Source organism: Bradyrhizobium sp. S3.12.5, from assembly GCF_040548225.1.
Taxonomy (GTDB): Bacteria; Pseudomonadota; Alphaproteobacteria; order Rhizobiales; family Xanthobacteraceae; genus Bradyrhizobium; species Bradyrhizobium cytisi.
Genome location: NZ_JBEPRF010000032.1, coordinates 1 through 55,794, shown reverse-complemented (window position 1 = coordinate 55,794; position 55,794 = coordinate 1). Strand labels below are relative to the sequence as shown.

At 65.2% G+C, this 55,794-nt stretch carries 51 protein-coding genes, 2 tRNA genes, 2 pseudogenes and 1 riboswitch (1 of these 56 only partly in view); of the genes and pseudogenes, 28 read left to right on the top strand and 27 right to left on the bottom strand.

Features of this window, described 5'->3' with window-relative positions; all coding sequences use genetic code 11:
* From panE to ABIC09_RS33780, 4 genes are all read right to left on the bottom strand, one after another.
* Positions 1-246 carry the 5' portion of a 2-dehydropantoate 2-reductase gene (gene panE / locus ABIC09_RS33795; protein ID WP_148752790.1) on the bottom strand. It extends 678 nt beyond the left edge of the window, so the window shows 246 of its 924 coding nt (coding positions 1-246); the start codon lies at positions 244-246; the stop codon falls past the left edge of the window.
* A 91-nt stretch (positions 247-337) separates the two neighbouring features.
* A complete protein-coding gene (locus tag ABIC09_RS33790; protein ID WP_187435017.1) occupies positions 338-952 on the bottom strand; it encodes a 2-hydroxychromene-2-carboxylate isomerase in 615 nt (204 codons plus the stop codon).
* A gap of 90 nt (positions 953-1,042) precedes the next feature.
* The gene (locus tag ABIC09_RS33785; protein WP_354111976.1) at positions 1,043-2,392 is read right to left on the bottom strand and encodes an MATE family efflux transporter; all 1,350 of its coding nucleotides are present in this window, start codon (positions 2,390-2,392) and stop codon (positions 1,043-1,045) included.
* 93 nt (positions 2,393-2,485) lie between these two features.
* Complete coding sequence (locus tag ABIC09_RS33780) at positions 2,486-3,082, bottom strand: DUF2239 family protein (RefSeq protein ID WP_148752793.1); 597 nt, start codon at positions 3,080-3,082, stop codon at positions 2,486-2,488.
* A gap of 150 nt (positions 3,083-3,232) precedes the next feature.
* Here ABIC09_RS33780 and ABIC09_RS33775 point away from each other — a divergent pair, with 150 nt between their 5' ends.
* Entirely contained in the window at positions 3,233-3,898 is a 666-nt protein-coding gene (locus ABIC09_RS33775) for a glutathione S-transferase family protein (RefSeq protein ID WP_148752794.1), read from the top strand.
* Between the two features lie 20 nt (positions 3,899-3,918).
* Here ABIC09_RS33775 and ABIC09_RS33770 read toward each other — a convergent pair whose 3' ends face one another.
* Both ABIC09_RS33770 and ggt read right to left on the bottom strand, forming a co-directional pair.
* On the bottom strand, positions 3,919-5,214 hold the full coding sequence (locus ABIC09_RS33770; RefSeq protein WP_148752795.1) for an MFS transporter: 1,296 nt from the start codon (positions 5,212-5,214) through the stop codon (positions 3,919-3,921).
* Between the two features lie 94 nt (positions 5,215-5,308).
* A pseudogene (gene ggt, locus ABIC09_RS33765) lies at positions 5,309-7,061 on the bottom strand (gamma-glutamyltransferase).
* A gap of 99 nt (positions 7,062-7,160) precedes the next feature.
* Here ggt and ABIC09_RS33760 point away from each other — a divergent pair.
* Positions 7,161-8,546 (top strand): MFS transporter, encoded by a 1,386-nt coding sequence (locus ABIC09_RS33760; RefSeq protein ID WP_354111975.1) that lies wholly within the window; start codon positions 7,161-7,163, stop codon positions 8,544-8,546.
* A gap of 44 nt (positions 8,547-8,590) precedes the next feature.
* Here ABIC09_RS33760 and purH read toward each other — a convergent pair whose 3' ends face one another.
* From purH to ABIC09_RS33745, 3 genes are all read right to left on the bottom strand, one after another.
* A complete protein-coding gene (purH, locus tag ABIC09_RS33755; RefSeq protein WP_354111974.1) occupies positions 8,591-10,183 on the bottom strand; it encodes a bifunctional phosphoribosylaminoimidazolecarboxamide formyltransferase/IMP cyclohydrolase in 1,593 nt (530 codons plus the stop codon).
* 25 nt (positions 10,184-10,208) lie between these two features.
* A riboswitch (ZMP/ZTP riboswitch) is annotated at positions 10,209-10,290 on the bottom strand.
* A gap of 57 nt (positions 10,291-10,347) precedes the next feature.
* Positions 10,348-12,066, bottom strand: a complete 1,719-nt coding sequence (locus tag ABIC09_RS33750) for a heparinase II/III family protein (protein ID WP_354111987.1) — start codon at positions 12,064-12,066, stop codon at positions 10,348-10,350.
* Positions 12,067-12,223: 157 nt separating this feature from the next.
* A complete protein-coding gene (locus tag ABIC09_RS33745) occupies positions 12,224-13,570 on the bottom strand; it encodes an RsmB/NOP family class I SAM-dependent RNA methyltransferase (protein ID WP_354111973.1) in 1,347 nt (448 codons plus the stop codon).
* Between the two features lie 189 nt (positions 13,571-13,759).
* Here ABIC09_RS33745 and ABIC09_RS33740 point away from each other — a divergent pair, with 189 nt between their 5' ends.
* Positions 13,760-13,957: a DUF1674 domain-containing protein gene (locus tag ABIC09_RS33740; protein WP_354031186.1), complete on the top strand. Its 198-nt coding sequence runs from the start codon at positions 13,760-13,762 to the stop codon at positions 13,955-13,957.
* Positions 13,958-14,032: 75 nt separating this feature from the next.
* The gene (locus ABIC09_RS33735) at positions 14,033-14,626 is read left to right on the top strand and encodes a thermonuclease family protein (RefSeq protein WP_148752802.1); all 594 of its coding nucleotides are present in this window, start codon (positions 14,033-14,035) and stop codon (positions 14,624-14,626) included.
* A gap of 51 nt (positions 14,627-14,677) precedes the next feature.
* On the opposite strand, the gene ABIC09_RS33730 is transcribed toward ABIC09_RS33735, so the two are convergent.
* Positions 14,678-15,193, bottom strand: a complete 516-nt coding sequence (locus ABIC09_RS33730) for a L,D-transpeptidase (protein ID WP_148752803.1) — start codon at positions 15,191-15,193, stop codon at positions 14,678-14,680.
* Between the two features lie 426 nt (positions 15,194-15,619).
* Entirely contained in the window at positions 15,620-17,566 is a 1,947-nt protein-coding gene (acs, locus tag ABIC09_RS33725; protein ID WP_354111972.1) for an acetate--CoA ligase, read from the bottom strand.
* 416 nt (positions 17,567-17,982) lie between these two features.
* Here acs and ABIC09_RS33720 point away from each other — a divergent pair, with 416 nt between their 5' ends.
* Entirely contained in the window at positions 17,983-19,152 is a 1,170-nt protein-coding gene (locus ABIC09_RS33720; RefSeq protein ID WP_148752805.1) for a DNA topoisomerase IB, read from the top strand.
* Between the two features lie 12 nt (positions 19,153-19,164).
* On the opposite strand, the gene ABIC09_RS33715 is transcribed toward ABIC09_RS33720, so the two are convergent.
* The gene (locus tag ABIC09_RS33715) at positions 19,165-19,620 is read right to left on the bottom strand and encodes an SRPBCC family protein (RefSeq protein ID WP_148752806.1); all 456 of its coding nucleotides are present in this window, start codon (positions 19,618-19,620) and stop codon (positions 19,165-19,167) included.
* 102 nt (positions 19,621-19,722) lie between these two features.
* Here ABIC09_RS33715 and ABIC09_RS33710 point away from each other — a divergent pair, with 102 nt between their 5' ends.
* On the top strand, positions 19,723-20,802 hold the full coding sequence (locus ABIC09_RS33710; RefSeq protein ID WP_354111986.1) for an adenylate/guanylate cyclase domain-containing protein: 1,080 nt from the start codon (positions 19,723-19,725) through the stop codon (positions 20,800-20,802).
* Between the two features lie 13 nt (positions 20,803-20,815).
* Here ABIC09_RS33710 and ABIC09_RS33705 read toward each other — a convergent pair whose 3' ends face one another.
* The 3 genes from ABIC09_RS33705 to tsaD all read right to left on the bottom strand — a co-directional run bounded on the left by ABIC09_RS33705 (position 20,816) and on the right by tsaD (position 23,477).
* On the bottom strand, positions 20,816-21,229 hold the full coding sequence (locus tag ABIC09_RS33705) for an EVE domain-containing protein (protein ID WP_354031182.1): 414 nt from the start codon (positions 21,227-21,229) through the stop codon (positions 20,816-20,818).
* Positions 21,230-21,231: 2 nt separating this feature from the next.
* Positions 21,232-22,212: an NAD(P)H-dependent glycerol-3-phosphate dehydrogenase gene (locus tag ABIC09_RS33700; RefSeq protein ID WP_148752809.1), complete on the bottom strand. Its 981-nt coding sequence runs from the start codon at positions 22,210-22,212 to the stop codon at positions 21,232-21,234.
* Positions 22,213-22,403: 191 nt separating this feature from the next.
* Positions 22,404-23,477, bottom strand: coding sequence for a tRNA (adenosine(37)-N6)-threonylcarbamoyltransferase complex transferase subunit TsaD (gene tsaD / locus ABIC09_RS33695; RefSeq protein ID WP_354111971.1), 1,074 nt, complete (start codon positions 23,475-23,477; stop codon positions 22,404-22,406).
* A 152-nt stretch (positions 23,478-23,629) separates the two neighbouring features.
* On the opposite strand from tsaD, the gene ABIC09_RS33690 reads away from it, so the two are divergent.
* The 5 genes from ABIC09_RS33690 (at position 23,630) to ABIC09_RS33670 (ending at position 28,204) form a co-directional block, all read left to right on the top strand.
* Positions 23,630-24,376, top strand: coding sequence for a uroporphyrinogen-III synthase (locus ABIC09_RS33690; protein ID WP_354111970.1), 747 nt, complete (start codon positions 23,630-23,632; stop codon positions 24,374-24,376).
* A gap of 65 nt (positions 24,377-24,441) precedes the next feature.
* On the top strand, positions 24,442-25,677 hold the full coding sequence (locus tag ABIC09_RS33685; RefSeq protein WP_354111969.1) for a COG4223 family protein: 1,236 nt from the start codon (positions 24,442-24,444) through the stop codon (positions 25,675-25,677).
* A 48-nt stretch (positions 25,678-25,725) separates the two neighbouring features.
* A complete protein-coding gene (locus ABIC09_RS33680) occupies positions 25,726-27,471 on the top strand; it encodes a heme biosynthesis protein HemY (RefSeq protein WP_354111968.1) in 1,746 nt (581 codons plus the stop codon).
* A 96-nt stretch (positions 27,472-27,567) separates the two neighbouring features.
* A tRNA-Thr gene (locus tag ABIC09_RS33675) sits at positions 27,568-27,643 on the top strand.
* A 195-nt stretch (positions 27,644-27,838) separates the two neighbouring features.
* Entirely contained in the window at positions 27,839-28,204 is a 366-nt protein-coding gene (locus tag ABIC09_RS33670) for a hypothetical protein (protein WP_354111967.1), read from the top strand.
* A 75-nt stretch (positions 28,205-28,279) separates the two neighbouring features.
* On the opposite strand, the gene ABIC09_RS33665 is transcribed toward ABIC09_RS33670, so the two are convergent.
* Positions 28,280-29,347 (bottom strand): polysaccharide deacetylase family protein, encoded by a 1,068-nt coding sequence (locus ABIC09_RS33665; protein ID WP_148752815.1) that lies wholly within the window; start codon positions 29,345-29,347, stop codon positions 28,280-28,282.
* A 253-nt stretch (positions 29,348-29,600) separates the two neighbouring features.
* Here ABIC09_RS33665 and ABIC09_RS33660 point away from each other — a divergent pair, with 253 nt between their 5' ends.
* Positions 29,601-29,909: a hypothetical protein gene (locus tag ABIC09_RS33660; RefSeq protein ID WP_354085951.1), complete on the top strand. Its 309-nt coding sequence runs from the start codon at positions 29,601-29,603 to the stop codon at positions 29,907-29,909.
* 176 nt (positions 29,910-30,085) lie between these two features.
* Positions 30,086-30,301 carry a hypothetical protein gene (locus tag ABIC09_RS33655; protein WP_148752817.1) on the top strand — a complete coding sequence of 72 codons (216 nt, stop codon included), beginning with the start codon at positions 30,086-30,088 and terminating at the stop codon, positions 30,299-30,301.
* A gap of 4 nt (positions 30,302-30,305) precedes the next feature.
* On the opposite strand, the gene ABIC09_RS33650 is transcribed toward ABIC09_RS33655, so the two are convergent.
* Positions 30,306-31,994 carry an MFS transporter gene (locus ABIC09_RS33650; protein WP_354111966.1) on the bottom strand — a complete coding sequence of 563 codons (1,689 nt, stop codon included), beginning with the start codon at positions 31,992-31,994 and terminating at the stop codon, positions 30,306-30,308.
* Between the two features lie 137 nt (positions 31,995-32,131).
* On the opposite strand from ABIC09_RS33650, the gene ABIC09_RS33645 reads away from it, so the two are divergent.
* The 7 genes and pseudogenes from ABIC09_RS33645 to ABIC09_RS33615 form a co-directional block, all read left to right on the top strand.
* On the top strand, positions 32,132-33,514 hold the full coding sequence (locus ABIC09_RS33645; RefSeq protein ID WP_354111965.1) for a hydrolase: 1,383 nt from the start codon (positions 32,132-32,134) through the stop codon (positions 33,512-33,514).
* 34 nt (positions 33,515-33,548) lie between these two features.
* Complete coding sequence (locus ABIC09_RS33640) at positions 33,549-34,916, top strand: cytochrome P450 (RefSeq protein WP_354111964.1); 1,368 nt, start codon at positions 33,549-33,551, stop codon at positions 34,914-34,916.
* 50 nt (positions 34,917-34,966) lie between these two features.
* Positions 34,967-36,376 (top strand): adenylate/guanylate cyclase domain-containing protein, encoded by a 1,410-nt coding sequence (locus ABIC09_RS33635; RefSeq protein WP_354111963.1) that lies wholly within the window; start codon positions 34,967-34,969, stop codon positions 36,374-36,376.
* Positions 36,377-36,522: 146 nt separating this feature from the next.
* Positions 36,523-37,011 (top strand): tellurite resistance TerB family protein, encoded by a 489-nt coding sequence (locus ABIC09_RS33630; protein WP_354111962.1) that lies wholly within the window; start codon positions 36,523-36,525, stop codon positions 37,009-37,011.
* Between the two features lie 229 nt (positions 37,012-37,240).
* A complete protein-coding gene (locus ABIC09_RS33625) occupies positions 37,241-38,020 on the top strand; it encodes an SDR family NAD(P)-dependent oxidoreductase (RefSeq protein ID WP_354031173.1) in 780 nt (259 codons plus the stop codon).
* Between the two features lie 223 nt (positions 38,021-38,243).
* The gene (locus ABIC09_RS33620; RefSeq protein WP_148752824.1) at positions 38,244-39,038 is read left to right on the top strand and encodes a glutamine amidotransferase; all 795 of its coding nucleotides are present in this window, start codon (positions 38,244-38,246) and stop codon (positions 39,036-39,038) included.
* Positions 39,039-39,145: 107 nt separating this feature from the next.
* Positions 39,146-39,271: pseudogene (locus ABIC09_RS33615) on the top strand (enoyl-CoA hydratase); the annotation flags it as partial.
* 122 nt (positions 39,272-39,393) lie between these two features.
* Here ABIC09_RS33615 and ABIC09_RS33610 read toward each other — a convergent pair.
* Positions 39,394-39,469: transfer RNA gene (locus ABIC09_RS33610), tRNA-Ala, on the bottom strand.
* Between the two features lie 185 nt (positions 39,470-39,654).
* On the opposite strand from ABIC09_RS33610, the gene ABIC09_RS33605 reads away from it, so the two are divergent.
* Genes ABIC09_RS33605 through folD form a run of 3 tightly spaced genes read left to right on the top strand, consistent with a single transcriptional unit; the run spans position 39,655 to position 41,190 of the window.
* Complete coding sequence (locus ABIC09_RS33605; protein ID WP_148752825.1) at positions 39,655-39,945, top strand: YggT family protein; 291 nt, start codon at positions 39,655-39,657, stop codon at positions 39,943-39,945.
* 26 nt (positions 39,946-39,971) lie between these two features.
* The gene (locus ABIC09_RS33600) at positions 39,972-40,304 is read left to right on the top strand and encodes a DUF167 domain-containing protein (RefSeq protein ID WP_354111961.1); all 333 of its coding nucleotides are present in this window, start codon (positions 39,972-39,974) and stop codon (positions 40,302-40,304) included.
* A gap of 1 nt (position 40,305) precedes the next feature.
* A complete protein-coding gene (folD, locus tag ABIC09_RS33595) occupies positions 40,306-41,190 on the top strand; it encodes a bifunctional methylenetetrahydrofolate dehydrogenase/methenyltetrahydrofolate cyclohydrolase FolD (protein WP_354111960.1) in 885 nt (294 codons plus the stop codon).
* A 143-nt stretch (positions 41,191-41,333) separates the two neighbouring features.
* Here the strand turns inward: folD and ppa are convergent, their stop codons facing one another.
* Both ppa and ABIC09_RS33585 read right to left on the bottom strand, forming a co-directional pair.
* Complete coding sequence (gene ppa / locus ABIC09_RS33590; RefSeq protein WP_148752828.1) at positions 41,334-41,870, bottom strand: inorganic diphosphatase; 537 nt, start codon at positions 41,868-41,870, stop codon at positions 41,334-41,336.
* 179 nt (positions 41,871-42,049) lie between these two features.
* Positions 42,050-42,559 carry a GNAT family N-acetyltransferase gene (locus ABIC09_RS33585; protein ID WP_354111959.1) on the bottom strand — a complete coding sequence of 170 codons (510 nt, stop codon included), beginning with the start codon at positions 42,557-42,559 and terminating at the stop codon, positions 42,050-42,052.
* Between the two features lie 266 nt (positions 42,560-42,825).
* Between ABIC09_RS33585 and ABIC09_RS33580 the strand changes: the two genes are divergently transcribed.
* A complete protein-coding gene (locus ABIC09_RS33580) occupies positions 42,826-43,713 on the top strand; it encodes an alpha/beta hydrolase family protein (protein ID WP_354111958.1) in 888 nt (295 codons plus the stop codon).
* A 43-nt stretch (positions 43,714-43,756) separates the two neighbouring features.
* Entirely contained in the window at positions 43,757-44,164 is a 408-nt protein-coding gene (locus ABIC09_RS33575; RefSeq protein WP_354111957.1) for a thiol-disulfide oxidoreductase DCC family protein, read from the top strand.
* A 22-nt stretch (positions 44,165-44,186) separates the two neighbouring features.
* On the opposite strand, the gene ABIC09_RS33570 is transcribed toward ABIC09_RS33575, so the two are convergent.
* The 3 genes from ABIC09_RS33570 to ABIC09_RS33560 form a co-directional block, all read right to left on the bottom strand.
* Complete coding sequence (locus tag ABIC09_RS33570; RefSeq protein ID WP_354111956.1) at positions 44,187-45,428, bottom strand: flavin monoamine oxidase family protein; 1,242 nt, start codon at positions 45,426-45,428, stop codon at positions 44,187-44,189.
* 171 nt (positions 45,429-45,599) lie between these two features.
* On the bottom strand, positions 45,600-47,426 hold the full coding sequence (gene typA, locus ABIC09_RS33565) for a translational GTPase TypA (protein WP_354111955.1): 1,827 nt from the start codon (positions 47,424-47,426) through the stop codon (positions 45,600-45,602).
* A 292-nt stretch (positions 47,427-47,718) separates the two neighbouring features.
* Positions 47,719-48,495, bottom strand: coding sequence for a Crp/Fnr family transcriptional regulator (locus ABIC09_RS33560; protein ID WP_354031168.1), 777 nt, complete (start codon positions 48,493-48,495; stop codon positions 47,719-47,721).
* A gap of 192 nt (positions 48,496-48,687) precedes the next feature.
* Between ABIC09_RS33560 and ABIC09_RS33555 the strand changes: the two genes are divergently transcribed.
* A complete protein-coding gene (locus ABIC09_RS33555; RefSeq protein ID WP_354111954.1) occupies positions 48,688-49,071 on the top strand; it encodes a response regulator in 384 nt (127 codons plus the stop codon).
* Positions 49,072-49,084: 13 nt separating this feature from the next.
* On the opposite strand, the gene ABIC09_RS33550 is transcribed toward ABIC09_RS33555, so the two are convergent.
* Positions 49,085-50,632, bottom strand: coding sequence for an alkaline phosphatase D family protein (locus ABIC09_RS33550; RefSeq protein ID WP_354111953.1), 1,548 nt, complete (start codon positions 50,630-50,632; stop codon positions 49,085-49,087).
* A 130-nt stretch (positions 50,633-50,762) separates the two neighbouring features.
* Positions 50,763-52,208, bottom strand: coding sequence for a TAXI family TRAP transporter solute-binding subunit (locus ABIC09_RS33545; RefSeq protein WP_354111952.1), 1,446 nt, complete (start codon positions 52,206-52,208; stop codon positions 50,763-50,765).
* Positions 52,209-52,359: 151 nt separating this feature from the next.
* Between ABIC09_RS33545 and ABIC09_RS33540 the strand changes: the two genes are divergently transcribed.
* Together ABIC09_RS33540 and ABIC09_RS33535 are read left to right on the top strand one after the other, a co-directional pair.
* Positions 52,360-52,662, top strand: a complete 303-nt coding sequence (locus ABIC09_RS33540; protein ID WP_148756243.1) for a 4a-hydroxytetrahydrobiopterin dehydratase — start codon at positions 52,360-52,362, stop codon at positions 52,660-52,662.
* Between the two features lie 90 nt (positions 52,663-52,752).
* On the top strand, positions 52,753-53,133 hold the full coding sequence (locus ABIC09_RS33535; protein ID WP_148756242.1) for a YkvA family protein: 381 nt from the start codon (positions 52,753-52,755) through the stop codon (positions 53,131-53,133).
* Between the two features lie 179 nt (positions 53,134-53,312).
* Here ABIC09_RS33535 and ABIC09_RS33530 read toward each other — a convergent pair whose 3' ends face one another.
* Both ABIC09_RS33530 and ABIC09_RS33525 read right to left on the bottom strand, forming a co-directional pair.
* Positions 53,313-54,467 (bottom strand): TAXI family TRAP transporter solute-binding subunit, encoded by a 1,155-nt coding sequence (locus ABIC09_RS33530; protein ID WP_148756241.1) that lies wholly within the window; start codon positions 54,465-54,467, stop codon positions 53,313-53,315.
* An 18-nt stretch (positions 54,468-54,485) separates the two neighbouring features.
* A complete protein-coding gene (locus ABIC09_RS33525) occupies positions 54,486-55,340 on the bottom strand; it encodes an SEL1-like repeat protein (protein WP_354111951.1) in 855 nt (284 codons plus the stop codon).
* Positions 55,341-55,794: the final 454 nt, after the last annotated feature.

The window sequence follows — 55,794 nt, the reverse complement described above, 5'->3', positions numbered from 1 at the left end:
GTCGAGGTCGAACGCCTTGCAGCTGAGCAGCACGACGTCGAATATCTCCTTGAGCGCTTCGGCCTGCACGGTCGGCGGGTTCTTCAGCGTCACGTCGCCATTCGGGCTCTTGATGACGAGACCGGCGCTCGCAAGCTCGCTGGCGCGGCGCGGCCGGACCAGGAATGTGACGTCGCGGCCGGCCTGCAACAGCCTGCCACCAAAGTAGCCGCCGATGGCGCCGGCGCCGACCACGAGGATACGCATTGTAAAGCTCCGTTGAACGAGGCGAATGGCGAGTAGGGAATAGCGAATAGGGCGAGAGGCCGCAAATGACGAGTCACAATTTCACGACTCGCTATTCGCCACCTTCCAGCACCATCTCCTCGACCTCCCGCAACTGCTCCTTGCCGAAAAACATCTCGTTGCCGACGAAGAAGGTCGGCGAGCCGAACGCGCCGCGCCCGACCGCCGCCTCGGTGTTCTTGATCAGCTTGCCTTTCACCTCGGGCTCCTGGGCGCGGGCGAACAGCTTTTGGGCATCGAGGCCCGACGACGCCAGCGCCTTGGCTGCGACCTCGATGTCGTCCATCTTCTTCGGCTCGCGCCACATGTGGTGGAAGGCGGCGTCGACATATGTCTCGAACACGCCCTCGAGCTGCGCCGCGATCGCGGTGCGCATCAGGTTCAACGTGTTGACGGGGAAGTTGGGATTGAAGACGTAAGGCTGGACCTTGAAGCGCTTGACGAAGCGCTCGGTCTCGATCTGCTGGAATTCGCGCTTGTTCTTGATGCCGGCGAGCGTCTCGGCCGGCGACCTGTTGTTGGTCGACTTGAAGATGCCGCCGAGCAGGATCGGCACATATTCGAACTTGACGCCGATGCGCTGCTCGATCGCCGGGATCGCCAGATGGCTGAGATAGGCGTTCGGACTGCCGAAATCGAACAGGAATTGCGGGGCTGTGCGGGTCAAATTCGTTCTCCCTAAAGTCACTTTTCACCCATTGTGGCGCAGCGCGCGCCACAGGTCTACCGTTTAATGATGGTCATAATATCTCGCTGATCAGACCAGGCGCCGGATCGCCTTCTTGCGCCACACCAGCAGGTAATAGCCCATCTGCAAACCGAACATGGCGCAGAACACGATCGGATAGGCCGCCCACACGCCCTTTAGTCCCACGGTGCGGCTCAGGATCACCGCAGCCGGCAGCTCGATCGCGACAATGGCGAAGATCGACAGCAGCATCGGCGTCAGCGCAACGCCGGCGGCACGCATCGCGCCGGAAAACGTGGTCGCAAGGCCGAACGGCACCGAGCTCCACAAGGCGATGAACAGTAGTCCCTTCGCCAAGTCGAGCACGGTGCCGTCGGTGATGAAGATGCCAAGCACGGCGCGCGGCGCGAGATAAATCAGCGCCACGAGCCCGCCAGTCAGGACGAGGTTGAACGCAAGGCCCGTACGGACGATACCGTCGAGCCGCGCCCGGTCGCCGCCGCCGATGGCTTGCGCGCCGAGGATCGAGACCGCGATCGAAATCGACATCGCCGTGAACTGCGTGTAGCCCATCACCTGATTGACCGCGCCGTAAGCGGCCGTTGCGTCCGAGCCGAAGCCGTTGACGAGGCCGAGCAGAACCAGTTCGGCGATCGCCATCACGACCATGCCAACCGCACTGGGCAATCCAATGCCAAGGATTTGTCTGATCACAGCACGATTGAGCCTCACATGGCGCAGCAGTGCGACGTCCGGTGCGAGCGCGTGCTTCTTGCGCAGCAAATAGGCCGCCAGCGCGAGCAGCGCCACTGCATTGGAGATCGCAGCCGCCCAGGCCGGGCTGGCGATGCCGAGCGCCGGCAGCCCGAATGCGCCGCGGATCAGCATCGGCGTCAGGATCAGGCCGATCGCAGTCGACAATGCCAGCGCGAGCAGCGGTGTCACTGCGTCGCCAACGCCGCGGATCATCGCCGTCATCAGCAGGAACACGAATCCGAGCGGCATCGTCAGCAGCATGATGCGGGCATAGGCGCTTGCCTGGTCGAGAATGTCTGCGGGCGTCGCGAGCGCCATCATCAATTGCCGGCTGAACAGGCCGCCGGCCAATCCGACAGACATCGAGAGCAGCAGGCCGACTGCGAGCGTCGTGCCGACCACGATTCTGATCCGCCCGTGCTCGCCCGCGCCGAAGGCCTGGCCGATCAGCACGGTGGCGCCGGTGCTCAGGCCCATGACGAAGGCGAACAGAAAGAAAAACACCGGGAAGAACGTCGAGACTGCGGCGAGTGCGTCGACGCCGATCATCTGGCCGAGATAGACATTGCTGACGGTGCCGAACAGCGATTGCAGCGCGTTGCTCAGCATCAATGGCGCGAGGAAGCGCAGGAAGCTTTTCCAGAGCGGTTTTGGAGCGGACATGGATGAGCCTTTCATCGGGGCGGGCAAAGCCGTTGCCGCGCGCAGCACGCGCGGCTTGGCTGTCGATGGGGTCGTTGGAGAGCGGCGCGCGGTTTACGCGCGGTCGCTGTAGGCGAGCTTGACGATGTGGTCGCGGATGTCGGCCGGCCAGTCGGCGATCAGTCCGGTGAAGCGCCGCCGGTCATCCGCAAACAGCGCACGCGAGGCTTCCTCGAACTGCGCAAGATTGCCGGCCATGGTCGACATGAAGTGATAGGCGGCATCGCGCGCCTGCCGGTCGCGGTCCTTGTCGCCGCTCGCGCGTCGCGCCTCGTCGACGAGCTTTCGCAAGGCGACCGAAGCGCCGCCGGGCTGCGCGCCGAGCCATTCCCAGTGCCGCGGCAGCAGCGTCACCTCGCGCGCGACCACGCCGAGCTTCGGCCGGCCGCGGCCGCGCGGTTCGGTTGGTGAAGCGGTCTCCTCAACTGGCGGCGGGATCAGCTTCGCCAGACGCGCCAGGACCTCGCGGTCCCCGCCGCGAAGATCGAAGTCGATCGATCTGCCGGTGGCGTCCTCGAAGATGATGATGGGCTCGTCCGGCCGTGGCGCCACGCGCTTGACGACCAGCGCGACCTCTCCTGCCGGCCCGGACACCAGGCGACGCTGACCCTGAAAGGCGGTGAAAGTTCTCTGCATTGAAATCATTGCCATATTGACGACGTTGGCCGCTTTAATATCCGGGTAAATTGCGAAGGTCAATATACCCGGATGAAAACATCCATCCGGATGGCTCGACATTGCGGTCTCGGGCTGGCAGGTACGCGACCGACCGACCACGCCTAGTAACCTAAGGATCTCGCGATGCTGACCGTCCACCACCTCAACAATTCGCGCTCGCAGCGGGTGCTGTGGCTGCTCGAGGAGTTGGGCGTGCCCTACGAGATCGTGCGCTACCAGCGCCAGCCCGATATGCGCGCGCCGAAAGAGCTGCGCGCGATCCACCCGCTCGGCAAGTCGCCCGTCATCACCGACAACGGTAACACCATCGCGGAATCAGGCGCGATCATCGAATATCTCATCGCGACCTACGGCAACGGCCGGCTGATCCCGCCGCCGAACACGCCGGAGCGGCTGCGTTTCACCTATTGGCTGCACTATGCGGAGGGATCGGCGATGTCGCCGCTGCTGCTGAAGCTGCTGTTCACGTTGATGCCGAAGCGCGCGCCGGCGCTGCTTCGCCCGCTGGTGCGCAAGGTCTCGAACCAGGCGCTGACCGCGCTGGTCAATCCGCAGCTCAAGCAGCACATGGATTATTGGGAAGGCGAGCTCGGCAAGAGCGAGTGGTTTGCCGGCAATGAATTCACTGCAGCCGACATCCAGATGAGCTTTCCGCTTGAAGCAGCGCAAGCGCGCGGCGGGCTCGAGCAAGGCCATCCCAAGGCCATGGCGTTTCTTGAACGCATCCACGCGCGGCCGGCCTATGCGCGTGCCCTCGAGAAGGGCGGGCCGTACCAGGTGGGACGGTAGTTGGTCTCACCGATCCAACACTAGTCCGCGTGCAGCACGCGGCCACGCGTCTCCGGCAGCGCGAAGGCGGCGGCGAAGAACAGCACGTAAGCCACAACCGCGAAGATCGCGATCGCATCGGCAAGCGATGTCGACGCTGACAGAGCGCCGACGAGGAATGGAAACAGCGCGCCGATGCCGCGGCCGAAATTGTAGCAAAAGCCCTGGCCGGAGCCGCGCAGCCGCGTCGGATAGAGCTCGGTCAGAAACGCGCCAATGCCGGAGAAATAGCCCGAGGCGAAGAAGCCGAGCGGGAATCCGAGCACCCACAGGATCTCGTTGGTCAGCGGCAGTTGCGTGTAGAGCAGCACGATTGCCATCGCTCCGATCGAGAAGATCAGGAACAGATTGCGCCGTCCGATCCGGTCGGCGAGCCAGGCGCCGACGAGATAGCCGATGAAGGATCCGATGATCAGCGTCGACAGATAGCCGGTCGAGCCGACGATCGACAGATGACGCTCCTTGGTCAGGAATTGCGGCACCCAGAACGTGACGGCGTAGTAACCGCCCTGGCAGCCCGTCGCCATCAGGGACGCCAGAATGGTGGTCTTCAGGATCGGCCCGGAGAAGATCTCCCAGAGCGCCGGACGATGGCCGCTCGCGGCCTGCTTTGCACGGGCCTCCGCCGCGATCTCCGGCTCGGCGACGGAGCGGCGGATATAGAATACCAGCAGCGCGGGCAGCGCGCCGATCACGAACATCCAGCGCCACGCCGTTTCCGCCGGCAGAGCCGAGAACAGGATCGCCTGCGACAGCACGGCAAGGCCCCAGCCGACCGCCCAGCCCGATTGCACCGAGCCGACCGCGCGTCCACGATATTGCGGCCGGATCGCTTCGCCCATCAGCACGGCGCCAGCGGCCCATTCGCCGCCGAAGCCGAGGCCAAGCACCGCGCGCGCGATCAAAAGCTGCTCGAAATTCTGCACGATCGCGCAGACCAGCGAGAAGAACGAGAACCAGATGATGGTGATCTGGAGCGTCCTGACCCGGCCGATATGGTCGGAGAGATAACCGCCAAGCCAACCGCCGATGGCGGAGGCCAGCAGCGTCACCGTGCCGGCAAGGCCGGCCGAGGCCGCATCGACCTTCCACAGTGCGATGATGGTGCCGATCACCAGCGGATAGATCATGAAGTCCATGCCGTCGAGCGCCCAGCCTGCCGCGCAGGCCCAGAACGTCCTTCGCTCCGGCGCATTCATGTCGCGGTAGAAGGCGAGAAGGCTGGTGTCCTCGATCTCGGCGCGTTCGATGCGCTCAGTCGGATCGGCTGTGGTCATGTGCGTTTCCCCGGCAGTGTCTTTGGCCGGGCGGTGGTAGCACGCGCGGCGCCGGGCGCAAGCCGGCGCACGGTCGTACCATGCAGGGGCAGCGTTACTGTCCTGCTGCTTCCGCGCCGCGCGAGCGCGGATCCGGCGCGCCGAGGGGGCCGTTCGGCGTCACGAGGATCGAGTTGGCGGAGGTCTGTCCCATCGGCTCGACGATGAGATGGTCCATCGCCTTCAGCTCAAACAGCACATCGTCGGGAAAGCCGCGCTCGACGCGGACCTCGTCCGGCAGCCATTGATGATGCAGCCGCGGCGCGGCCACTGCGGCCGCGACGTCCATCTTGTAGTCGAGCACGTTCACGATCACCTGGAGCACAGTCGAGATGATGCGGCTGCCGCCGGGCGAGCCCGTCACCAGCACCGGTTTGCCGCCCCTGAGCACGATGGTCGGCGACATCGAGGACAGCGGCCGCTTGCCGGGCCCGGGCAGATTGGCCTCGTAGCCGACGAGGCCATAGGCGTTGGAGGCGCCAACGGCGGCAGTGAAATCGTCGAGCTCGTTGTTCAGCAGCACGCCAGTGCCGTCGGCGACGAGGCCGACGCCGTAGCTGAAGTTCAGCGTATAGGTGTTGCTGACAGCGTTGCCGCTGGCATCGACGACGGAGAAGTGCGTGGTGTTGCTGCCTTCGCGCGGCGCGGGGGGGGGCGGAAACGATCTCTTTCGACGGCGTCGCGCGATCGATCGAGATGTTCGCACGCAGCTTGGCCGCATAGCTCTTCGCCGTGAGCGTTTCGATCGGTGCATTGACGAAGGCGGGATCGCCGAGATAGCGCGCGCGGTCAGCATAGGCGCGCTTCATGGCTTCGATCAGCAGATGCAGCGATGCCGGTGAGCCCCGCTTCAAATCGGCGAGCTGAAAGCCTTCCAGGATGTTGAGCGATTCCACCAGCACGACGCCGCCGGACGATGGCAGCGGCATCGAGACGATGTCATAGCCGCGATAGTTGCCGCGCACCGGCGCGCGGATCACAGCCTGATAGGCCTTCAGATCAGCCGGGGTCATGACGCCGCCGGCGTCGGACACCGCCTTGGCGAGCTTCTCCGCCACCGGACCCTCGTAGAAGCCGCGCGGCCCTTGCGTAGCGACACTCGCCAGCGTGTCGGCGAGATCGCTCTGCACCAGCCTGTCGCCTTCGCCAAAGGGCGCGCCGTCCGGCTTTGCGAAAATCCTGGCCGAGGACGGCCAGCGTGCCAGCCGCGGGTACCAGCCCGGCAGGGTATCGGCGATGTCATCGGTGACGATAAATCCGTCGCGCGCAAGCATGATCGCGGGTTCGAGCAATTGCGCCAGCGTGAACTTGCCCGAGCCATATTTCTCGAGCGCGAGCACCAGGCCCGCGACCGTGCCGGGCACACCGATGCCAAGTCCGGAATCGCGCGACTTGGCGGGATCAGGCTTGCCGTCGGGTCCAAGGAATATCTGCGCCGTGGTCGCTGCTGGCGCGGTCTCGCGATAGTCGATCGCGATATCTTCATTGTGCTCGGCGGAATGGATCACCATGAAGCCGCCGCCGCCGATATTGCCGGCACGCGGATAAGTCACGGCCATCGCAAAGCCGGTCGCGACGGCTGCATCGACGGCATTGCCACCACGCCGCAGGATGTCGGCGCCGACCTGCGCAGATATCTTCTCCTGCGCCACCACCATGCCGTGCTCGGCGGGGATCGCGTGCACCGTGTCGAGCGCCGGGGAGACATAGGCCCGCCGCGCATCCTGCGCAGCCGCCGATGCAAGACCAAACGCCAGAGTGGCGATGAGTGCGAAAAAAGTCCGCCGTGTCGAAAATGATGCCATCATCAAATTTCCGCCGGGCCTTCAGGCCAATCCAAATGCGTCGCTATAATGCTATACGGTTGGGATAAGAGAGACAAAACTGTTTGTGATGAGGACTGCTTCATGACGACGATCGCCCCGGCGGCGCGCATGGCCGCCGCTCCGCGGACCTATCCGCCGCGCGCCGCCGTCGTCAGCTGGATCTTCTTCGATTGGGCCGCGCAGCCCTATTTCACGCTGATCACGACCTTCGTGTTCGCGCCTTATTTCGCTACCGGCATCGCGCCAGATCCCGCCACGGGCCAGTCGCTCTGGGGTTTTGCGATGGCAGCAGCTGGCATGGCGATTGCGCTATTGTCACCCGTGCTTGGTGCCATCGCGGATGCCTCGGGCCGCCGCAAGCCCTGGATCGCCGCGTTCGGCGCGGTGCTCGTGCTGGCCTCCTGCGCGTTGTGGACCGGCAAGCCCGGTGATCACGCCGTCATTCCGCCGCTGCTCCTCGCGGTCGCGCTTGCGAGCGTCGGCGCGGAGTTCGCCACCGTCTTCAACAATGCGATGATGCCGACCCTGGTGCCGCCGGAGCGCATCGGCCGCCTCTCCGGCACCGGCTGGGCCACGGGTTATATCGGCGGCATCGTCAGCTTGATCATCGTGCTCGGCTTTCTCGCGGCCAATCCAGAGACCGGCCGCACGCTGCTCGGCTTCACGCCGCTGTTCGGGTTGGACCCCGCCACGCATGAGGGTGATCGTGCCGCTGGACCGTTGACCGGGCTGTGGTTCATCATCTTCGTGACGCCGATGTTCCTGTTCACGCCGGACTATCCGGCAAAGCTGCCGGTGCGCGAGGCGCTACGCGAGGGCCTCTCCGATCTGAAGCAATCGCTGACGAGTTTGCCGGAGCAGAAGTCGCTCGCGGCGTTTCTGCTCGCCAACATGATCTACACGGACGGCCTGGTATCGCTTTTCGCGTTCGGCGGCATCTATGCCGCTGGCACCTTCGGCTGGCACACGATCCAGATCGGCACGTTCGGCATCATCCTCGCCATCGCCGGCACCTTTGGTGCGTGGCTCGGCGGCAAGCTCGACGACTTCCTTGGTCCGAAACGCGTTATCGCCGGCAGCATGCTGATCCTGCTGCTCTCGGTGGCGGCGATCCTGCTTGTCGATAAGGACAGTGTGCTGTTCGTCAAGGTTGCGCCGCCGCAGCCGGGCGGCCCGCTGTTCGCTGCCGCCGCTGAGCGTGCCTATATCGTGCTGGGCTGCCTGATTGGCGCGGCTGGCGGCCCGCTTCAGGCGGCATCACGCACGCTGCTGATCCGCCTCGCGCCGAAGGACCGCATCGCGCAGTATTTTGGTCTGTTCGCGCTGACCGGGAAGGTCACGTCCTTCACCGGACCGCTGCTGATCGGCGTGATCACCGCGGCAACCGCGAGCCAGAAAGCCGGCATGGCCGTGCTGGTGGTGTTCTTCGTCGCGGGGCTCGCGCTCTTGATGCGCGTGCGAGAGTAGGTAGCCCGGACTTCGCTTCGCTCCATCCGGGCTAGGCTGATCAATCAGTGCCTGAAATGCCGCGTGCCCGTGAACACCATGGCGATGCCGTGCTCGTCGGCGGCCTTGATCACCTCGTCGTCGCGCATGGAGCCGCCGGGCTGCACCACGGCGGTGGCGCCGGCTTCGATGCAGGCGAGCATGCCGTCGGCGAACGGGAAGAATGCGTCCGAGGCCACGACCGAGCCCTTGGTCAGCGGCTCGGCAAGCTTCAGCTCATTGGCAGCATCCTGCGCCTTGCGCGCCGCGATCCGGGCTGAATCCACGCGGCTCATCTGGCCTGCGCCGATGCCGACGGTGGCGAGGTCCTTGGCGTAGATGATGGTGTTCGACTTGACGTGCTTTGCGACCCGGAATGCGAACCTGAGGTCGCGCATCTCGGCATCATCAGGCGCACGCTTGGTCACGACCTTGAACGTCATGTCGTCGACGACCGCGTTGTCGCGGCTCTGCACGAGCAGACCGCCCGCCACTGTTTTTGCGGTCAGGCCCGGTGCACGCGGATCGGGCAAGCTGCCGGCGAGCAACAGCCGAAGGTTCTTGCGCGCGCCGATGATGGCGATCGCTTCCTCGCTCGCATCGGGCGCGATGATCACCTCGGTGAAGATCTTTGTGATCTCGCGCGCGGTGTCGGCGTCGAGCGCCCGGTTCATCGCGATGATACCGCCATAGGCCGAGGTCGAATCGCAAGCCAGCGCTTTGCGATAGGCATCAACGAGGTTCGCGCCCTCCGCGACGCCGCAGGGGTTGGCGTGCTTGACGATGACGCAGGCCGCGGTGCGCTTCGCGTCGAACTCGCCGATGCACTCATAGGCCGCGTCGGTGTCGTTGATGTTGTTGTAGGACAGCTCCTTGCCCTGCAGCTGCCGTGCGGTCGAAACGCCCGGGCGCTTGTCGGGGGTTGCGTAGAACGCCGCGGTTTGGTGCGGGTTCTCGCCGTAGCGCAGCGACTGGATCAGCTTGCCGCCGAAGGCGCGGAAATCGGGCGCGTCGATTTCGAGCTGACGGTTGAACCAGTTCGAGATCGCGGCGTCATAGGCTGCGGTGCGCGCATAAGCCTTCGCGGCAAGCCGCCGCCGCAGTGTGAGCGTCGTCGCGCCCTTGTTGGCGGCGAGCTCGTCGAGCACGGCCTTGTAGTCGTCGGCTTCAACCACGACGGCGACGTCGTCATGGTTCTTGGCGGCGGCGCGGATCATCGCGGGGCCACCGATGTCGATGTTCTCGATGCAGTCCTCGAAGCCCGCGCCTTTGTCGACGGTGGCCTCGAACGGATAGAGGTTGACGACGAGGAGGTCGATCGGTGCAATACCGTGCGCCTTCATCGCCTCGGCGTGCTCCTTGTTGTCGCGGATCGCCAGCAAGCCGCCATGCACTTTCGGATGCAGCGTCTTGACACGCCCGTCCATCATCTCGGGGAAGCCGGTGAGGTCGGAGACGTCCTTCACCTTGAGGCCGGCTGCGGCGATCGCTTTCGCGGTGCCGCCGGTCGAGACCAGCTCGACATCATGCGCGGCAAGCGCCTTGGCGAATTCGATCAGGCCGGTTTTGTCGGAGACGGAAAGCAGGGCGCGGGTGACGCGGCGGGGATGGTCAGTCATGAGCAAGATCCTCTGTCTTAAGGAGTGTCTATGCCCAGGCGCGCGGCGGATATGTGTCGCGCTTCCCGATGGTGCTCCATCCAAGGTCGCCAGTCGCGCGAACGAGCGCTCGATAGCAGCTTTTGGCCGTTTTCACAACGACGAGATGGGGCGGATCGTGCCTGTTACAGCGGAAGTTCCGGCTCGCGCCGGGCGTTGCGGCGGGCATTGGTGATCGCGGGAGAGGCCGTGGAACGCACAAAGCTCCAGCGGATAGAGGGCGCCTGGCGGGCATCCTGGCGGATCACGATCTGCGCGGTGCGGCGGGGGCCGTCATTGCCGGCCAGGAACACACTGTCCTCGAGGTCGACCTTGTCGTCGAGCGCTTCGAAGGTCCAGACGTCGCGGTTCGGCAGCACCAGCATGACGCCGCGGGCATCCGACAGCCGGCTCGCCTTCACCGCGGGATGCAGATGAAAGCGCAGCGCGAAATCGGCGTCGGCGCCCTTGATGCGCGCTCCTTGCGGCGGGGAGAGTGTATCCTCACCGTCGATGCGCCCGCCGTCATTGGCGATCATCAGCACGCGGCGATGGATCACGCCGAACTTGGCGAGATAGCCGTCATGCGAGGTCGTGAGCAGCGTGCCGTCCTGCAAGATCTCGCGATAGCTCTCGACCTCATGTGGGCCGCTGACGATCGGCGAGCCGCGCAGCAGTCGCTTCATCGCCGACATCTCGACGAACTGGCAGGACGACGTGTCGCGATAGGTGAGGGTCGAATGCGCCGCGGTGCCGCGCGCGAACGGCCGCCAATTGTCGCGGCCCGTGGCCGGCATGCCGCAATTGGTGACAATGCGGCTGATGCCGGAGGACAGCTCGAACGACAGGCAGCCGGCATGTGCGTCGTGGCTGACGCCAGGCGGCGGCGGCGGGCCGGTGTCGATGATCAGCGTGGTCGGGCCGGCATCGAGGCGCTGGAAGCCGGTGTGCGGCATGTTCGCCATCGGGGTGCCATGGGTGTCATCATAGGCGAGCAGCGTGGCAAGCAGGTCCGAAGACGTCGCGCTCATGGCGTTGAACAACGCGAAATTGCCGTCGCCGTGCCGGAAGAAGCGCAGCATCGGCATCATGCGGTCGATCGCATTGAGCAGCGCCGGCGGCGGCGCGATGTTGCGGGCGGCAAAAGTCTGCCGCAGCGGCAACAGGTCGATCAGCAACTCGATCAGCGCGCCCGGGTTGCGTGAGATGTGGCCGCCGTCGGGGAGAATTTGCCGCTGCAATTCGTCGGAGAGCTTTTTCGACGCGCTGCGGATGTTACGGGCCTGGTTGGCGAGGCAGAGCGTCGTGTAGCACAGCGCGATCTGCACCTGGAGCTTCGGCACGCCGTCAGGAATGTTGACCATGGTGTAGCGCAGGAAGCGGATCTCGCGTGCGAGCGCGCGTAGATAGCGGCGGTAGAATTTGTTGTCGGTGTCGTTGAGCACCAGCGGTGCCTGCGACAATAGCGAGATCACGCGCCGCGCCAGCACGTCGGCGCGGCGGGCGACGGGCCGGCGCCTGTTGGCGGGGTTGCTGATCCAGTCCTCGACCAGCGCGCGTGCATTCGCCCGGGTCAGCGCGGTGTCGGCGGCGCGTAAGTGCCGCAGCCAGCCGAAGCCGAGCAGCGCGACCTCCCAATCCTCCGAGGGCGGATCGAGATCGAAGATCGAGCGGCCGTGGCAGTTGACGATCTTGCCGGCGAAGACGAAGCGCCCGGCATAGATCTCGGCGGCGCGTGTCGCATCCGCGGTGCGCAGATCATGCGGCGCAATGATCAGCCGATCGGTGCGGGCCGGCCACACCCGCGACAGCGCAACGGAGCCGCCGCTCGCGCGCGCGAGCATGTTCCGCGCGAAGCGGTTCATCACCAGCGTCGAGATACGTCTGCGTTGAGCGACCGACACGCCTTGCCTTGAAGGGGGAGAGGATTCCGACGAATCCTTATTAACCCCAAAATCGACCGGCTGACACCACCTTGAATGGCCCCGAATCAGTCCAGCGGTAGCAAAATCCGGTGCAAAATCAGGATTTAACGAGCCGGGCCGCAAAAAATCCGTCGAGGCCGCCGAGCTTCGGGTCGGCGTGCGGCAGGTGACTCGGCAGGGTCCGGAGAGCGCCCTCGGCGGTGATGATCTCGTCGAGCCCGAAGACCTCGCTGGCATCGATCGGCACGCGGCGAAGCGCAGGCTCTGCGGCCAGCAGCGTGGCGACGGCCTGCTCGCCTTCCTCTGGTTCCAGCGAGCAGGTGCAGTAGACCAGCATCCCGCCGGGCTTGAGCAGCGAGACGGATTTGCGCAGCAGCCGCTGCTGGAGAACGGTCATCGCAGCGACGTCGGAATCCTGGCGCAGCCACGCAACATCCGGGTGCCGACGGATCGTCCCCGTCGAGGTGCAGGGCGCATCGATCAGGATTCCATCGAGGCCATCCGCCGGGCCCGCCCATTCCACGGCGTCAGCGACGACAGTCTCGGCCTGGAGCGACAGCCGGTTGAGGTTCTCACGCAAGCGCGCCACCCGGGCCGGCGAGCGGTCGATCGCCGTGACATGCGCGCCGGCCTGCGCCAGCTGCGCGGTCTTGCCGCCGGGTGCAGCACAGAAATCGGCAATGGATTTGCCTTTGATATCACCGAACAGCCGGACCGGCAGCGCGGCGGCGGCGTCCTGGACCCACCATTGTCCTTCGGTGAAGCCGGGCAGCATCGTCACGGCGCCGTGCAGCACCGTGCGCACCGATCCGGTCGGCAGCACCTCGCCATGCAGCCGGCTCGCCCATTGTGCGGCGTCGGACTTCACGGTGAGATCGAGCGAAGGTTCGTGGCCGAGCGCGAGCGCCATGTCCCGTGCAGTCGCCTCGCCGTAATGCGCGCTCCAGCGCGCCAGCAGCCAGGGCGGCAGGTCCAGCGATTGCGTGGCGACCTCCTCGACCAGCGCCTGGCCTTCGCGCGCGCAGCGGCGCAGCACGGCGTTGACGAGGCCGGCATAGCGCGCAGCGCGCCGGTCGGATTGCACTAGGCGAACCGAGAGATCGACCGCGGCGTGATCGGGCACATCCATCCAGAGGATCTGGGCGGCGCCGATCAGGAGCGCGCTCTGCGCGCGCGGTGCGTCGGAGGGAATGCCTTTGTCGAGCAGGCGCGACAGCACATGGCCGAGCGTGCCGAGGCGGCGAAGGATGGTTGCGACCAGCCGCCGCATCAGCGCGCGGTCTCGGTCGGCGAGGGTCTTCAGTCCGGGATGGGCGCCGGAACCGTCGAGCTGGTCATCGAGCGTGCGGCGCTTGTGCAAGACGCCGTCGACGATGTCGGCAGCGATCCGCCGCGCCGCGAGACCGGGCACTTCGGACGGAGGGGCGAAACGTTGAGATGGCATGCGGACGTAAGGTTCTGAGCGAGCGGCAGTTCCGCCAGTATGGGCGCATGCCTTAAGAACACCAGCTGTGGCATGCGAATATGCCAAATGTAAGAATGGATCTCTGGCGATTTCAGCCCGTCGCGGCCATTTCAGCAATGCGTTATTGGACGTCGCGCCATCCTCGATCCTGCGCTAGGACACCCGGCAATGAGTGACCAGCCTCCCGTTCCCGATCGCAAGTCCTTGCCGCCGGCGGCCCAGCGCGCGCTGGCCGAAGCCGAGGCGCGCCGGCAGGCTGCCGCGGCGCACGCCGAGGCGGCGCCGAAGGAATTGCAAGGGCCGAAGGGACCCGAGCCGACACGCTACGGCGACTGGGAGCGCAAAGGTATCGCCTCGGACTTCTGACGCGTTGGCCTTCTCAGGCACCGGTTGTTTGAGGCTCTCTTGCCGGCCCGCCCGACTCAGCCATAGCGTGCGCGGATGTCGCGCTTCGACCCCAGCCATCCCTATCGGCCTTCGTACAACGGCTCACCGTTCGGCCGCCGCTTCTCCGGACTGGTGCCGTGGATGTTCGTGGTCGGAGTCGTCGTGGCGGTCGTGCTCACCTTCCGGCACGGGACGAACTGGCCGGTTCCCTATCCGGCCGACGAGCGCACGCAGGACGCCGAGATCGTCCTGCAGCAGGCCGGCAATCCCGACAGCCGCCTGCCGATCGACGTCATCCGCACCATCGACGGCGACACCTTTCTTGCGCGCGTGCATCAACGCGACGGGCGCGAGCTCGTCGCGCGGGTTCGCCTGCGCGGCATCGATGCACCCGAGATGAAGGCATCCTGTCAGGACGAGCTGGACAAGGCGGAGGCTGCCACCGCGGCGCTGCGCAATCTGCTCGGCCAGGGCGGCGTCACGATCTACAATCTCGGCTCGGAGAAATACGGGCGCGTTCTGGCCGATGTCGCAACAAAACGGACCGCCAGCGTTTCGGCGGCGATGCTCGCGGGCGGCTACGCGCGCAGCTACAATGGCGGCCACCGCGACGGCTGGTGCGCGCGCGGCTGGCGCTTCTGGCAATAAAAGAGCCCCGTCGAAACGCGGCTCTTTCAATCTCTGTTTTGGTTGCGACGGTCAGCGCGCCACGACCACCGTCGTGCCGACGGAGACGCGGCCGTAGAGATCCGAGATGTCGTCGTTGAGCATGCGGATGCAGCCATAGGAGACGAAGCCGCCGACCGAGCCCGGCACGTTGGTGCCGTGGATGGCATATTCACCGCCAGCTAGTGTCATCGCCGCGACGCCCATCGGGTTGCGCGGCGAACCGCCCGGGATGACGTCGGGAAGCTGCGGCTTGTCGCGCTTCACCTCGGCGGGCGGCGACCAGGCCGGATTGCGGTACTTGCCGTCGATGCGGGTGGTGCCGGCCCACTGCTTGCCGGATTTGCCGACGCCGACCGGATAGCGCACGGCGTGGCCGTCATCGAGAATGAGATAGAGCCGGCGCTCGCTGGTTTTGACCACGATCGTGCCGGGCGAATAGTTGGCGACGTGCGTACCCACCATCTCCGGCCGCGCCTCGGCTGCCGTCGACATCAAGACCCCAGCCGCGACGGTGGCGGCCAGCGCCAGTGCAATCTTCATCGACATCAATATTCCCCTTGCCCCGAACGGATCGTCCAAATTCACGCAAAACCGGCAATTGCCCGCTCGCCCAGACATTCTTAACCGCGCCTGTTAACCGGATGGTTTCCACGCGCGGCCGCCAAGGGCGGACCAGCAGGGGGAACAAAGGAAATGTTCGAAATAAAGTAAATGACTTGAAAACAACACTCGGGGGGAAAGATGCGGGTATGGGCGCGTGCGCCCTGACAAGTGTGTGAGGGTGTGTGAACGGAGGTTGTTTCAGGCGACGTTGGCGCGAAAGGCGGTCTCGTGTCCCGGACGCGGCGCGGCACGCAGTGCTGCGACGCAGAGCCGGGACCCAGCTCTTTCTTCTGCGTAGATGGATGGACCCCGGCTCTGCAGCGCACCGCTGAAGTGGCGCTGCGCTGCGTCCGGGGCACGAGAATGCTCTTACGCCAACTTCTTGTTCTGCCGGTTCTTCACGAGATCGTCGACTACGGCGGGATCGGCGAGGGTCGAGGTGTCGCCGAGGCTGCCCGGCTCATCCTCGGCGATCTTGCGCAGGATGCGGCGCATGATCTTGCCGGAGCGGGTCTTGGGCAGGCCCGGCGAGAACTGGATCTGGTCGGGCGCGGCGATCGGACCGATCTCCTTGCGCACCCAGGTGACGAGCTCTTTCCGCAGTTCGTCGCTCGGCTCGACGCCCGCCATCAGGGTGACATAGGCGTAGATGCCCTGGCCCTTGATGTCGTGCGGGTAACCGACCACGGCGGCCTCCGACACCTTCTCATGCGCGACCAGCGCGCTCTCGACTTCCGCGGTGCCCATGCGATGGCCGGAGACGTTGATGACGTCGTCGACGCGGCCGGTGATCCAGTAGTAGCCGTCGGCGTCGCGCCGGCAGCCGTCGCCGGTGAAGTATTTGCCCTTGTAGGTCGAGAAATAGGTCTGCTCGAAACGGGCGTGATCGCCATAGACCGTGCGCATCTGGCCCGGCCATGAACGGGTCAGGCAGAGATTGCCTGATGTCTCACCCTCCAGCACCTTGCCGTCGGCATCGACGATTTCAGGCACCACGCCGAAGAACGGCTGCGTCGCCGAGCCCGGCTTCAGCTTGGTCGCGCCCGGCAGCGGCGTGATCAGAATGCCGCCGGTCTCGGTCTGCCACCAGGTGTCGACGATCGGGCAGCGATCGTCGCCCACGACGCGGTAATACCACTCCCAGGCTTCCGGATTGATGGGCTCGCCGACCGAGCCAAGCAGGCGCAAGCTCGCGCGCGAGGTCTTCTTCACGGGCTCGTCGCCCGACTGCATCAGGGCACGGATCGCGGTCGGCGCGGTGTAGAAGATGTTGACCTTGTGCTTGTCGATGACGTTCCAGAATCGCGAATTATCGGGGTAATTCGGCACGCCTTCGAACATCAGCGTGGTCGCGCCGTTGGCGAGCGGCCCGTAGAGAATGTAGCTGTGGCCGGTGACCCAGCCGACGTCGGCAGTGCACCAGTAGATGTCGCCGTCGTGATAGTCGAAGACGTATTGATGCGTCATCGACGCAAACACGAGATAGCCGGCCGACGTGTGCAGCACGCCCTTGGGCTGACCGGTCGAGCCCGAGGTGTAGAGGATGAACAGCGGGTCCTCGGCGTGCATGTGCTCGGCCCGGCATTCGGTCGTCACCATCGCAGCCGCCTCGTGGTACCAGAGGTCGCGCGTCGGGTTCATGTCGATCTTGCCGCCGGTGCGCTTGACCACGACGACCCAGTCGACACCGTCGGCCTTGGCGAGCGCCGCGTCGACATTGGCTTTCAGCGGCACCTTCTTGCCGCCGCGCAGGCCCTCGTCCGCGGTGATGATAACCTTGGATTGGCAGTCGTTGATGCGCTGCGCGAGCGAGTCCGGCGAGAAGCCCGCGAACACCACGGAGTGAACAGCGCCGATCCGCGCGCAGGCCAGCATGGCATAGGCCGCTTCCGGGATCATCGGCAGGTAGATGGTGACGCGGTCGCCTTTCTTGACGTTGCGGGTGCGCAGGATGTTGGCCATCCGGCAGACCTCGTCGTGCAGCTCCTTGTAGGTGATGTGCCTCGACTGCGAGGGATCGTCGCCTTCCCAGATGATCGCGGTCTGGTTGGCGCGTTTGGCGAGATGCCGGTCGATGCAATTATGGGCGACGTTGAGGATGCCGTCCTCGAACCATTTGATCGAGATGTTGCCGGGCGCGAAGGAAACGTTCTCGATTCTAGTGGGTGTGTGCATCCAGTCGATGCGCTTGGCCTGCTCGGCCCAGAAGGCGTTCGGGTCCGCGATCGAGCGGGCGTACATGTCCTTGTACTTGGCCTGATCGACCCAGGCGTGCTTGGCCAATTCCGCGGGGACGTCGTAAATCTTCTCGGACATGTTTCCTTTCCCTCCACATACGGCAAGCCAACGCTGGCGAGGCGCAAGCCGACTTGATCGTTGAACCGATTATGCGTCGGGCTAACCGGGCCCGACAAGGAGCACAAGCTGGACCTTTGGTCAGCGGCCGGCCATGAGGAGAATCAAGCCGCAAAAGACCGGCTGTCGCACATGTGAAACAGGCTGGGCAGAGGTTTTCGGCTCTTTACCCAGATCTCCGGAATAGGCCTGCGCAGGGCGCCCATGCGTCGCAGGCGGTATTTAGAAACCTCTTTTCACTGATTCGGGACTCGCAATGCGGTTCGGAACACCCTAAGTGGCTAACCCGTGTCCCAAGAGACCTTCCAAGCGACCCTTGGAACAAAAATCAGAACAGCGACATTGACCGGCAACAGGCAGGGCTAAGGTTTAAGACTATGATGGATCAGCGGAATCTCGGGACGATGCGGCCCGCTTCGGCCGATCCTGCTGCCATTGCGCTGGCCAAAGCCCTCGGACAATGGCCGAAGGTGGCCGGTTCCACACGTCCCAGCCCCAAAAAAATGTTCGACTCGGCGCCCGCGGCGACGGTCGAGGCGCTGGCCAAGGAGCTGGGCCTGCGGCTCGGCGCCCAGAACGAGCTGACCATTCGCCGCATCCGCCGCGGCAAGGGCTATTCCTTCGTCCGCCCCAACGGCGCCCACATCCGCGACGCCCGCACTATCCGCCGGCTCCACGCCATGGCGGTGCCGCCGGCCTATCGCGAGGTGCGCTACTCGGCCGATCCGAGCACACATCTTCAGGCGGTGGGTCGCGATGCCGCGGGCCGGCTGCAGTATCGCTATCACGCCGACTGGGAGAAGGTGCGCGAGCACCGCAAGGCGCATCGCCTGGAGAAGCTCGTCGGCGCGCTGCCCAAAATCCGGCGCAAGGTCTCGGCGTTCCTGTCTGGCGACGAGCCGACGCGGGAATTCGCGCTGTCGGCGGTGATCGAGCTGATTGCGCGTACCGCGATCCGTCCCGGCAATGAATCCTACGCCCGCCTCAACGGCACCCGCGGCGCCACCACGATGCTGAAGTCGAACGTCACGCTCGAGGACGATTGCTTCGTGCTGACCTTCAAGGCGAAGGGCGGCAAGGCCGTGCGCAAGGAGTGCGACGCGGCCAAGCTGGTGCGCGCCATCGGCGTCCTCAACGGTGTTCCCGGCAAGCGCATGTTCCAGTATCGCGATGCTTACGGCATCGTGCGCGCGGTCAGCACCACGCAGGTGAACGAATTCCTGCGCGAGATCGCCGGCATCAAGATTTCGCTGAAGGACTTTCGCACGCTGATGGCCTCTGCCGTAGTCGTCGAGTCGCTGTCGCGAATCACGCCGGCGACCAGCCAGCGCGGCCGCAAGAAGCAGGTGCTCGACGCGATCCGCGCCGCCGCCGACAAGCTCTCCAACACGCCGGCGATCTGCCGCAAGAGCTATGTCCACGACACCATCGTCACCGCCTTCGAGGACGGCATCCTGGAGCGATTCGCCGCGACCATGAAGGGGCAGCGCTCGCAGGCCCGGCGTGAGCAGCTTCTGCAACAGGTCGTCGCGACCGCGGCGGTTTAATCCGCCGCAGCGCTACACATTGTCCGAAACACCGTTGTCGGGGCCGGGATCGCGGCCCGCAGCTGCGCTTGTGAGTCGGTCCAGATAATGCGCCCACCCTCTCGCATGCGCGGCCACCTGCTCCTCGTTCGGCAGCCCGCTATGTGTCATGCGCAGCAATGTTCCGCCGTCGCGTTCGATCAGGTCGATCTCGACCAGGCTCGAGCCGGGCGGCACTTCCTGACCGCCCTCCCAGCCGAACGTGTAGGCCAGACGGTGCACCGGCACGACCTCGCGGAAGGCGCCGCGGGCGACCACGCCGCGCGGGCCGATACCGCTAAGCAGATAGAGCCCACCGGGATGCGGCTCGGTGGTCGCATCCGAGCCCATCCAGCTCAGGATTTTCGAGGGGTCGGTCAAATAGGCGAAGACGGTAGCGCGCGGGGCTGCGATCTGGGTCTCGCGTCGCAATACGAACGGCTCGGTCATCGGCGATGATCCCCTAGGCTGATTTTGGGACATGGCGCCGCCACAGCGCCCCGTCAAGGATTACCCGTGACAAAGGCGGCCGGTCTTCGCCATCATCAGCCGATGCAGCTCTCCCCGACCCTCGCCTGGCTTGTTGACGCGGCCTCCGACAGTACCGGGGCCGATCGCCTGCTCGCGGAACTCGGTGCCCATCTGATCGCCGACGGCCTGCCGCTCGCGGCCGGTGCCCTGACTCTGGAGGTGCCGCATCCGCTGATCGCGAAGCGAACCTGGTTATGGCGTGCGGAGAACGGCCGGGTGATCGAAGCGCTTGGCTTTGCACCGGGCGGATTGGCGCCCGATCCGCCCAACGATGCTGGTCGCCGCTGGTTGCGCGACATCGCAAGCGGCGAGGTCCACGAAGAGATCGTCGGACGGCAAGATGGGCCGTTGCTGGGCTGGATCGGGCCGCGACAGTTCACGGCAGACGAGATCGAGCAATTGCGCCGGGCCGCGCGCTTTGCCGCGACGCCCCTTGCCGTGCTTGCCGCGCGCGCCACGTTGCGGGCGACGCTGGATGCCTATCTCGGCAAGCGCAGTGCAGAGCGGGTGCTGGCGGCGCCGTTGCGACGCGATCTCGGCGAGACCATTCAGGCCGCACTGCTTTACGCAGACTTGCGCAATTTCACGATCCTCTCTGAAACCACGCCGCCCGCCGATGTCATCGCGGCGCTCGACGCCTGGTTCGATCGCATCGCCGGTGCCGTGCATGCCTTCGGCGGCGAGGTGCTGAAGTTCATCGGTGATGGCGTGCTGGCGATTTTTCCGGTGATCGACGCCGCGCCGCGTCACGCCTGCGATTCAGCTCTCCGTGCGGCAGGTGCGGCGAGGGCCGGCATGGCTCATCTCAATGAGGAGCGCCGCGCACGCGGCCTGCCGCCGCTGTCGTTCGGTGCCGCGCTTCATCTCGGCGAAATGCTCTGGGGCAATATCGGCGCCGCCAACCGGCTGGACTTCACCGCGATCGGTCCCGCCGTCAACCTCGCGAGCCGGCTCGAAGGATTGTGCAAGCCGCTCGGCCGGACCGTGCTGGTGTCGGGTGCGCTTGCCGCCGAGACGGACGCGCAACTGGTACCGCTCGGAACGCGTGCGCTGCGTGGGATCGCTTCGCCGTGTGAGGTGTTCGCGCTGCCGGAGGCGTGAACGACAGAGGAGACTATAGTCCGCCCATCTTGCAAACCAGCTTCCATTCCTCGGCCGTCACCGGCTGCACCGACAGACGCGAATATTTCACCAGCGCCATGTCGGCGAGTTTTTTCTCGGCCTTGATCGCGGCCATCGTCACCGGTGTCTTCAAGGGCTTGTCGGCCCTGATGTCGACGCAGACGAACTTTTCGGTCTTGTCGGTCGGATCCGGATAGGCCTCCTTGATGACTTCCGCGATGCCGACGATCTCCTTGCCCTCGTTGGAATGATAGAAGAACGCCTTGTCGCCCCTCTTCATCGCGACGAGGTTCTGGCGCGCGGTGTAATTGCGCACGCCGGTCCAGGCCTCGCCCTTGGCGCCCTTCGCGACCTGCTGCTCCCAGGACCACGCCGACGGTTCGGATTTCACCAGCCAGTACGCCATGTTCATTCCTCTGCCTTGAACGGCCGTGTCAGCAGCCCCGAGATCGCGGCGTCGATCGTGCTCCTGCCGCTCAGGATCGCTGCGACCGCCTCTGATACTGGCATCTCGACGTTTTGCGAAGCCCCGAGTTCGATCAGCACCGGCGCGGTGAACTCGCCCTCGGCAAGCTTGCCGGCGGGCGGCTGCTCACCGCGTCCGAGCGCGAGGCCGAGCGCGAAATTGCGCGATTGTGGGCTCGAGCAAGTCAGGATCAGATCGCCGAGGCCGGACAGGCCGGTGAGCGTCTCGCTGCGGGCGCCGAGTGCGCGGCCGAGCCGCGCCAGTTCGCTGAAGCCGCGCGTGGTCAAGGCGGCGAGCGCGGAGGCGCCGAGGTTGCGGCCAACCACGATGCCGGCGGCGATCGCGAGCACGTTCTTGGCAGCGCCGCCGATCTCGACGCCGCGGACATCCGTGGTGTGATAGGGCCGGAAAGTCGCCGAGCCCAGCGCCTGCACTAGCGCGCCCGCCAAGGCCTCATCCTTCGCCGCCAGCGTCACCGCCGTCGGCAGGCCGCGCGCGACATCGTCGGCAAAGCTCGGACCCGACAGGATTGCGGGCAGCGCATGGGGTGCGGCTTCCGCGATCACATCGGTCATGAACTTGTGGGTGCCGTGCTCGATGCCCTTGGCGCAGGCGATCACCGGCACAGGCGTCGAGACGTGCGAGGCCACCATGTTGACCGCGCCGCGCAGATGCTGCGCCGGCGTCGCGATCAGCAGCATGTCGGCACGCGCGGCGAGCGACAGCTCGCTCGTCACCATGATCTCCGGCGCGAGCCGCACGCCGGGCAGCCGCGGATTGTCACGGGTAGATGCGATCCGCGCTGCATGTTCGGCGTTGCGCGCCCACAGCGTCACGTTCCGTCCGGCGCGTGCGGCCACCGTCGCCAGCGCCGTACCCCAGGCACCCGCGCCGATCACCGCGACGGACCGGAACGCAGTCATGGCGCGCTCCCTGCACTCCCTCTCCCCGCTCTTGCGGGGAGAGGGTTGGGGTGAGGGGCCTTTATCCACAAAGACGGCGAGAGCTGGACTCGCGGAGGGTCCCCCTCACCCGGATTGCATCTACAATGCAATCCGACCTCTCCCCGCAAGCGGGGCGAGGTGAAGCGGAGCTCGTGGCGACACCACAGCATTCAGTATCCCGCCCGCGTCTTGCCGTAGCCTGCCGGCGCGGTCGCATTGGCGTCGAGCAGCCAGCGCGCGCGCGGCTGCGCCTCCATCGTATCGGTGATGCCGAGCGCGAGGCGTTCGGCGCCGGCCCAGGCGATCATCGCGCCATTATCGGTGCAGAGTGCGGGCGGCGGTATGATCAGCTGCGTCTGCGCTTCCCTGGCGACGTCGAACAGCGCACCGCGGATTGCCTGATTGGCGGCGACCCCGCCGGCCGCGACCAGCGCATGCGGCGCGCCGAATTGCTCCCGGAAAAGTCTGAGACCGACCCGCAGCCGGTCGGCCGTGGAATCCAGCACCGCGGCCTGAAAGCTCGCGCAGAGATCGTTGACGTCCTGCGGCGCGATCTCAACCAGCCGGTTCGCTTCGGTGCGGACTGCCGTCTTCAATCCCGACAGGGAGAAGTTGGCATCGGGACGTCCCTGCATCGGCCGTGGGAAGGCGAAGCGCGCCGCATCGCCGTTCGCGGCCGCGCGTTCGACCTGCGGGCCGCCTGGATAGGGCAGGCCCAGCATCTTCGCGACCTTGTCGAAGGCCTCGCCGATCGCGTCATCGACGGTGGTGCCGAGCCGCACATATTGGCCGACGCCGGTGACCGCGACAATCTGGGTGTGGCCGCCGGAGGCGAGGAACAGGCAGTAAGGAAATTCTACGCCATCGGTCAGACGTGGCGTCAGCGCATGCGCCTCGAGATGATTGACCGCGACCAGCGGCGTGTCGTGCACCATCGCGATCGCCTTTGCGGTGGTCAGCCCGACGATGACGCCGCCGATCAAGCCCGGGCCCGCAGCGGCCGCGACGCCGTCGAGCTGGGCATAGTCGATGCCGGCCTCGTGCATGGCACGGTCGATGATGCCGTCGAGCACGTCGACATGGGCGCGCGCCGCGATCTCCGGCACCACGCCGCCGAAGCGGGCATGCTCCTCGACCTGCGACCGCACGATATTGGACAGGATCCTGCCGCTGCCGTCAGGCGCGCGCTCGATCACGGCCGCCGCGGTCTCGTCGCAGGTGGTCTCGATGCCCAGTACCAGCATTGGCGAATTGTTATCCAATTTGCGCCCTTGCGCTCATCCGTAAAGCAGAGTTCTGGTACGTCCGGTAGCATTCCGGGGTTGGCTTGCGCAATCGTCACGCGCCGTCCTCCCTCGCGAATGCGTCGCCGCCACGTGGTCCGGGAACACAAGCGATGTCCATTCTTGTCACACGGCCGCATCCCGACAATGAGGCGACGGCGGAAAATTTGCGCGCGCGGGGACATGTGGTGTTGCTTGCGCCGGTGCTCAAGTTCGAGCCGGTCGCTTTCCATGACGAGAGTGAGACGGGCTATAGCGCCATCATCGTGACATCGGCCAATGCGATCCGCGCCGTCGTGCCGCAATTGCGGGACCTCGGCCTCTTGGAGCTGCCGCTGTTCGCGGTCGGCGAGCACACGGCTGCCGTGGCACGCGAAGTCGGCTTCGCGGACGTGATCGTCGCCGGCGGCGATGCCGCTTCCTTGCGCGACAAGGTGATGCAGAGCGCGCGCGCCAAGGTGCTGAAGAGAAAGAGTACGCTGCTTTATCTTGCGGGCGCCGATCTGTCGCGGGATCTCGGCGGCGAGCTCGGCGCGGAAGGCTTTAGCGTGGTCACTCAGACGACCTACCGTATGGTGCCGGTCAAGCTTCTGCCGCGCGACGTCTGCGACGGCTTTGCCGCGCATGGCATCGCGGCGGTGCTACACTACTCCCGGCGCAGTGCGCGGGCCTTCCTGGACGCGGCCCGGGACGAAGGCGTCGAAATCTCGGCGCTGGCGATCCCGCAATGCTGCCTGTCCGAGACGATCGCCAGCGTGCTGCGTGATGCCGGGGCATCGCAGGTCCTGGTGGCCGCGACCCCGGACGAAAATGCCCTGTTTGACGCCTTGGAGCGTGCGTTGCGGACCCGTTTGGCGTAAGAGGACGGGCCGAATCCGAGGCAATCGGGCTCGTCTCTGGTAGGAAAGTGTGAGGAACCGTCACGATGGCCGACGACAAGCCTGAAGACGCAGGATTGGCCCCCGAGTCCGGCCGTGCCAAGCGCACCCCGCCCACCATCGATCTCGAGGCGACCGAAGTCTCCACCCAGCCGCAGGATGTGGCGGGTGAACCGGAGGCGCAGCCTTCGGCCGAGCGGGCAAACGCTGAGCAGGCCGGTGCTGAAGACGCCAAGGTCGAGACGGCCAAAGTCGAGGCAACCAAGGCCGAGCCGGAGCATGGCGAGGCGCAGGCCGCCGCTGCATCGGGCGCCATTTCTCCCTGGGTCATCGCGCCATTTTCCGGCGCCGCCGCAGCCGCGGTCGTGATCGCGGTCGGCTGGGCGTTGGGTTGGCCCGCGGTGCAGGCGCCGCCGGCCGCCCCGCAAGTGACGAGTGCCACGGTCGATGCGCTGAGCGGACGTGTCGCCGCAGTCGAAGCCAAGACGGGCAAGCCCGCCGCCGATCCGGCCGTCGTCGCGCGGCTCGATGCGCTGGACAAATCCGTCGGCACCCTGCGCGGCGACATCGCCAATTTGCGCGCGCAATCCGACAAGACCGCGAGCGCATTGAACGACGCGAAATCCGCGTCGGGCGACGCGGCGGCCTCGTCCGGCCTCGCCGCCCTTGACGACCGCATCTCCCGGCTCGAGCGCGCCAGCACCACCGCGCGCGCGGAGCTCGCACAGCAGGGCGAAAAGATCGCCGATGCCAAGGTGATGGACGACAAGTCGTTGCGCTACGTGGTCGCCGCCACCCTGCTCGACGTTGCCGTTCGCCACAATGATCCCTATGAGGCGCAGCTCACTGCTGCGCGGTCGCTCGCGACCAAGCCCGAACTGCTGAAGCCGCTTGATGCGTTTGCCGCGTCAGGGATTCCGACGCCGGTCGCTCTGACCCGCGAGCTCCTCAACATCGTGCCGAAATTGTCGCCGCCGCCGGAGGCGCCGAGCAGCAGTGCCGGCATCGTCGAGCGCCTTCAGGCGGGAGCGTCAAAGCTCGTCCGCATCGAGCGCACCGACGGCGTCGGCAATGACCGCGGCGCCATCGTCGCGCGGGTCACGGCCGCGGCGCTGCGCAACGATTTCGTCGAGGCGCGCCGCGAGCTGAAGACGCTGCCCGAGACCGATCGCGTGCCGGCACAAGCCTGGCTCGAGAAGGCCGACGCGCGCGATGCCGCGCTCGCGGCGTCCCGCAAATTCGCCGACGACGCTCTCGCTGGTCTCGCCAAGCCTGGTCAATAGGCCTGGTCAATAAGATTCGCGCAACGATCCGCGCGTATAGGGATAGCCATGCTTCGCATCGTTCTCTTCCTTGTTCTGATTGCGCTCGCAGGCGCCGGCGCGGCCTGGGTTGCCGATCAGCCCGGCGATGTCGTGCTGACCTGGGGCGGTTTCCGGGCTTCACCGAGCATTCCGGTGTTCGTGCTCTGCCTCGGCATATTCGCAGTCCTGATCGTCTTGCTCTGGAGCCTCCTGACCGTGATCTGGCGCGCACCGGGGCGGATGCGCCGCCGCCGGCATGAAAAGCGTCATGCCCGCGGCCGCCACGCCATCACCCACGGCCTGCTCGCGATCGGTCATGGCGATACTGCGCTGGCCCGCCGTCACGCCGAAGCGGCGCGACGACACGCGCCGAACGATCCGCTTGCGCTTCTCCTGCACGCGCAATCGGCTCAGCTCGACGGCAATCGCGACGCGGCGCAGCGCGCCTTCCGCGCCATGGCCGAGCGCGAGGATACCCGGCTGCTCGGCCTGCGCGGCCTGTTCATCGAGGCGCAACGCGCCGACGATGCGGTCGGCGCCGTGATGATCGCGGAGGAAGCGATCAAGCTGTCGCCGTCCTCGACCTGGGCCTCGCATGCGGTGCTCGGCTTTCGCTGTGCGCGCGGCGACTGGAGCGGCGCGCTTGCGATCCTGGATTCGAACCTGTCCGCGGGCCTGATCGACAAGCTGGGCTACCGCCGGCAGCGCGGCGTGCTGCTGACGGCGCGCGCGCTGGAATTGGAGACGATGGATCGCGACGTCGCGCGCGAGAGCGTCATGGAAGCCGTCAAGCTTGCGCCGACCCTGGTGCCGGCGGCGGTGCTCGCCGCGAAATTCGAGAGCGAGGCGCATCAGGTGCGCCGCGCCATGAAGCTGGTCGAGGCTGCCTGGCTTGCCAATCCGCATCCTGATCTTGCCGACGCCTATGCGCATGTCAAACTCGGCGATGCCGCGCGGCAGCGCCTGCAGCGGATCGAGACGCTCGCGGCGAAAACGCCGGCGGACAAGGCCGGCCATGTCGAGGGCCAGCTTGCGATCGCGCGCGCCGCGATCGATGCGTCCGAGTTCGCCCGTGCGCGCAAGGTGCTGGCGCCCTACGTCAACGATCCGACCCAGCGCGTCGCGCTGCTGATGGCCGAGCTCGAGCGCACCGAGCATGGCGACGGCGGCCGTGCCCGCGCCTGGACCTTGCGCGCGGTGCGCGCCTGTCACGACCCGGCCTGGACCGCGGACGGCTATGTCAGCGAACGCTGGCGTCCGGTCTCCCCGGTCACCGGCCGGCTCGACGCCTTCCAGTGGCAGACGCCGGTGGCGAGCCTGCCTTCGGACAAGAGCACGACGATCGAGTCCTCCGCCTTCGAGGAAGCCATGCTCGCGGCCCCCCCGCCGAAGCGGGTAACCGTAGCCAACGATGCGCCGGCGGAACCGGCCGTGATCGCGCCGATCGCAACCCCAGCCCCCGCTCCGGCCGCGCAGGACAACGCGCCCCCGGCGGCCGAGGAAGAACCGGTGGTGACACCTGCTGAGCCGGTCGAGCCGGTCCCTGAGGCCGCCGAATCATCGCCACTGGCGGCAACCCCGGTGTTCCGGGCCCGTGCCGACCTCGGCAAGCCCATACAGGCGCCGATCCAGGCCATCATCCCGATCGTTCGGGCGCCGGATGATCCCGGCATCGATGACGACGGTCCGAGCGATGAATTTACGGAACAAATCGGCACACCCAAGGCCCAGGCCGGCGGCTGGCGCGGATTCTGGTCGCGCTGGGGCGCGTGAGCCGCATTCGCCTGCCGCTTGTCCTTGCCAATCCGGGCCATGCCCGATATCAGGAGCGCGTATCGGGGCCGGCATCGCCCGGGCCCGGCAGGGTTCGCCGCAATAGCTCAGCTGGTAGAGCACGTCATTCGTAATGACGGGGTCGGGGGTTCGAGTCCCTCTTGCGGCACCAGCACTCAGATTTCATCCGATCGTCACAAGCCCAGGTTTTGCCCACTGAGGCCCGCGCGCCCGTGATCGCGCTCGATGCTTGTGTCACTGCGGTGCGCTGCTGAAATAGGAGACGGCAGCCGGCGTGATTTTCATCACATAACCTCCCGCGGCCCTCCCGTAGTGTCCTGGTCACGCAAACACGGGGAATTTTCACATGCGCAAGATCATTCTGGTTGCCGCCATGGTTCTGGTCTCTGCATCTGCCGAGGCAGGCGGCGCACGCAGCCTCTCGCTGGCCGCGGCCAATGAGCAGGCCCCGGCTGCACAAGCGGCCGCGCCGACGACCGCAACGACCGAGGTGAGCGAAGTCGCGCCAGTGTCCGACGCTCCGAAATATGTCGATCGCCCGCCGGCGGTTTCGGCCACGGCACCGGCCGCGGCGAACACGACGACGTTGGCGCCTGCCGGGTCCCAGCCTGCGCCCAAGTCCACCGCGAAAGCCGACAAGCCCAGGCACACGCGGACGTGGACCGAAGGCCGCATCATCAGCGAGCTGCACCGCCACGGCGTCTACTGGTAAGCGGCGGCGTGACACTCCCAAAATGGAAATGGCCGGGCTGAGCCCGGCCATCATGCTCGTCGAAACCTGACGCGCTCAGCGCTGCGAAACCGTCTGCACCACGCTCGAGACCGGGCGCGCGTTGGTCGCGCTGGACGCAGGCACCTTCAACTCCCTGAGCACCGCTTCGTCATACTCGGGCAGCGAATCGAATGTCGTCTTCGCCTTGATCTGCACGACCTTGTAGCCACCGGCCTTGAGCCGCGCGAGCAGCGTCGGCAGCGCTTCGCCGGTGCGCTTCTGGAAGTCATGCATCAGGATGATGCCCTTGCCGAGCTTGTCGAGCTTGGTCATCACGTTGCTGATGATCTTGTCCGGCGTGCTCTCCTTGCGGAAATCGAAGGAGTCGACGTCGGTCGAGAAGATTCCGAGGTTGCGGCTGCCGAGATAGCCCACGAGCGCCGGATTCTGCTGAAGCTGCGGGAAGCGGAAGAACGGCGACGGATTGGTGCCGAGCGCCCATTTCACCGCACTGAATCCCTTTTCGATTTCGTCCTTGGCTTCCTGCTCCGTCATCTTCTTGCCGTTGAGATTGACGTGCGACCAGGTGTGCGCGCCCACCGTGTGGCCTTGGGCCAGAACCTGACGCAGGATCTCCGGATGCCAGGTGGCGTGCTTGCCGACCGAGAAGAACAGGCCCTTAGTGCATTCATCGGCCAATGCCTTCAGCACGGCGGGCGTGTTGTGCGGCCACGGACCGTCGTCGAAGGTCAGCACGACCTCCTTGTCGGCAAGGAAATCAAACTGCTTGAACTGCTCGAAGCCAAAGCCCGGGCCGCCCGTCGTGTCGATTTCGACCACGCGCGAGACGCCCAATGCATTCGGATTGGTGCAGGTCGTCGTCTGCTGAACCGGTGCCACCGCCGGTGCGGGCGCTGGCGCGGACCCGGCGGCAGGAGCGGCGGGTTTGCCCGCGAGCGCCGCAGTGGTCTCGACGTCGTCCTTGGCGGCAAGCTTGGCCGGCGCCGGCAGAGGATCGGCCGCACGGGCGGCTGTTGTCTTGGGAGCGCCCTGGTCGGCGCGCGAGGAATAAAAATACCAACCTCCGGCGATCACGACCGCCGCAAGGACACTGGCCAGCATCAGGCCCAACGCATTACGCATCGCTACTCTTTCCAAATACGCAACCAAACCAGCGGAATTGCCCGCGCGCCTGGCCATTAATGCGAAGGAACAGTTAACGTGACACCAACACGACAGCGGTTGCGGTGGAATTTCAGATGAATGCGCCAAAGTGACCGATGTCACGGAGAATGGGCCGCCCGTGACGGTGATCACAGTGGAAAGGATTTTGGAGGAGCATGGTCATTCCCATCAACAACGGGCCCGCTTCCCGCGGTGCCAATGGGAGCTTCGAATGACCACCTCTGCGAACACGAGGTCCTTGACCGCCAAGATCCGCGACACCGGCCTGGCTCTGGGCTTTGCCGTCATCGTCTCGATCATCTCGACCACCTCGGGCTTCGCCTTCTCGGCCGAAGCGCAGCAGATGTGCACCGGCGACGCCTTCCGCCTGTGCTCGTCGGAAATCCCGAACATTCCGAAGATCACCGCATGCATGACGAAGCATCGCTCCGATCTGAGCGCCGGCTGCCGCGCGGTGATGGACAAGGACCTCGCCAAGGGCGCCTCACGCAAGGTCGCTGACGCTCAGGACGGTCAATAACAGCGCAACGATAGCGTCGTTGCGTCGGTTAGCTTCCCTCGCGATGTGCCCCGGCGTCAAGCCGAGGCCACGCGGCAATCAGCCTGCAAAGTCAGCCTGCCAATAAAGCCGTTGCGGCTCCTGCATCACCGCTCTAGCTTCGCCCGCACATCTTTCCGGGCACAAGGTATTACGCGATGAGCCGATTTCTTTTCATTCTTCCTTTGATCCTGTGCGCATCCGGCGCTTCAGCGCAGCAGCAGCCCGGCCACGATGCCTGCGCGCGCGACGTCACGCGTCATTGCCGCGCCGTGATGAATAGTGGCGATAGCGCCGTGCTCGCCTGCCTGAAGCAGAACCGCGCCAAGCTGAGCAAGGCCTGCGACAAGGTGCTGACGGAGCACGGGCAGTAAAGGCCTACGTACTGCTGCCCGCCGCGGTCGCGACCACCGGCAGCACCTCGGCGTTGGCGCGATCCGGCGTCTCTTCCTTCCAGCGCACCGAGCCGAACGGCCGTTCCAGCATGCGGCGGATCCGCACCGGATCGGGGCCGATGTGGAAATCGATCGCCTGCTGATGCAGCGCGCGTTCGGACTGGGTCGAACGGTTGCGCTGGCGTAAGTAATCGAACCAGGTCGGGCAGTGATAGCGCTCGGTCCACAATTCGGGATCGGCGATGTCCCGCGCGATCGACCAGCCATAGGCGCCGTTGCGCTGCCGGGAGAGCTGCACGTCCTGCATCACATTGTGGAAGGCGCGCGCGTTCGCTTGGGAGACGCGATATTCGATCTCCACCACCAGCGGTCCGCTGCGCCCGGTCAGTGACAGCTTGACTTCGGGATCGGCCAGCACCGCGGCGTCCTCGTTGCGAGCGCCGACCCGTGGCATCGCAAGCCAGATTCCCAGCAGCGGCGAGACCAGCATCAGACCGGCGGCCACCAGCAGCGCGACCTCGACGCCGGCATAGTCGGTGAGATGGCCCCAGCCCCAGGCGCCGATCGCGATGCCGCCGGAGATCGAGGCCTGGAACGCGGCGAGGGATCGCCCCGCGACCCAGCGCGGCGCCGAAAGCTGCACACCGATATTGAACAGTGCGACGGAGGCCATCCAGACCGCGCCGGCCAGCACCAGCGCAGCCGCAGTCAGCACCGGCTCGCTGGAGAGCGCGAGCGCCGCCATCGCAAACGCCATCGTGATCGTGCAGGCGCGGATCGCGGACTCGCCGCTCATGCGCTTGCGCAATTCGTGGATGTTGAGCGCGCCGACGACGGCGCCCATGCCGAAAGCGCCGAGCATGATGCCGTAGGTCTGCGCGCCGCCATGCAGGAGGTCGCGCGCGACCAGCGGCATCAATGCCATCACGGCACCGCCGCACAGGCCCATCACCAGCGTACGCAACAGCACGATCTTGATCGGCGGCGAGTTGGTGATGTAGCGGAAGCCCGAGACCATCGCGCGGTTGAGCCTTTCCCGTGGCAGGCGCGAGGGCTCGGTCGTCCGCTGCCAGAGCAGCAGCACCACCAGCAGCGGTAGATAGAGGATCGCGTTGCAGGCAAAGGCGGCCACCGCCCCGAGCGCGGCGACGATGACGCCGCCCACTGCGGGACCGAAGCTGCGTGCGATATTGTAGCTGATGCCGTTGAGCGCGACGGCCGATGGCAGGGCTTCGGGCGGCACCTGCTCGCTCACTGAGGACTGCCAGGCCGGTCCGAACAGCGCATTGCCGCTGCCGACGACGAAGCAGAAGGCCAGCAGCGTCTCCGGGGTGATAAGCTTGAGCCCTGCCAGGATGGTGAGGGCGGACGCGCCGATCAGCGCGATCATGAGCGAGACCAGCGTCACGATGCGCCGGTCATACATGTCGGCGATGGCGCCGGCCGGCATCGAGATCAGCATGATCGGCAGCATCAGGGCGGTCTGCACCAGCGCCACCTTGTCGGCGGAGGCCGCCATCTGCGTCATCGCCCAGGCCGCGCCCACGCCCTGGATCAGGAGGCCAAGATTGGAAAGCAGGCTCGCGAGCCAGATACGCCGGAACACGGTATACCGCAGCGGCGCCGCAATGCCGTCGGTGGAGCGTCTCTGGCGGTTGGTCTGCTCGGTCATATCCTCTTACAACTCGTCTGGCAGAAATGACTTCAATGATTTCGGCATCTCCAGTGATGCCTGCGAAAGTCCTTCGCTGTCCAGTGGTTAGGCCGCTATAAGCGGTGCAAAGACATGGTTCTGACGGGGAGGAACAGATGAAGCTGTCACGACGGACGATCCTGCAGGGTGCGGGTGGCCTGGCTTTCGCGGTTGCGAGCTTCCGCGGCGATGCGCTGGCGCAAGCGCCGTCCGCGGCCCGGAGTCCAGACAACAACCCTGAGGTGCCGCCGATCCTGTTCGTCCATGGCAATGGCGACTACGACGCACTTTGGATGACGACGCTGTGGCGGATGGAATCCAACGGCATCGCGCGTGACCGCATGATGGCGATCAATTTCACCAATCCCAGCGCGCGCAGCGACGATACGGTCGAGCAGGCCAACCGCTCCTCGACCGAGGATCAGCGCCGCGAGCTTGCCGCCGCCATCGCCGAGCTGAAGCGCCGCACCGGCGCGTCGCGCGTCGCGCTGGTCGGCAATTCGCGCGGTGGTAACTCCATCCGCAACGTCATCAAGAACGGGGGCGCCGGCGACGTCAGTCACGCCGTCCTGTGCGGCACGCCCAATCACGGCGTATTTGCGCTCGATGATCTCCTCGGCAGCGAGTTCAACGGACGCGGACCCTTCCTGCGCGGCCTGAACGACGGCGACAGCGAGGTGTCGCCGGGCACGGCTTTCCTCACCCTGCGCAGCGACGGCATGGACAAATATGCGCAACCCGATGGCCGCTTCATGGGCAAGCCGGGCATGCCGACAAACGTCACCGCCGAGGGGCCGGAGCTGAAGGGCGCGACCAATCTTGTGCTCGGCACCATCGACCATCGCGAGACGGCTTATCACCCGCGCGCTTTCCGGGAGATCTACAAGTTCATCGCCGGCCGCGAACCTGCGCGCATCGCGATCGCGCCAGAGCAGACCGTTCACATCAGTGGATTGGTCACGGGCGCGGTAGACGGTGTGCCGACCAATCGCCCCGTGGCCGGGGCGGTGGTGGAGATCAACTATGTCGACCGCGAGAGCGGGGAGCGAAGGGGCGATGTGGTGCACCGCGCGACGACGGGCGCCGACGGCCGCTGGGGGCCGGCCACGGTCGATCCGACCTCGCCGCTCGAGATCGTCCTGACCACGCCGGACGCCCCGATTACGCATTTCTACCGCTCGCCCTTCCCGCGCTCCTCCGACGTCGTGCATCTGCGCGCCGCGCGCCCGTTCATGCCGGCGGACAAGGACGCCGGCGCGGTCGTGATCATGACACGCCCGCGCGGCTATTTCGGCCTGCCGCGCGACATCGTCCTGTTCGACGGCCAGGAGCCCGCCGACGTCCATCCGGGCGTGCCCACGGATGCGGCAGCAACCCTGCGCCTTCCGGCCACCGAGGTCGGGCGCAATATCGTGGCCCAGTTCAACCAAGATCGAATTGTGGCACGCGCCTGGCCGGCCTCCGAGAACAGGATTGCGGTTGCCGAACTGACTTACTAGCTAATTGCCTGCGTGAGGTCTGTGGGAGAGAGCCATGAACATCGCCAGCGTGCGTCGGCCCATCATCCCCCCTGCCCCGCCGCGCGCGCCGGACAATCTGTCGTTCTTCGGCCGGCTTGCGGTGATCAAGCAGAACATGATCGCCACCTGGGGGCAGCGCGCCTATGAGGAAGAGATCATCCAGGGCCGCTTCCTCCTGCACAAGAGCTTCATCCTGAACCAGCCGGATGCGATCCGGCACGTCCTGCTCAGCAATTACGAGAACTATACGCGGACGCCGGCGGGCATCCGCATGCTGCGTCCCGTGCTCGGTGAAGGTCTCCTGCTCGCCGAGGGCCACGCCTGGACGCATCAGCGCCGGACGCTCGCACCCGCCTTCACGCCGCGCGCCACCGCCAATCTCGTCCCGCACATGACGGCGGTGCTCGACGAGACCATCGCGAAGCTGGATGCGCGCACGAACGAGCCGATTGATCTGCGCGAGATCATGCAACGCATGACGCTGGAGATCGCCGGCCGCACGATGTTCTCGTTCGGCATGGACCGGCACGGTCCGACCTTGCGCAACTTCGTCATGGAATATGCCGAGCGGCTCGGGCGGGCCTACTTCCTCGACATGGTGCTGCCGGTCTCCTGGCCGACGCCGATGGATCGAGCCCGCGCCCGCTTCCGTACCCGCTGGACCGAATTCGTCGCGATGCTGATCGCCGAGCGGCGGGCGGCGGGCAAGAATGAGGGCGCGCCGCCGCGCGATCTGTTCGATCTCATGAACGAGGCGCGCGATCCTGAAACCGGCAAGGGCTTTTCAGACGAGCAACTCGTCGACGAGGTTGCGACCATGATCCTCGCAGGTCATGAGACGACCGCGACCGCGCTGTTCTGGGCGCTTTACCTGCTGGCGCTCGATCCTGATACGCAGGAGGAGGTCGCCTCCGAGACAAGCGGCGAGCATCTCGACAGCATGGCCGATATCGACCGGCAAAAATTCACCCGCGCCGTGGTCGATGAGACCATGCGGCTCTATCCGCCGGCCTTCCTTGTCGCCCGGGCCGCGCGCGGCAAGGACGTTGTGGCCGGTGCTAAGGTCAGCAAGGGCGACATCATCATGATCGCGCCCTGGCTGCTGCACCGGCACGAGAAGCTGTGGGATCAGCCGAACGCGTTCATTCCAAAGCGCTTCATGTCGAAAGAGGCGCCCGATCGCTTCGCCTATCTGCCGTTCGGCGCGGGCCCGCGCGTCTGTGTCGGCGCGCCGTTCGCGCAAGCCGAATCCGTGCTGGCGCTGGCGCGACTGATCGGCGCGTTCCGCGTCGAGCTGGCCGACACAATTCCCGTGATCCCGCATGGTGTCGTCACGACCCAGCCGGATCACTCACCCATGTTCCGCATCACGCGCAGGTGACAGGCGTTCGTCTGGCTAATGGCGTGATCCACCCTAGATAGAGTTGCGCCATGAGCGATATTCAAGCCCAGCTTTCTGTCCTGAAGCAGACCGCCGACCCGAAGGCGGTAGATGCGATTCAATACCTCATCGGCCACGGTGAGGATCACGAGCTCAATCGCGTCAATGTGCTCGACTTCTCCAGGCAGCATGGCGTGGATGAGGAGCGCGCGATCTCGGCCTTCCTGCATTCGGCACGGCTCGGGTTGTTCGATCTCGGCTGGAACGTGCTGTGCCCGGGATGCGGCGGCGTGCTGGGGGCGCACTCGACGCTGAAGGCACTGAAGCCGGACGATTATCACTGTGCGCTTTGCGCCTGCGGCTACAAGGCCTCGGTCGATGACCAGGTCGAAGTCTCCTTCACGGTGAATCCGCGCGTGCGCCATATCGCGGCGCACGACCCCAACTCGCTTCCGGTGTGGGAGTATTTCAAGCAGGTGTTCTGGAGTTCGGGCGTCGACTTCAACAAGGATTCGTTTGCCACGCTCGCCAACGAGGTGACGCTCGATACGATGGAGTTGCCGGCCGGCGAGAAGGCGACGATGTCGCTGCAACTGCCGAACGATTTCATCATCATCTTCGAGCCGGTGACGCACGCCGCCCATTTCATCGACGTCCAGGGGGAACCGACCAAGGACCGCCAGCAGCTCGCCATCATGTACAACAGGGTGCAGGCTCCGACCGGCACCGCGACGATGCGGCCGGGCCCGCTGCGGCTGTCGCTGGAGAACCAGGCCGGCGTCCGCGTGCTGCCGTCGGTGTTCATCGCGGCCGAAGCGCTCCATCATCTGATCGGCAAGCGCAAGCCGTTCCTTACCGCCAAGCGGATGCTGTCGAACCAGACTTTTCGCGATGTCTTCAAGGCGGACAATCTCAGCCTCGATCAGCGGCTCCAGATCACCTCGCTGACCTTCCTGTTCACCGACCTCAAGGGCTCGACCGCGCTCTACGAGCGCGTCGGCGATCTTGCCGCTTTCGATCTCGTGCGCGCGCATTTCCATGCGCTGCTGGAGATCATCTCGTCCGAGAAAGGCGCGGTGGTGAAGACGATTGGTGATGCCGTGATGGCGACGTTCGTCCGTCCCGAGCATGCCATCGTCGCGGGCCTGCGGATGCGCGCGGCGATGGACCAGCTCAACAAGCAGCGCGGCACCGCTGATCTCATCGTCAAGATCGGCATCCATGAAGGTCCGTGCCTCGCGGTGATGCTCAATGAGCGGCAGGATTATTTCGGCCAGACCGTCAACATCGCCGCGCGCGTGCAGAGCCTGTCGACCGCGCGGGAGATCCATATCACCGGCCCGGTGCTGGATGCGCCGGCGGTCGCCGAGGTTTTGCGGCAACGTGCCATCAAGCCGATCCAGAAGCAGGCAGCGCTGCGCGGCATCGCCGACAAGATGGTGGTGTACGAGATACCGTGAGGCCTTTGCGCATTAGCGCTACCCAGATTGCCGAAACGTAATGCAGCGCGCGGAACTGACGCATGTTGCGCCGGTTGAGTTTCCCACTCATATAATGCCGGTAGCGGCCGCGTTCCCCGCGGCGTCATCGATTCAGGTAGGATCTTATGCTCGACGGCCTGCGCCAATTCATCGCCGACATTGTTGCTCCTCATGCCCAGGACCGCGCCTTCGGCGATAGCGATTATCGGCTGGCGGCCACCGCACTCCTGGTCCACGTGGTTTCGCTGGACGGGCAGCCGACGCAGGCCGAGCAGAGCAAGCTGCACAATCTGATCGAAAGCCATTTTAAGCTCGACCGTGGCGCGGCCGACCGGCTGATTGCGGATGCGACTGAGGTCGAGGGCGAGGCGGTCGATCTTTATCACTTCACCAGCGCGATCATGCGCTCGCTCGACGAAGAGGGCCGCAAGTGCATCGTGCAGATGATGTGGGAGCTGGTCTATGCCGACGGCGAGGTCACCGAGTTCGAGGACAACGTCGTCTGGCGCGCCTCCGACCTGCTCGGGATTTCCCAGCGCGACCGGATCGATCTCAAGCACGCGGTCGCGAACCGCGCCGGCGGTCAGGTCAAAGATGGCGCGCTCGGCGGCTGAGCTGTCGCCAACGCGGCATGATTTCCGGTTGTATGGACCACATGACGAAACTTTAATGTAGCCTCCGGACCTCGCGTTTCCGGATTCCCCTGTAAATCCGCGGTTTCTTCTGCTCCCTGTTGTCCGCTCAGGCCGCCATGCTGCCAGCGCCGCTTGCCTGTCGCGCGTGGCCTATGCTCCAGTTCCGCCATTACGAAGGTCAAAAACTTCAATTCAAGGGACTGCGATCGTGACTGAGCGGGTAACCTTGATCACCGGCGCCTCGGCGGGCATCGGCATGGAGCTGGCGCGTGTGTTCGCCGCGAACGGACACCGGCTCGCGCTGACGGCGCGACGTGCCGACCGGCTCGAGGCGCTCGCAAACGAGCTCACCGCCAAGTGTGGCAAGAAGCCGATCGTGATCGCCTGCGACCTGCAGCAAGCAGATGCCGGCGAAAGGATCGCTGCCGCGCTCGCTGCCGAAGAGGTCGAGCTCGACAATCTCGTCAACAATGCCGGCTTCGGCGTGTTCGGCGACGCCATCGAGCGCGACCGCGACGAGCAGGTCGGCATCGTCGACGTCAACGTCCGCGCGCTGACCGATCTGTCGCTGCGCTTTGCCGATCAGCTCATCCGGAACAAGGGCGGTCTGCTCAATGTCGGCTCCGTCGCGGGCTTCCTGCCCGGTCCCGGCATGGCGGTCTATTACGCGTCCAAGGCCTATGTGATCTCGCTCACCGAGGCCCTGCGGGCGGAGCTCGCGCCGCGCGGCGTTCGTGTCACCGTGCTCTGCCCGGGTCCGGTGCCTACCGAATTCCAGGCCCGCGCCGGCGTCGGCTCCGGGCACGATACGGCGATTCTCAATGTCCCCGCCGCCGATGTCGCGCGGCAGGCCTATCGTGGCCTGATGGCGAACAAACGGGCCGTGCTGCCGGGTCTCGGTATCAAGATCGTGCCGTTCGCACTGCGTTTCTTCCCGCGCGGCTTCATCCTGTTCGCCACCAGCCGGTTCCAGCGGCAAAGACGCTAGAGCCCGTTCCGATGGAATCGGAACAGCTCTGGCTTCTTGTTTGACGCGTTTTCTTGACGCGAACCGGGATCCACTTCGCTCGAAAACGCTCTGACGAACGCCCGAAGCACCCGTAGTGGCCCGGAGCTTGCTTCAATGTCGGAGCGTGTGTGCGCGAACTCACACGATGTTAACCGTCGCTTAGCTATGCTGGCGGCTTGAACCGATAGCACTCGCAGAGACCATGTCGTTTCGGACGGACAGGTTTGGTGGCGCAGAACTGGTGCCCTTCCCCAGAAGGACGCCGAGCGCGGCCGCCTCAGAGCACCCTCTGCCGGTTCTGATCGTCCTGCACCAGGAATCCTCGACGCCCGGCCGCGTCGGCAACGCGCTACGCGCGCTCGGCCATCATCTCGACATCCGCAGGCCGCGCTTCGGCGATCCCCTGCCCGACACGCTCGACCGGCATGCCGGCGCCGTGGTCTTCGGCGGCCCGATGAGCGCCAACGATCCCGACGACTACGTCCGCCGCGAGATCGACTGGATCCAAATTCCACTCCGCGAACAGCGGCCGTTCCTCGGCATCTGCCTGGGCGCGCAGATGCTGGCGATGCAGCTCGGCGCACGCGTCGCGCCGCATGCACAGGCACTGACCCAGATCGGCTACTACCCGATCCGCCCGACCGCGGCTGGCCGCGCGCTCTGCGCGGACTGGCCGGCGCAGGTCTATCACTGGCATCGCGAGGGATTTCAGTTGCCTTCCGGCGCCGAATTGCTTGCGGAAGGCGATGATTTTCCGATCCAGGCGTTCCGCACCGGCAATGCCTTCGGCGTGCAGTTTCATCCCGACGTGACCTACGCAATGATGCATTGCTGGACCACGCGCGGCTATGACGGTCTCAGCGCGCCTGGCGCGCGCGAACGGCATCATCATTTTGCCGATCGCGCGGTCTACGATGCCGCGGAACGCGTCTGGCTCGATCGTTTTATCGACGGCTGGCTGGCGTACCGGCCTGTGCTGGCGCAAGCCGCCGAGTGATCGCGCGTTCGCGCAAGTCCTTGGTGCAAGTCCTTGGCGCAAGTCCTTGCCTCATCCCTGGATATGCTAGGCTCGTTGCCAACGAGCGCGCGCGAACGCGTGCCGGCCAGACGCTCAGTGGGGCGACCATCGAGGCGAACCGGGAGATGATGGTGGCGTTGAACGGCAGCGATTTTCGCGAGGGGGTCGCAAGCTTCATGGAGAAGCGGCCGCCGCGCTTTACGGGGAAGTAGGAAGCACTCCGTGGATAGGTCCGCCGTCGCCCTGCGGGCTATGGCGGGACAGCCTTCGCTCACTTCGCTACGAGAGAGCAGGGCTGGCTTGCCCAGCCGAAGCTCGCGAAGCGAGCGAAGGCTGGTGGAGCCAGGCGGGATCGAACCGCCGACCTCGTCATTGCGAACGACGCGCTCTCCCAGCTGAGCTATGGCCCCTTTGCTGGCCGCTCTGGTAAACGCGGCCGACAACCGGGCGCCATTTAAGTCCCTGCCAAGGTCAAGTCAAGGATGGGTGCAACCCGGTTTTAGCCATCCGGGCACCGACTTCCCTTGTTTGGGCCGGAGGGAACCGATATCTAGCCATAACCCATCCCGCGACTGGCCCAGAGAGTGTTTCGCTGATGCGCCCGATAGTCTTCATTCTGATCCAGATCATCAATCTCTACATCTACCTGTTGATCGCATCGGCAATCCTGTCCTGGTTGATTGCGTTCAATGTCGTGAATACTCGCAACCAGTTCGTCGGCGCGGTCTGGGAATTTCTCTATCGGATTACCGAGCCGGTCCTCGGCCCTATCAGGCGCCGGCTGCCTGCGATGGGCGGGCTCGATCTGTCTCCGATCGTCGCCTTCTTCGTGCTTTGGCTGATCCAGCTCTATCTCGCCGAGTACGTCTATCCGAACGTGCCCTAGCCCGGCGAAACCGTGATGGAGCCTCGATGGATCCTTGGCGGATCTCCACCACCGGCGTCAGCATCGCGTTGCGGGTGACGCCGCGGGGCGGACGTGACGGCGTCGACGGCGTCGAACAGCTCTCCGACGGCCGCAGTGTGCTGAAGGTGCGTGTGCGTGCCATCGCCGATGGCGGCGAGGCCAATCGCGCCGTGCTAGTGCTGCTGGCGAAATCGCTTGGCGTACCCAAGGCCAGCGTCACTCTTTTGTCGGGGACGACGTCGCGGCTGAAGCAGGTCGCCATCGCGGGCGATCCGGCACGACTTACCGAGGCGTTGCGCGAGCTCGCTTCCGTCAAATCGACAGGCATAGGGAACTGACATGACGGCCAGGATCATCGATGGAAAAGTCATCGCCGCGGACCTTCGTGCGCGCGTCACTGAGGAGGTCGCCCGCGTCAAGCGCGACCACGATCTGGTGCCGGGCCTCGCAGTGGTCCTGGTCGGCAACGATCCCGCCAGCGAAGTCTATGTCCGCTCCAAGCATACGCAGACCCAGGCAGCCGGCATGGCCTCGTTCGAGCACAAGCTGCCGGTGGACGTCTCGCAAGCCGATCTGCTGGCCGTGGTCGCAAAGCTCAATCGCGATCCCGCCGTGCACGGCATTCTCGTGCAATTGCCGTTGCCCAAGGGGCTGGACACAGAGGCGGTGATCAATGCCATCGATCCTGCCAAGGATGTCGACGGCCTGCATCCGAACAATGCCGGGCGGCTCGCCGGCGGCTTCGCGGCGCTGTCGCCCTGCACGCCGCTCGGCTGCATCATCCTGACCAAGAGCGTGCACCCTTCCCTCGAGGGCATGAACGCCATCGTGATCGGCCGCTCCAATCTAGTCGGCCGCCCGCTGGTGCAGTTGCTGCTGAACGAGAACGCGACGGTGACGATCGCCCATTCGCGCTCGCGCGACCTGCCCGGACTCGTGAGGCAGGCCGATCTCGTCTATGCCGCGGTCGGCAAGCCCAGGATGGTGCGCGGCGACTGGCTGAAGCCGGGTGCGACCGTGATCGATGTTGGCATCAACCGCATGCCGCATGCCGACGGCAAGACCCGCCTCGTCGGCGATGTCGCCTATCAGGAAGCGCTTGGCGTTGCCGGTGCGGTGACGCCGGTGCCGGGTGGCGTTGGCCAGATGACGGTCGCCTGCCTGCTCGTGAACACGCTGCGCGCAGCTTGTGCGATCGCGGGGGTGCCAAGGCCAGCGGTGTAGTTCACCTCGCCCCGCTTGCGGGGAGAGGTCGGCGCGAAGCGCCGGGTGAGGGGGGACTCTCCGCGAGTCCAACGCTCACCGTCCTTGCGGAGACTCCCCCTCACCCCGACCCTCTCCCCGCAAGCGGGGCGAGGGAGAACAGCTCACGCCTTCTTTTTCTTCTCGCGCTCGATGCCTTCGAGGATCAGCTTCTGCGCTTCCTCGGGGCCGCCCCAGCGCATGATCTTCACCCACTTGCCCTTCTCGAGATCCTTGTAGTGCTCGAAGAAGTGCTGGATCTGCTGCAGCGTGATATCGGGCAGGTCGGAATACGACCTCACCTTGTCGTAGCGCTGCGTCAGCTTTGACGACGGCACTGCCAGAATCTTCTCGTCGCCGCCGGCCTCGTCCTCCATGAACAGCACGCCAACCGGGCGCACGCTCATGACGGCACCGGGGATGATGGCGCGGGTGTTGATGATCAGCACGTCGCAGGGGTCGCCGTCATCGGACAGGGTGTGCGGGATGAAACCGTAGTTTCCGGGGTAACGCATCGGCGTGTAGAGGAAGCGGTCGACCACCAGCGTGCCGGCTTCCTTGTCCATCTCGTATTTGATCGGTTCGCCGCCCACGGGGACTTCAATGATGACGTTGACGTCCTCAGGGACGTTTTTTCCGATCGAGACCGCATCGATACGCATTAAATAGGCTCCGTTGTCGCCGAGGTTAAATCGCGCCCGGCAGCGATTTTGGCGCTGTCATACGCGGGCTTGGCCCCCCGATCCATCGTGTTTTTTGAAATAATGAATCCAGCGATCACCGGTGCAAAAAGCAACGGTATCGACGAATGGGCAGCGCTGCCGATTAAGGTTTCAGCAGGTCAATTGGTCCAGGCGAAGGCAACCTTGTCGAGCGACTTCGGCCCGAACCGCTCCGAGGAGCGCGCCACCATGCGGCCGCCCAAGGCACGGTAGAACTCGGTCGCCGGATCGTTGTCCGAGAGCGCCCACACCACCATGCTCTTCAGATTGCTCTGCGTGAGGTCGCGGCGGGCGGCGGTGAACAGGCGACGGCCGAAGCCGAGGCCCTGAAACTCGGGGCGCAGGTACAGCTCGTAGATCTCGCCGTCGAAATGCAGGCTGCGGGCGCGATTGCGGCCGTAGTTCGCGTAACCCGCGATCTTGTCGCCGAACACCAGCACGCTGACGCGGCTGCCCTTGCGGATCGCGCTGTCCCACCACTGCGGACCGCGACGGTTGATCAGCTTCTCCAGCTCGGCGCCGGGAATGATGCCCTGATAGGCGGAACGCCAGGCTTCGTCATGGGTGGACGCCACCGCAGTTGCATCTGCAGCTTTGGCCGGCCGGACCTCGATCAGGGTTGTGCTCATGGAGGCGATCAAACCAAGTCGCCGCGCCGGCGGCAAGACCTATCGTTAATTATCGGTTAACCTGTGGACTTTCTGCATCAGTATTTTAACCATGTTGTACCGAAAAAAGACAAGCCGCCATTTCGGACGGCAGTGGTCTGCCATGCGCCGGTGCAAAACTCCGCGGTCTCAGCGAACGAACGGCGATGGCAACGCAGAAAGTCCGCCCAGAGTGATTCGTTCCGAATACTCTGGCCTGTGTCATCCGTGTTCGTCCTCGGTCATTCATGCGGCTCCTCGATACCCTTGCTCTACTTCTGCTGTCCGTGCTGACGGCGCAGCCTCTGAGCGCTCAGGTCACGTTCGGGGCAGCGGGCGCAGAGAGCGAGCCGTTCCGGCGGCAGGAATGGCGCGTGCCGTCCCCGGATACCGACATTGCCGCGCGCGCGCTGCTGTTTCGTCCCGTCGGTGCCGGTCCGTTTCGGCTTGCGGTGATCGCACATGCGTCGACACAGAACGTGTTGCGTCGCGCACAAATGCCGCAGCCGGAATATCGCGCACTCGCAGCGTTTCTCGTCGCGCGCGACTTTGCCGTGCTCGTGCCGGAGCGGCTCGGCCATGGCGCGACCGGCGGCCGCTATGTCGAGGACCAGGGTGGCTGCGACGAAGCGGACTACGCACGCGCGGGCCGCGCGACAGCGGAGCAAATTTCGCTCGCGCTGGACTATCTGCAAAAGCAGGCTTTTATTCGCAAGGATGCCGCGGTCGTGATCGGACACTCCGCAGGCGGCTGGGGCGCACTGGCGCTCGCGAACGCCGATCCGAAACGGATTTCCGCGATCGCAGTATTTGCGCCCGGACGCGGCGGTCACGCCAATGACGAGCCGAACAAGGTCTGCGCGCCCCATACGCTGCTCGCGGCTGCGGCCGAATTCGGCAAGGTGGCGCGCATTCCCGTCACATCGCTGGTCGCAGTCAATGACAGCTATTTTGCGCCGGCATTTTCGAAAGAGCTCGCGGATGCGTTTCGCAGCGGCGGCGGCCAGGACGACCTCCGCACGCTGCCGGCCGTGGGCAGCGAAGGACATTGGATGATCGAGACCGAGGCGGGCGTTCAAGCCGCAAGCAACGAGCTTGGGCGTGCGCTGAAGCTGGTGGTGGCGAACAGGCCATGACGCTGTATTTCCTGGTCGCGCCCCGGATGCTGGATAATCGCTGATGCAAAAATGGCTTGATGACGACGTGATCCTGTTCGACGGCGTCTGCATCTTCTGCTCGCGCTGGGTGCGGTTCGTCGCGCAGCGCGACACGGCAAAGCGCTTTCGGTTCACGCCGATTCAATCGGACTATGGGGCAAAGCTCGCGCGGACGTTCGGCATCGATGCCGATGATCCCGATACCAATGCGGTGGTCCATGGCGGCGAGGTGTTTATGAAGTCCGATGCCACGCTGACGGTGCTGTCGCTGCTTCCCGGCTGGGGTTGGGTGCGCGCGCTGTTCGCCGTGCCGAAGCCGCTGCGCAATGCGGTGTACAGCCTCATCGCACGCAATCGCTATCGCATTTTTGGGAAGTATGATGCGTGCTTCGTTCCCGATGCCGATTTGCGGGCACGGGTGATCGAGTAGCTCGCAATGACGGAGTGTGCAGTTACGACTTGCCAAGAGCAGCAAGCACTTCCTTCGCCGCGCGCTCGCCGCTGTCCCGCGCGCCATGCGCCGTCGTGAAGAAGTTCGGCGACGTCGCTTCGCCCGCAAAGAACAATCGCCCATCCACCGGCGCGGCCAACACCGCACGGTCGCCGGCGTGCCCCGGCAGCGCGTGCGAGTACGACCCTCGCGCAAACGGATCGTGTCCCCAGCGGGACTCGTACAGCGGCTTCAGCTTGCGGCGGATGTCGTTGCCGAGAAAGCCCGCGATCTCGTCGATGCTGTGTGCGGCGATGGCGCCGTCGCCGGCGGCTTCGAGCTCCCTAGCAAAGCTGCCGCCGAAAAAGCCTTCGATGCAGGGCTGGCCGAACGGGCGGATGTGGTAGGTGCCCATCTCGGTGCGCATGCTGGCGCCGCGCAGGTTTCCTTCCCTGGGGAAGGCTTCGGCGTCGTCGAGTGCCAGCGTCACCTTGTCGTCGACGCCGAGCGGCAGGCCGCGCGCTGCGTCGACTTTGGCCGGTAGCGGCGGCGAGAAGCGGATCGCCTCCTCCGCGATCAGGTTGGTCGGTACGGTGACGATCACCTTGTCCGCGGCCATCATGCCCTGTGACGTCTCGATGCGGACCTGTTTGTTCGAATGATCAATCAGCGTGACGCTGCAGTTCAGGGCCACCGGGCAGGGCGCGCCATAGGCCGCGATGAGCGCGCCATAGCCGCGGCGGACGCGCCAGTTGAGCTCGCTGTCCTCATAGGCGTCCCAGTCGAGCGTCGACATGTCCTTGAGTTCGCAGCCGTTGATGTAGGTCGAGATCGCGTCGATCATGGGATTCCAGCGATTGCCGGGCTCGAGGCTGCGGCTCGCGGGCTCGTCCTTGCCCTTTTGCGCGGCCTGCCAGAGCCGCTCGTAGAACGCGTCCATCGCGCCCATGAAATCGTCGCGCTCGCCTTGCGGAAAGGCATTGCCATAGGCGCGCTCGCGCCAGGGCGGCAGATCCTTGTTGAGCTCGAATGCGAGCGCGCGTGCGATTGGAACGAACGAGTTCTTGTCGGCCGAGTGCAGCCAGCCGCAGCCGACGTCGAAGGTGATCTCGGGTGAGGCCTGCACGGTCCAGGCGCGGCCGCCGAGCCGGTTGCGCGCCTCCAGCACGATCACCGAGAGGCCTGAACCGCGCAGCGCATGTGCTGCGCCGAGGCCGGCTGCACCGGCACCGATGATTGCGACGTCGACGGAGGGGAACGACATGGGTGGCCTCTAGCACGTCTCTGGTACGCGCTAAAGTCACCACAAATCAGGTGTCATCACCCGCGAAAGCGGGTGATCCAGTATTCCAGAGGCAGTCGTTAGAGGGCCGAGAGAGCGCGGCGTACTGGATTCCCCGCTTTCGCGGGGAATGACAGCGAGCGAGAACGTGGCTTACGCCACCGCTTCCTTGGACTTTTCCGCGCGCTTGCGCTCGTTCGGGTCGAGGTGCTTCTTGCGCAGGCGGATCGACTTCGGGGTGACCTCGACGAGCTCGTCGTCCTCGATATAAGCGAGTGCCTTTTCGAGAGTCATGCGGATCGGCGGGGTCAGGCGCACGGCTTCGTCCTTCGAGGTCGTGCGGATGTTGGTGAGCTGCTTGCCCTTGAGCACGTTGATCTCGAGATCGTTGTCGCGGGTGTGCTCGCCGACGATCATGCCCTTGTAGACCTTCCAGCCGGGCTCGATCATCATCGGGCCGCGGTCTTCCAGCTTGAACATGGCGTAAGCCACCGCTTCGCCCTGGTCGTTGGAGATCAGCACGCCATTGCGGCGGCCCTGGATCTCGCCCTTGTACGGGGCATAGCCGTGGAACAGGCGGTTCATGATCGCGGTGCCGCGGGTGTCGGTGAGCAGCTCGCCCTGGTAGCCGATCAGGCCGCGGGTCGGCGAGTAGAACACCAGGCGCAGGCGGTTGCCGCCCGAGGGCTTCATCTCGACCAGCTCGGACTTGCGCTCGCTCATCTTCTGCACGACGACGCCGGAATGCTCCTCGTCGACGTCGATCACGACTTCCTCGATCGGCTCCATGGTCGCGCCGGTCGCCTCGTCCTTCTGGAACACGACGCGCGGGCGCGACACCGAGAGCTCGAAGCCCTCGCGGCGCATGGTCTCGATCAGGATCGCGAGCTGCAATTCGCCGCGGCCGGACACTTCCATCGCATCCTTGTCGGTGGCCTCGACGACGCGCAGCGCGACGTTACCCTCGGCTTCGCGCAGCAGGCGGTCGCGGATCATGCGGCTCGTCACCTTGTCGCCTTCGGTGCCGGCGAGGGGAGAGTTGTTGACGATGAAGGACATCGACACGGTCGGCGGGTCGATCGGCTGCGCCGGCAGCGGCACCTCGACGGTCGGGTCGCAGAAGGTGTCGGCGACGGTGCCCTTGGTCAGGCCGGCAATGGCGACGATGTCGCCGGCTTCGGCTTCATCGAGCGGCGTGCGCTCGAGACCGCGGAATGCCAGGATCTTGGTGATGCGCCCGGTCTCGACCAGCTTGCCGTCGGCATGCAGCACCTTGACCTGCTGGTTCGGCTTGAGCACGCCGGACGAGATGCGGCCGGTGATGATGCGGCCGAGATAGGGGTTGGCCTCGAGGATGGTGCCGATCATCCTGAACGGACCTTCCTCGACCGTCGGCGGCGCGACGTGGCGCAGGATCAGGTCGAACAGCGGCTCCATGCCCTTGTCCTGCGGACCCTCCGGGCTTTCGGCCATCCAGCCCTGCTTGGCCGACCCGTACAGGATCGGGAAGTCGAGCTGCTCCTCGCTGGCGTCGAGCGCCGCGAACAGGTCGAACACCTCGTTGATGACTTCGGTCGGACGCGCGTCGGGACGGTCGACCTTGTTGATGACGACGATCGGCTTGAGGCCGACCTTGAGCGCCTTGGAGACCACGAACTTGGTCTGCGGCAGCGGGCCTTCGGCGGCGTCGACCAGCACAAGCGCACCGTCCACCATGTTCAGGATGCGCTCGACCTCACCGCCGAAATCGGCGTGGCCGGGAGTGTCGACGATGTTGACGCGGGTGTCCTTCCACTGCACCGAGGCCGCCTTGGCCAGAATGGTGATGCCGCGCTCGCGCTCCAGGTCGTTGGAGTCCATGGCGCGATCCGTCACCTTCTGGTTCTCGCGGAAGGTGCCGGATTGCTGGAGGAGCTTGTCGACGAGGGTGGTCTTGCCGTGGTCGACGTGGGCGATGATGGCGACGTTACGAAGATTCATGAGTGAGCTTCTTTGCGATCGGACAATGGGTTAAGCGCGATCTCGCCGGTCAAGCCGGGACCTCTTCACGGATAACGCTGGAAACGTGGAAAACGGGGCCTGCTACGCCCAAAAAGGAAACCCGGCCATATCGACCGGGCAGCCTACGCGTTTGCGGCGCAATATAAGCAAAAAGCGCCAAAAAACAATGCGTTCTTTCGGGGTTGGTTGACTGAATTTTGCCCGGAAATCCCCGGGGGTTAGGGACGATTCTGGGCCAAATCGGCCCTTTAACCCGTGGTGGCCGCCGCAATCAGCCCTGAGCGGAGCCGCGGTCCGGCTGCTCGGTCGGATAGACCCCGCGCAGCACCTCCTCGAAGTGCATCTTCACGGCGTCGTTGCAGAGGCAGGCGCGCAGGCGCAGGCCGGCATGGTTGCGGACCAGGATCGAGCCGCGCCGCGTGTCGAGCACGCCTTCGGCCCTGAACGATTGCAGCACGCGGCTCGCATAGCTGCGCCCCACCCCGAGCAATGTGGCGAGCTGCTCATGCGTCAGTGGCACGCTGCTCTCGTCGCCGGTCCGCTCCATCGCTGCCAGGATCCATTTCGCCGTGCGCTGCTCGATCGAGTGGATGGCGTTGCAGGCGGTCGACTGGAACATCTGCGCCAGCATGCAATCGGCGTAGCGGGCAAAGATATTGCGCAGCGATGGCGAGCTCAGCTTGGCTGCTTCCAGCTTGGCGACATTGATGCGCACAAACGGGCCGCCGAATTTCACGCAGATGCGGGTGTAGGCCGGCAGAAATCCTTCGCTGACGATGCCGCCCACCGCGCCTTCGCGACCGACCAGAATGGTCTCGACGTCACGGCCGTCCTCATTCGGGACCAGAAACGTCGCGAGCGAAGGCCCGCAGGGAAAATGCACGACCTGGACGTCGTCGCCGGGACTGTAGAGCAGATGGTTCGCGCCGACGTCGTCGAGGGTGACATGGGGCGCGAGCAGCGCATAATCCGCCGCGTTCAGGCGCCGCAAGAGATTGTTGGCGGGGCGGCTCTCGATCTCGTTTGCCAGGCTGATACGCGCGTCCATCGTGAACTTTCCCTCCTCCTCTCCACATTAGCGGGCTCGGTTCACGGCTTGTGTGCACATGTGGACAGACATCAAAACTGTTCTGTGGTGAGTTTCGTTCCGGGAACCCTCCGATGTGGCTTGGGCGCAGGCGTCGGGATGAGGCCGTCCAGATTGGTGAAAAACATGCAGCCCTCGATAGCAGCCAGGATCATGATACCTGCTTCCCCGGACCGCTCGGCCGACGTTCCTGCCGATGTTCTCATCGTCGAGGACGATCCGATCATCGCCATCGATTTCGAGGATCGACTGCTCGGCTTTGGTGTGACCAGCGTGCGCACCGTGGCGTCGGTGGCGCAGGCGCTGCAGGAGATCACGGCACGCGCGCCCAACTTCGCGCTGCTCGATGTCGAGCTGATCCGCGAGAAGAGCTTTGCAATCGCCGAGCGGCTCGCCGCCCTGGAAATCCCTTTCGTCTTCGTCACCGGCTACGGCGCGGAGACCGGCATCCCTGCGCAATTTGCCGCGCGTCCGCGGCTGCAAAAGCCGTGCTCCAGCGATGCGCTGGAAGCGGCGTTGCAGGCGCGCGACGCCTGACGGCGCGGTAGCCTCAGGCCTGCTTCGGATCGAGCGTGGTCGACCACAGCGCGACGTCGGCGCGGTCGCGCAACGTCACAATCATCTGGCCCGAAGCGCCGTCGATCTTGACGTGACCGAAGAACTGCATGCCGGCGGACGGCGGCAGGTTCTGCTTGTCGAGGCCGGGCGCCTTGATGAAGCGCACCTCGGGGCCGAAGGTGTTGTCGAGCTCGTTCGGACCGAACGTGCCGGCATGCAGCGGACCCGAGACGAATTCCCAGAACGGCTCGAAATCCTGGAACTGGGCCTTGTTGGGATCGTAATAATGCGCGGCGGCGTAGTGCACGTCCGCGGTCAGCCACACCGTGTTCTTGATCGGTGCCATCTTGATGAAGCGCAGGATGTCGGCGATCTCGAGCTCGCGGCCGCGGGCCGGACCGTCGCCCTGCGCGAATGCCTCGGAGCCCTTCTTGTTGGTCGCATCGTCATAGACGATCAGGCTGAGCGGCATGTCGGAGGCAATCACCTTCCATGTCGCGCGCGAATTGAGCAGGCCACGCTTCAGCCACGCCATCTGCTCGGGCCCTAGGAAATAGCTGGCCGGGCCGTAGTCCGTCTCGAGGTTGGCGCCGTTCGGGCCGCGATAGCTGCGCTCGTCGAGCACGAACACGTCGAGATGCGGGCCGTAGGAGATCTGGCGATAGACCCGGCCCGGCTCGTTGATGCTCTCGCGCATCGGATACATCTCGTGGAAGGCGCGGCCCGCGCGCGCCGCGAGCAGCGAGATGTCGCGCACCTTGTAGGTCGCCGGTAGATCCTTCGACAGCGACCAGTTGTTGGTCACCTCGTGATCGTCCCACTGCACGAAGATCGGCACCTCGGCATTGAAGGCGCGGACATTGTCGTCGGTGAAATTGTATTTGTGCGCGGCGCGGTACTCGTCCAGCGTCTCGGCGACCTTGGCCTTCTCGGGAATCGTGACGTTCTTCCAGATCTTGCCGTCGGCAAGCTTGACCTCGGAGGGGATCACGCCGTCGGCGTAGATGGTGTCGCCGGAATGCAGCAGGAAATCCGGCCGGTGTTTTCGCATGGCCGCGAAGGTGACCATGCCGCCGTCGTCGGGATTGATGCCCCAGCCCTGGCCGGCGACGTCGCCGCCCCAGATAAAGCTGACGTCGCGGCGGTCGGCGGGCGCCGTGCGGAAGCGGCCGACCACGGGCTCGCCTTCGATCGCGGTGTGGGAGAGATCGCGGAAGCGGACGCGGTAGAAGATGTCCTGGCTGGCAGGAAGATTGTCCACAAGCATCTTCGCGGTGAAGTCGCTCTCGGGCAGCGCCGCGATCGGCGGCAGCGCGCGCGCGTCCTTGAAGGACTCCGTGGTTGCCACCTCGACCAGCATCTGCGCGGGCCGGTCGGTCCGCGCCCAGACCACGCCGCCGTCGACTGTGACGTCGCCGGACTGCACGCCATGGGTCACCGCCGGCCGGTCGGCCGCGCGCGACAGATGTGGCATCGCAATCGCGCCAAGCGCACCGGCGCTGGTGCTGAGGAAACGACGGCGGGAAAATTTGATCTTCATGGATCGCTCGCTGGCTAGCAGTCTCGCGCGCATCTCGCGCCGTCATTCCGGGATGGCGCTCTGCGCGCCCCGGAATGACAGCGGAAGCTATATTGAGACAATGTGACGCGGCGATTACGCGCGCAAGCGTTTATGCGTTGCCGGCGGCCCGGAATTGCGTGCCGGCGCGTTGCAGGTTCTGCGGCATGTTGGACAGCACGGCCTTGCGGTCGGCAACCGCAGTGTGGAACTGGTCGAGCACGATGTTGAAGGCGGTCAGCGCGCCTTGCTCGATCGCGCCGTGGTCGTAGCAGCGTAGCGTGTCGCGCAGGATCTCGTCGGCCTCGGCCTGCATCTGGTCGAGATCTTCGGCGGTCTCGCTCTTGCGGGCGGCGGCGAGCATGTCGAGCAGCCGTTCGCGCAGATGGCTGTTGTTGTCGCGCTCGTCCTTCCTCAGATAGCCCGCGAACCACGCACCGAGCGAGCCCATGGCGGAAAGCGCCATCAGGCTCCACCAGATGTAATCGCTGTACTTATCGAGGAAGGTTTTCTCTTCGCCGTCGACGAAAGCGGCCGCGCCCGGATGCACGGGGATCACCGCGTCCTTGTCGGTATCGGGCGTCTCGATCTTCGCGGCCTGCGGGAATTCGGTCAGCAATTGCTGGCGTACCGCGAAGAGCTGCCGGGTGAAAGCCGCGACGGTGGTCTCGGACAGGCCTTTGCGCGCCACGATGTGGTGCGAGAAGCTGATGGTCTTGACCTCGTCGTCCGGACGATCGGGCGAACCACCATAGGTACCGGCAGGAATCTCCGACGCTTCATAGACCGGATGATTCTGCGCGATCGCGTCCGCCGAATCGATTGCGAGGAAGGTCGGCGTGCCGCCATCCTTGGCCGATGCGGCAATCGCATCCGCCGTGATCTTGCTGTTGACGGGGCCCGCCGCGAGGTAGACGTCGGCCTTCTGTGACTTGATCGCCTCGGCAGCTTCATTGGCCGGGAATTGCACGATCTCGACCTTGGCGGGATCGACGCCGTATTGCTGCAGGATCACCTTGAGCAAATTGACGTTGGCCTGCGTGCGGCCGACCACGCCGACACGATGGCCGGCGAGCTGCGCGATCTTGGTGATTTTCGCGCCCTTCTTCTTGCCCTTGCCGGACACGGACCACAGCACCGCGACGTTCTTGCGCAGCGTCGCGACGGCTTGGGCGTTCTTGGGGACATTGAGATCGCCGCGCACGATGGCGAGATCGGCCTTGCCCTCCGCGAGCAGATCCGCGCTGGCGGTGGCGCCGTCGGTCTGGATCGGGCGCAACCGCACAAAGCCTTTGCTCTGCGCAAAGGCCTGCGTCAGTGTCTGCACCACCTTGACGTCGTCGCTGTTGGCGGGACCGACCGCGATCTTCAGCGTCACCGGTCGCATCGCGAAATAATAGCCGCCGGCAAGCGCGCCGATGATCGCGAGCACCAGCGCCAGAGACACGAGTGCCGTCTTCCGCGCCGCGGATCGCGGCGAAGGCGGAGAGGACGTTTCGGCCAGGTTCGCGTCCCCGGTCATCGATCTCCCAAACAGGCGCTTCAGGCTCAGTTTCATCTTGGCCGGCGATTTACGCCCGCAACTGTAGCAAATTTCTTGTCCGGCGGGGTTACATCTCCGTCATGGTTAGCGGATCGGCCAAACCCCGTATGAACCCCGGCCGTAGGCACGGTGTTAGGGTAAAGTTCCCCTGAAAACGGAGGCGATCATGGCAGAACGGCTATCGGCGGACGCACGCAGGCAGGCGCTGGGCGGTATCCCGGGCTGGGCGGAGGTCCAGGACGGCAAGGGGATCGGGAAGACCTTTGTCTTCAAGGATTTCAACGAGGCTTTCGGCTTCATGACCCGCGCGGCGCTGGTCGCCGAGAAGATGGATCACCACCCCGAATGGCGCAACGTCTACAAGACGGTCGAGGTGGTGCTGTCGACCCACGACGCCGGTGGCGTCACCAAGCTCGACATCACGCTCGCCACGGCCATGAATGCGATCGCCAAGCTGACGCAGGGCTGACGTCTTGCAGGGGCGGGCCGCGTCCCCATCTTGTGATCGACACGGGATGCGGCCATCCGCCGCGTCCGGCTGAACGGGAGTTTGTCGAACATGGCTGCCGAGCACAGCGTCGGCTTCGAGCCGGCCGATCGGCTCGCGGAAGATCGTGAAAGCGTGCGCCGCCGCTTCTGGCGCAAGCTGAAGCGCGTCGTCGCGCATCTGCCGTTCGCCGAAGATCTGCTCGCCGCCTATTACTGCGCGTTCGACCGGCAGACGCCGCGCCATGTCCAGGCGTCGCTGCTGGGCGCGATCGCCTATTTCATCTTGCCGTTCGACTTCATTCCCGACGTGATGCCGGTGCTCGGCTTCACCGATGACGCCGCCGTGCTCGCCACCGCCATTCGCATGGTCGCCAGCCATATCACGTCGGAGCACCGCGACGCGGCGCGCGCTGCGCTGAAGCGCGGGGTGGATGAGGCGGAAGCGGCGTAGCAGACGCTATTGGCGGCACGTCGTCGCCACACCCACTGCCGTCATCCCCCGCGAAGGCGGGGAATCCAGTACGCCGCGGCCTCTCGATTCAATCTCCGGCGACTCGGAGTACTGGATCGCCAGCCCCAGTGCGCAATTGCGCACAAGGCGGGCGATGACGGCGAGTGTGTAGCTGCTCGCTACTTCTTTTCCGCGCGCGCCTTCTCCGCATCCCACGCCTGGAATTGCCTGAACAGCGTGTCCCTGTCTGCGTCGGACACTTTCGCGGCTGCGGGGGCCTGCTTCAGGAATGCCTCGAAGCGTTGCTGTGTCACCGGTTCGACGCCGTGCCGGTCGAGCCATTGCTGCGCCACCGGCAACCTGTTCCAGCCGGACAGAGGTGCCGCGAGCGAAACCTCCTTCCATTTGGGATGGAACGGCGGGTTCTGAAGCGCGGGGAATTTGGTGAAGAACGCGTCCACGAACAGCGCGAGCTTGCGATAGCGCTCGGTGTTGGGCGCCCAATTATAGGCCGCGAGCACGGCGGGCACCGCGATGGTGTCCACGCTCTCGCCGTCCTTGATCAGGTTGGGGTAGTCCTTGGCGGTCAGCGTCGTCGGCAGATAGTCATTCTGGAGCGGCTTTGCGTAGTCGACTTTCGCAAGGTGAAAGCGGCCGTCATTGCCGAAGGTCGAGACCGATTTGTACGGCTTGCCGCCGACCACGATCACTGCATCGATCTCGCCGGCTTTCAGCTTTTCCATCGCGATGCGCTGCTCGACATAGACGAACTTGGCCTTGATCCCGAGCCGCTCGAACACGGTAAGCGCGGTAACAAAGGTGCCGCCATTCGGCAGGTCGACGCTCACCGTCTTGCCTTCGAGGTCTTTCAGCGTCGCGATCGATTTCGGCGCGATCACCTGCATCTCCTCGTTGTAGAGTTTCGTCACATAGGTGAACTGCCGCTTGATGTCCTTGGCGAAGCCTTTGCGTTCGAGATAGTCGAGCGTATCGGCTCGCACGATTCCGAGATCGACGCCCTGCAAAAACAGGATGTCGGCGACGCTCTGCACCGAGCCACGGCCGACGATCGGCAGCACCCGGATCTTGTTGCCGTCGTCGAGCACCGAGGCGAGGTCGGCGCCGAACTGCACATAGGTGCCGCCGATCGTGCCGGTAATCAGCGTGACGGTGTTGGCGTTGAGCGCCTGTTTGGTCGAGGTCGAGCCGAACTGGAAGATGGCCTTCAGGCTGTCCGAGACCTTGGCCGGATCATATTCGGTCTGCTCTGCGCGTGCGGTGTAGGCACAGATCGTCATGATGGCGGCAAGCGCCATTTTCAAAGCGTTACGCATGATGTCCCCTGAAGCGTTCTAGTTCGAGAGAAGAGCGAGGCGCTGCTGCGCGTCCGCCGATCCGAGGGCTGCGGCCCTCTGGTACCAGTCGCGCGCCGCGGCGGCGTCGGCGGTGATGCTCCGCGTGTCCTTGGTGCCCAGTACGATTGGATCATAGGTCTGCGCCAGCAGGAACGCAGCCGTCGCATCCTGCGCATTCGCCGCGCGCTCGAGCAATAGCCGCGCCGCGGCGATGTCGCCGACGGTCATCAGGCTCCCGGCGCGCGCCATCAACCCGGCCAGTGTGTCGGCGTCGAGGGTCTTGGCCGGCGGAGGTGACGCGGGCTGTTCGGCGGCAGGTGCCGGTACAGGCGCAGGTGGCTGAGCCTGTAGCGCGGTCTGGTAGGCGGTTGCGATCGCCTCGCGGCTCGGCGCCGTTGGCGCGGACATGTCCAGTGCGTCAGCACTCGCCAGCATCGTGTTGGTCACACGCGCGGCATCCTTGACAGGACTCTGCCGTGCGGCGGGCGGATTGGCGGAAGCTGCGGCCTCGTCCGCGGCCGCGCCCATCCACGACTTGGTGTTGATGGAGAGCAGCCGGTTGAGGTCGGACTGAAACAGCGCGACCGGAACCGCGATGGCCGCCGCCGCCAGGATGGCGGCGAGAATGCGCGGGACGATCCTGACGCCGGTGCGCAACTCGCGTGGCGCGAATTCGCGCGGATCCGGCGGGCTGAGCGGATCGGACAGGAAGAGTGGAATCGGATCGTCCGGAGAAAGTTCGGCCCGTGCGGCGCGTGCACGGATATAGGACGCGGTAGGCGGATGTGATGCGACTTGATCGGAGTCGAGCGACCTCGACCCTCTGGACTGACGGAAGGCCGTCGTCTCCATGGTGATGCTCCCCAATACTGACACAACGCGGGGCATTGCCGGTTTCAGTTTTCTTGTTTGTTGTCCAGGAGCGCCCTGCAAACTGGAACCGGTAAATCGCAATTTGAATCAGCCCAAAAAGCGACGGCGATTGGGGCGAATCGGGAAATATTCGGGTTTCATTACGGCGAGGCGGCGAAATGCACCGCAATTTTAGCGGGAATGGTTGAGCGGGATTTTACCGGACAACGGTGGGCATGCTGTCTGTCCCGCACTCGCTGTCATTCCCCGCGAAGGCGGGGAATCCAGTACGCCGCGGCCTCTCGATTCAATTACCGGCGTCTCGGAGTACTGGATCGCCCGGTCGAGCCGGGCGATGACAGCGGGCGTGTGCGGTGACACACGCCTCCACCCGCATTCTCATGGATGCAAGATCACCTTGCCCATGGCCTGACGACCCGCAAGCACCTTCAAT

Bases quoted from the DNA above. Each gene is read 5' to 3' on its own strand.
- ABIC09_RS33785 (WP_354111976.1), bottom strand. From the start codon at position 2,392: ATGTCCGCTCCAAAACCGCTCTGGAAAAGCTTCCTGCGCTTCCTCGCG.
- ABIC09_RS33780 (WP_148752793.1), bottom strand. From the start codon at position 3,082: ATGGCAATGATTTCAATGCAGAGAACTTTCACCGCCTTTCAGGGTCAG.
- ABIC09_RS33775 (WP_148752794.1), top strand. From the start codon at position 3,233: ATGCTGACCGTCCACCACCTCAACAATTCGCGCTCGCAGCGGGTGCTG.
- ABIC09_RS33770 (WP_148752795.1), bottom strand. From the start codon at position 5,214: ATGACCACAGCCGATCCGACTGAGCGCATCGAACGCGCCGAGATCGAG.
- ABIC09_RS33760 (WP_354111975.1), top strand. From the start codon at position 7,161: ATGACGACGATCGCCCCGGCGGCGCGCATGGCCGCCGCTCCGCGGACC.
- purH (WP_354111974.1), bottom strand. From the start codon at position 10,183: ATGACTGACCATCCCCGCCGCGTCACCCGCGCCCTGCTTTCCGTCTCC.
- ABIC09_RS33750 (WP_354111987.1), bottom strand. From the start codon at position 12,066: ATGAACCGCTTCGCGCGGAACATGCTCGCGCGCGCGAGCGGCGGCTCC.
- ABIC09_RS33745 (WP_354111973.1), bottom strand. From the start codon at position 13,570: ATGCCATCTCAACGTTTCGCCCCTCCGTCCGAAGTGCCCGGTCTCGCG.
- ABIC09_RS33740 (WP_354031186.1), top strand. From the start codon at position 13,760: ATGAGTGACCAGCCTCCCGTTCCCGATCGCAAGTCCTTGCCGCCGGCG.
- ABIC09_RS33735 (WP_148752802.1), top strand. From the start codon at position 14,033: ATGTCGCGCTTCGACCCCAGCCATCCCTATCGGCCTTCGTACAACGGC.
- ABIC09_RS33730 (WP_148752803.1), bottom strand. From the start codon at position 15,193: ATGTCGATGAAGATTGCACTGGCGCTGGCCGCCACCGTCGCGGCTGGG.
- acs (WP_354111972.1), bottom strand. From the start codon at position 17,566: ATGTCCGAGAAGATTTACGACGTCCCCGCGGAATTGGCCAAGCACGCC.
- ABIC09_RS33720 (WP_148752805.1), top strand. From the start codon at position 17,983: ATGATGGATCAGCGGAATCTCGGGACGATGCGGCCCGCTTCGGCCGAT.
- ABIC09_RS33715 (WP_148752806.1), bottom strand. From the start codon at position 19,620: ATGACCGAGCCGTTCGTATTGCGACGCGAGACCCAGATCGCAGCCCCG.
- ABIC09_RS33710 (WP_354111986.1), top strand. From the start codon at position 19,723: ATGCAGCTCTCCCCGACCCTCGCCTGGCTTGTTGACGCGGCCTCCGAC.
- ABIC09_RS33705 (WP_354031182.1), bottom strand. From the start codon at position 21,229: ATGGCGTACTGGCTGGTGAAATCCGAACCGTCGGCGTGGTCCTGGGAG.
- ABIC09_RS33700 (WP_148752809.1), bottom strand. From the start codon at position 22,212: ATGACTGCGTTCCGGTCCGTCGCGGTGATCGGCGCGGGTGCCTGGGGT.
- tsaD (WP_354111971.1), bottom strand. From the start codon at position 23,477: ATGCTGGTACTGGGCATCGAGACCACCTGCGACGAGACCGCGGCGGCC.
- ABIC09_RS33690 (WP_354111970.1), top strand. From the start codon at position 23,630: ATGTCCATTCTTGTCACACGGCCGCATCCCGACAATGAGGCGACGGCG.
- ABIC09_RS33685 (WP_354111969.1), top strand. From the start codon at position 24,442: ATGGCCGACGACAAGCCTGAAGACGCAGGATTGGCCCCCGAGTCCGGC.
- ABIC09_RS33680 (WP_354111968.1), top strand. From the start codon at position 25,726: ATGCTTCGCATCGTTCTCTTCCTTGTTCTGATTGCGCTCGCAGGCGCC.
- ABIC09_RS33670 (WP_354111967.1), top strand. From the start codon at position 27,839: ATGCGCAAGATCATTCTGGTTGCCGCCATGGTTCTGGTCTCTGCATCT.
- ABIC09_RS33665 (WP_148752815.1), bottom strand. From the start codon at position 29,347: ATGCGTAATGCGTTGGGCCTGATGCTGGCCAGTGTCCTTGCGGCGGTC.
- ABIC09_RS33660 (WP_354085951.1), top strand. From the start codon at position 29,601: ATGACCACCTCTGCGAACACGAGGTCCTTGACCGCCAAGATCCGCGAC.
- ABIC09_RS33655 (WP_148752817.1), top strand. From the start codon at position 30,086: ATGAGCCGATTTCTTTTCATTCTTCCTTTGATCCTGTGCGCATCCGGC.
- ABIC09_RS33650 (WP_354111966.1), bottom strand. From the start codon at position 31,994: ATGACCGAGCAGACCAACCGCCAGAGACGCTCCACCGACGGCATTGCG.
- ABIC09_RS33645 (WP_354111965.1), top strand. From the start codon at position 32,132: ATGAAGCTGTCACGACGGACGATCCTGCAGGGTGCGGGTGGCCTGGCT.
- ABIC09_RS33640 (WP_354111964.1), top strand. From the start codon at position 33,549: ATGAACATCGCCAGCGTGCGTCGGCCCATCATCCCCCCTGCCCCGCCG.
- ABIC09_RS33635 (WP_354111963.1), top strand. From the start codon at position 34,967: ATGAGCGATATTCAAGCCCAGCTTTCTGTCCTGAAGCAGACCGCCGAC.
- ABIC09_RS33630 (WP_354111962.1), top strand. From the start codon at position 36,523: ATGCTCGACGGCCTGCGCCAATTCATCGCCGACATTGTTGCTCCTCAT.
- ABIC09_RS33620 (WP_148752824.1), top strand. From the start codon at position 38,244: ATGTCGTTTCGGACGGACAGGTTTGGTGGCGCAGAACTGGTGCCCTTC.
- ABIC09_RS33605 (WP_148752825.1), top strand. From the start codon at position 39,655: ATGCGCCCGATAGTCTTCATTCTGATCCAGATCATCAATCTCTACATC.
- ABIC09_RS33600 (WP_354111961.1), top strand. From the start codon at position 39,972: ATGGATCCTTGGCGGATCTCCACCACCGGCGTCAGCATCGCGTTGCGG.
- folD (WP_354111960.1), top strand. From the start codon at position 40,306: ATGACGGCCAGGATCATCGATGGAAAAGTCATCGCCGCGGACCTTCGT.
- ppa (WP_148752828.1), bottom strand. From the start codon at position 41,870: ATGCGTATCGATGCGGTCTCGATCGGAAAAAACGTCCCTGAGGACGTC.
- ABIC09_RS33585 (WP_354111959.1), bottom strand. From the start codon at position 42,559: ATGAGCACAACCCTGATCGAGGTCCGGCCGGCCAAAGCTGCAGATGCA.
- ABIC09_RS33580 (WP_354111958.1), top strand. From the start codon at position 42,826: ATGCGGCTCCTCGATACCCTTGCTCTACTTCTGCTGTCCGTGCTGACG.
- ABIC09_RS33575 (WP_354111957.1), top strand. From the start codon at position 43,757: ATGCAAAAATGGCTTGATGACGACGTGATCCTGTTCGACGGCGTCTGC.
- ABIC09_RS33570 (WP_354111956.1), bottom strand. From the start codon at position 45,428: ATGTCGTTCCCCTCCGTCGACGTCGCAATCATCGGTGCCGGTGCAGCC.
- typA (WP_354111955.1), bottom strand. From the start codon at position 47,426: ATGAATCTTCGTAACGTCGCCATCATCGCCCACGTCGACCACGGCAAG.
- ABIC09_RS33560 (WP_354031168.1), bottom strand. From the start codon at position 48,495: ATGGACGCGCGTATCAGCCTGGCAAACGAGATCGAGAGCCGCCCCGCC.
- ABIC09_RS33555 (WP_354111954.1), top strand. From the start codon at position 48,688: ATGATACCTGCTTCCCCGGACCGCTCGGCCGACGTTCCTGCCGATGTT.
- ABIC09_RS33550 (WP_354111953.1), bottom strand. From the start codon at position 50,632: ATGAAGATCAAATTTTCCCGCCGTCGTTTCCTCAGCACCAGCGCCGGT.
- ABIC09_RS33545 (WP_354111952.1), bottom strand. From the start codon at position 52,208: ATGAAACTGAGCCTGAAGCGCCTGTTTGGGAGATCGATGACCGGGGAC.
- ABIC09_RS33540 (WP_148756243.1), top strand. From the start codon at position 52,360: ATGGCAGAACGGCTATCGGCGGACGCACGCAGGCAGGCGCTGGGCGGT.
- ABIC09_RS33535 (WP_148756242.1), top strand. From the start codon at position 52,753: ATGGCTGCCGAGCACAGCGTCGGCTTCGAGCCGGCCGATCGGCTCGCG.
- ABIC09_RS33530 (WP_148756241.1), bottom strand. From the start codon at position 54,467: ATGCGTAACGCTTTGAAAATGGCGCTTGCCGCCATCATGACGATCTGT.
- ABIC09_RS33525 (WP_354111951.1), bottom strand. From the start codon at position 55,340: ATGGAGACGACGGCCTTCCGTCAGTCCAGAGGGTCGAGGTCGCTCGAC.